Genomic DNA, 57671 nt, shown 5'->3' with positions numbered 1-57671 from the left:
ATCAGCTTGCTCTGCTGGTTGGACCACGGCCAGCCGACGAACACGAAGAACATGATGAGAATGATGATCGGCGTGGCGAAGATGCCAATCGGCTTGATGAACTGCGTGAGACTCACGCCCGAAGACAGCCACACGACCATCTCGGAGTCTTTGTACCAGCGTGTCAGCACGAACAGGATCGACACGAACAGGGTGGCGACGAGCATGATGGCCAGATAGCCGATCACGGTCAGCCCGATCAGGACCAGCACGTCGCGCGGGTCGATTTCGCCCTGCGCCGCGAAGCCGACGATGCGGATCATCATCGTGGTCAGCACGAGCGTGAGGAGAACCATGAACACGGCACCAGCCGTATACGCGAGTTCGCGCTGGAGGGAGCGTTCGAAGATCATTATTGATGACGAGAGGGGGCGCTCTCAGCGACGCGCGGGTTGCTTCCCGTCACGCCTCCGGTGCAGCCGCCGCGGGAAAAATAGCGGATAATTGCGGCTTTCATCCTAAGCCCAGATTTTATCCGAGGACAAGCGCGATGGACTTTAGCATAAAAGCCTGTGATTGGACCAAAGGCTCGTCAAACGGTTTCCTCACCGGGAAATCCGATTGCATCGTAATCGGCGTGTTCGAGTCGCAAACGCTCTCGGGCGCGGCACTTGAGATCGACGCGGCCACCAAGGGCCTCCTGACCCGCATCATCAAGGCGGGCGACATGGACGGCAAAGCGGGCACCACGCTGTTCCTGCACGAAGTCTCGGGTATCGGCGCGTCGCGTGTGCTGCTCGTAGGCCTCGGCAAACAGGACGCTTTCAGTCAGAAAGCCTATGGCGAAGCCGTGCGCGCGGCGTGGCGCGCGCTGCTCACCACGAAGGTCGTGCAGGTCACCTTCACGCTGGCCCAACTGCCTATCCTCGAGCGTACGGCCGACTGGGGCGTGCGCGCCGCGATCCTCGCGCTGCGCGAACTGACCTATAAGTTCACGCAAATGAAGAGCAAGCCGGACAACTCTGCTCGCGCACTGAAGCGCATTGTCTTCAGCGTGAATACAGGCGACGAGAAAGCCGCCAAGCTCGCGGCAAAGCAGGGCGCGGCGCTTGCCAACGGCATGGATCTAACGCGCGACCTTGGCAATCTGCCGAGCAACGTCTGCACGCCGACCTATCTCGCGAACACGGCGAAGAAGCTTGCCAAAGACTGGAAGCTGAAGGTCGAAGTGCTCGGCGAAAAACAGTGCGAAGCGCTGAAGATGGGCTCGTTCCTGTCGGTCACGGCCGGCTCGGTCGAACCCGCGCAGTTCATCGTCCTGCAGTACCAGGGCGGCGCCGCGAAGGCCGCGCCGGTGGTGCTGGTCGGCAAGGGCGTGACGTTCGACACGGGCGGCATTTCGCTCAAGCCAGGCGAAGGCATGGACGAGATGAAGTACGACATGTGCGGCGCCGGTTCGGTGCTGGGCACATTGCGCGCCGTCGCCGAAATGGGCCTGAACATCAACGTGGTCGGCATCATTCCCGCGGTCGAGAACATGCCCTCGGCCACGGCCACGAAGCCGGGCGACATCGTCACCAGCATGAAGGGTTTGACGATCGAAGTGTTGAACACCGACGCAGAAGGGCGCCTGATTTTGTGCGACGCGCTCACTTATGCGGAGCGCTTCAAGCCCGCTGCGGTGATCGACATCGCCACGCTGACGGGTGCTTGCATCATCGCGCTCGGCCACCACAACAGCGGCCTCTTCTCCAAAGACGACGCGCTCGCGGGCGAGTTGCTCGACGCATCGCGTGAGGCATCCGACCCGGCCTGGCGCCTGCCGCTCGACGACGAGTATCAGGAACAGCTGAAGTCGAATTTCGCCGATCTGGCCAACATCGGCGGGCGTCCGGCGGGCAGCGTCACGGCGGCGTGCTTTCTGTCGCGCTTCACCGACGCGTATCCGTGGGCGCACCTCGACATCGCCGGCACCGCATGGAAGAGCGGGGCGGCGAAGGGCGCGACAGGTCGTCCGGTGCCGCTCCTCGCGCAGTTCCTGATCGACCGCGCCGCGCAATGACGCATCGCAGTAACGTTGCACGCGTGGCACGCTTGGCACGTGCCCGAGCGATCGCACCCGGCTTCAGAAGGAGTCGCCCATGACGAGAATCGATTTTCACTCGAACGTCGGCGACTCGCTGCTGTATGCATGCCGCCTGGTGCGCAAGGCGTATCAGGCGGGACAGCCCACCATCGTCGTGGCCGAGCCGGAGCGCCTGCGCGCTTTCGACGAACAGTTGTGGACCTTTTCCGCGCTCGACTTCGTGCCGCACTGCATGGCCGGCACGCCGCTCGCCGCGCAAACGCCGATCGTGCTGGCCACGAATCTCGACGACGTCCCTCATCATCAGGTGCTGCTCAATCTGGGCGCGAGCGTGCCCGCGCAATTCGCGCGCTTCGAAAGATTGCTGGAAGTGGTCGGTAACGCACACGACGAGCTCGCTGCGGGCCGCGAACGCTACCGCTTCTATCGCGATCGCGGCTATGCTTTGAACAACTACAAGCAGGGCGGTTAGGTTTCCGTTCCGCGTCGCGTTGTGCCCTGTCGAGGCGATTCGGCGCATACGCGGCCTGCTTTCGCTACGTCTCAAATACGGAGGGCGCAGGTGTCCGATCCCAACGATAACTCCATCCCGGTTCTGAGCGAGGTGCTGGTGCCGGGCCATGTGGCCCAACGTCGCGAGCCGCATTCCGGCGCCGCTGCTCCGGCTGCGCCAGCGGAAACGCCGCTGCGTGAAGCAGAAACGCTTCGTCAGCCGGACGTCACCGCGGAGCCCGAACTCGCGCCGCAGCCGGTCCTCACACCGGAAGAAACGCGTGCGCCGGAGCCGGTGCTTGCGCCGCGGCCTTTGGGGACTGCGGCTAACGCTGCCGTAACCGATAAGGCGCGTTCGACGGCCGATCATGCTCATGCCACGAACAAACCGCGGCCGCATGTTTCGGCCGAAGCCGAGCACACGCATGACGACGCGCTGGCAGCGTCCGCAGCCACGTTTGATCGGACGGAACCGCCTCCGCCGTTTGAAGCCGCCGCGACGGTGCCGCCGGATATCGCTCAGGAACTTGATACGAACGGCCAATCCGCTGTCGATGCCGAACGCATCGCCGAGCGGCTGCGTGAGCGGGTCGCGGGATTCCTCGCGGGCGAAGGGCGCGGCGTCATCGAAGCACGCTGTCGCAGCGCTGTCGAAGAGCACGCAACGCGGCTCGTCGATCAGATCACGCGCGAAGTCGTATCGACTCTTGAGAACCAGATGACCGGTTGGGTACGCGAAGCGGTTGAAGCGGAGATTGCCCGGCGATCGGGCGGCGCGTGACAGTCGATGCAGCGGTGCCCCGCGCGTGGCGCGACGCATCGAGCCCCGCTCACGCCCAGGTTAATCAATCAGCCAGGATCATTTAAGCGTGAGCACCCAGCCCGCCAGCGCAGCCGCCTGATCGGGCGTAAGTTGCGTATTCGCGGGCATGGGCACCGGGCCCCATACGCCCGTGCTGCCGTCCAGAATCTTGTGCTTCAGGTAGATAGCGGCGTCTTCGCGGCCGGCATATTTCGCGGCGACATCGTGCAGCGCCGGCCCCATGAACGGACGCGAGACCGAGTGGCAGCTCATGCAGTTCTGCTGTTGGGCAAGCGCAAGTCCCATGGGCGCCTCGGCATGCGCGGCCGGGATGATGCCGATCGACATGGTCACGAATGCAACAGCCGTTGCAAGCACCGTACACGACATTGATTTCATTCTGGTCTCCGCCGGTGCGGTTGCCCGGCTTGTGGTCAGAACATTATAAAAGGAAAGGGGCGCACGGTTTTTCGTGCGCCCCTTTCGCTTTTACGTAGGGCTTGACCGGGCTTCAGGCTCCCTGGTCACCGCGAGTGCCGTCCTGGCTCGTTGCTTCAGCCAGTTATGGCACCCTTGTTGGCCGGCAGTGCGAGGGCCGAGTACTTCGCCAGCACGCCACGCGTATAACGCGGTTGCGGTTGCTGCCATGCGGCGCGGCGGCGCTGAAGTTCGGCGTCGTCCACATTTAGTTGCAGGAGCAGCTTGTGCGCGTCGATCGTGATCGAGTCGCCTTCCTGCACGAGGCCGATCGTGCCGCCCACGAAGGCTTCGGGTGCGACGTGACCAACCACCATGCCCCATGTGCCGCCTGAAAAGCGTCCGTCGGTGATGAGGCCGACGCTTTCGCCGAGACCCTTGCCGATGATCGCCGAAGTCGGCGCCAGCATTTCCGGCATGCCCGGGCCGCCCTTGGGGCCGAGGTAGCGCAACACGACGACGTCGCCGGCAACGATCTTGTCGGCGAGAATCGCTTCAAGCGCGCTTTGCTCGTCATCGAATACGCGGGCCGGACCCGTGATCACCGGGTTCTTCAGGCCCGTGATCTTCGCGACCGCGCCGTCTTCGGCCAGGTTGCCCTTCAGGATTGCGAGGTGGCCTTCCTTGTACAACGCCTGATCGATCGGAAAGATCACCTTCTGATCCGCGCGCGGTTTGGCCGGCACGTCCTTCAGTTCTTCAGCGAGCGTCTTGCCGGTGATGGTGATGCAGTCGCCATGCAGCAGACCCGCGTCGAGCAGGATCTTCATGACTTGCGGAATGCCGCCGGCTTTGTGCAGGTCGGTGGCGACGTACTGGCCCGACGGCTTCAGGTTGCAGATCACCGGCACCTTCTTGCGCATGCGCTCGAAGTCCTCGATGGTCCACTCGACTTCCGCCGCGTGCGCGATTGCCAGAAAGTGCAGCACGGCGTTGGTCGAGCCGCCGGTCGCCATGATCACGGCCACGGCGTTTTCAATCGACTTCTTCGTGATGATGTCGCGCGGCTTCAGATCTTTCTTGACGGCTTCAACAAGTACGCGCGCCGATTCAGCGGCCGAGTCGACCTTTTCCTGATCGGGATTGGCCATTGTCGACGAATAGAGCAGCGACATGCCGAGCGCCTCGAACGACGAGCTCATCGTGTTGGCGGTGTACATGCCGCCGCATGATCCCGTCGACGGGCACGCATTGCGTTCGACGCCTTCGAAGTCTTCCTGCGACATCCGTCCCGCCGTAAATTCGCCGACGGCTTCGAACGACGACACGATCGTCAGATCCGTGCCCTTCCAGTTGCCCGGACGGATCGTGCCGCCATACACGTAAATGCCCGGCACGTTCATGCGCGCGAGGCCGATCATGCCGCCCGGCATGTTCTTGTCGCAGCCGCCGATCACGACCACGCCGTCCATCCATTGGCCCTGCACGCACGTCTCGATACAGTCCGCGATGACTTCCCGCGACACGAGCGAGTACTTCATGCCCTCGGTGCCCATGGACATGCCGTCGGAAATAGTCGGCGTGCCGAAGATCTGCGGATTCGCGTCCGCGCCCTTGACGGCGGCCACGGCAGCGTCGGCAAGTCGCTGAAGACCGGCGTTGCACGGCGTGATGGTCGAATGGCCGTTGGCGATGCCGATCATCGGCTTGTCGAAATCTTCTTTCTGATAGCCGAGTGCGTAGTACATCGAGCGGTTCGGCGAACGGGCCACGCCTTGCGTGATGTTCTGCGAACGACGGTTGTAGGGCATGAGGATCTCCGGTCTGTTTGTTTTGCTGGTCGGTCCAGTGTAGTTCGGACCCGTCAGGCAAGAATGCAATTTTGCGATGTGCGTGTCCAATATATTATTGACGGCCGAATAGGTCGTAAAATGTATTAATAATGCTGCCTGCCGTTCCTGACCTGCGCCAGTTGCGCTATTTCGTGACCGTCGCCGAAGAAAAGCACTTCGGCCGCGCGGCCGCGCGCCTTTCGATGACCCAGCCGCCTCTGTCGCAGGCAATCCGTGCGCTGGAGGAAACGCTTGGGGTGGAACTATTCGCGCGCACCAAGCGGTCCGTTGAATTGACGCCTGTGGGCGCGGATCTGCTGCCGGAGGTGCAGCGTCTGCTGGCGGCTGCGGAGGGCTTGCGGCCGCTTGCACAGAGCCTCGCGCGCGGCGAGGCGGGCGCGCTGTCGCTCGCATTCGTTTCGACGGCGGACTATGGCTTGTTGCCGCTTTTACTGCGCGACTTCGGCGCGCGCTATCCGCGCGTGCGGCTTGAACTCACCGAAGCAACGAGCGACGTGCAGGTGGACGAACTCGTCGCCGGACGCATCGACGCGGGGCTCGTGATTGCCCCCGTGCCGTCGCGTCATGCCGCGCAACTTTCGTGGCTGCCGATCGCGCGCGAGCCGCTCGTGATCGCCATGTCGACCGACACGGCGGCGCGCGTGGCGGCCAGTGGCGGCGCTGCGGGCGGTGGCGGCGACCCGCATGCGGAATGGCTCGACACGCCGGTCAGCCTGCGTGAGCTTGCCGATGCACCGCTCGTCATCTTCCCAAGACGTTTGGCGCCAGGCTTTTATGACATCATTATGGATTGCTACGGCGTGGCGGGGCTTCAGCCGCGGGTCGGGCAGGAGGCGATCCAGATGCAGACCATCGTGAGCCTCGTGTCGGCCGGCATGGGTGTCGCACTCGTGCCGCAATCGTTGCGTAACCTGCGCCGGACCGGCGTCGTGTACCGGCCGTTGTCCGAGTCGGTGCCCGCTATCGAAACCGGGCTCGTGTGGCGAACCGCGAAAGTGAGCCCGGTGCTGGCGGGCTTCATCGAAATCGTGCGGGCGCATGCGGCGAGTGCCGATGGGCAAGCTGCCCGCGTACCGTAATTAACGTGACTGCGGCGAACGCATTGCATGCGCAGCCGTCCAATGCAGACGGCGCAAGCCGCGCCTTATCGATACAAACTAGTTTCTGAACCCGAACTGCCCATAACAACACGATGCTCATTCACCCGAATTTCGACCCCGTTGCCATTCATCTGGGGCCGCTCGCCGTGCGCTGGTATGGACTGATGTACCTCGTCGCGTTCATCGCGGCGATCGTCGTCGGCCGGCTGCGGCTGCGTTTGCCGTTCGTCGCGGCGCAAGGCTGGACACCCAAAGATATCGACGACATGCTGTTTTACGGCGTGCTCGGCACGATTCTCGGGGGCCGGCTCGGCTACGTGCTGTTCTATAAAGCGAGCTTTTATTTCGCGCATCCGCTCGACATCTTCAAGGTGTGGGAAGGCGGCATGTCGTTTCACGGCGGCTTCCTCGGCGTGACGCTCGCCATGGTGCTGTTCGCCTATCAGCGCAAACGCTCGTGGCTGCAGGTCACCGACTTCGTCGCGCCGATGGTGCCGACAGGACTGGCGGCAGGGCGTCTCGGCAACTTCATCAACGGTGAGTTGTGGGGGCGCGTGACCGATCCGTCGGCGCCGTGGGCGATGCTCTTTCCAGGCGCCGCGCCCGACGACGCCGCATGGCTCGCCGCGCATCCGCAACTGGCCGCGCAATGGAAGCTGAACGAAGTCTTCGCGCAATATCACATGCTGCCGCGTCACCCGTCAGAGCTGTATGAGATCGCGCTCGAGGGCGTCGCGCTTTTCTTCGTGCTGTTCTTCTTCTCGCGTAAGCCAAGGCCGCTCGGCGCTATTTCGGCGGTGTTCCTGATCGGTTATGGCCTCGCGCGCTTTACGGTCGAATTCGCCCGTGAGCCCGACGACTTCCTGGGCCTGCTCGCCATGGGTCTCTCCATGGGCCAATGGCTTTCGTTGCCGATGATCCTCGTTGGCATTGCGATGCTCGTGTGGTCGTATCGTCGCAGCCCCGGCGAACCGGCGCACGCGCTGCCGTAGCGCGGCACGTTGTGTTCTGAATAAAAAACGCCACGGCATGCCGTGGCGTTTTTTTTGCCGCCGCATGCGGCGGCAGGTGGACCGCGCGTTACTTCATCTGCACCGAGCCCGACACATTCACCGTTACCGTCGACGTGCCGCCTTCAATCGGCACAGGGGCCGACATCTTGGCGTCGGCGCCCATGGCGCGCGCGCTCATCATCATGACGGGCCGCGGCATGGCGCCGTTATGTCCGACGTTGACCTCGCGAATCGAATAACCGCTGTAGCCGAACGCCTGCGCGGACGAAGCCGCCTGCTCACGGAACGATTTGATTGCATCGCCAGTCAGCTTTTGTTCAGCGGCGCGTTGCGCCGCGGGCGACAGCGAGAACTGCACATTGCCGACCTGCATGATGGGCGCCATTTGCCCTGCAAGCTTCGACGCCGCGGCGAAGTCGTGCGACTCGAGCACGACCTCCGTGCGGCCGCGCCATGCGGAGATGCGGCCATCGCGATCGGTAGACGGATAGATCGAGAACGAACCTGTGCGCGCGGTCACGCCACTCACGCCTTTGGCTTTTTGCAATGCCGAATCGGCACGCTGGTTTAGCGTTGAAGTAAGAGCCGACGGATCGCTCGCTTCCTGCTCGTAAAAGAGCGTGATTTCGACGACGTCTTGAGGCACTTCCGCGCTGGCCTGCGCGTTCAGCGACAGCACGCCGGCCGGTTGATAGGGCGCGACGCTCTGCGCGCGTGCCATAGCGGGCGTGAGCACGAGGGCTGCAGGCGCGGCGCAGACGAGCGCGAAAGCGAGTGCACGTGCGGTGTTTTTCATCTGTGTGGAACTCCTTGCTTGAACAGGATTGCGCACGATCCGGCAGGCGCGATGCAACGGCACGGCGCTGTGTGCGCCGTTGGTAGTCCGTTTGCAAGTGCGTTAGGCGCTTGTAACCTGAGCTTGGTTCCCCAATTTAACCGTGCGATGAGCAGCGGTGAGTGACATCGTTCGTGGCGCCGTTGCAGCAAGCACCAGCGAACTCAGGCGAGTCGCTTCGTGATGAAGCGCCACTCGGCTTCGGTGACCGGCGTGATGGACAGACGGTTGCCTCTCGCCAGCACTCGCATGTCTTTCAGCTCGTCGTGCTCGCGCAATGCGGCGAGCGGAATCAACGGAATCTTCTTCTTGAAGACCACGTCGACGAGCAGCCAGCGCGGCGTTTCCTGCGACGACTTAGGATCGTAGTAAGGACTCTTCTTGTCGAACTGAGTCGGGTCCGGGTAAGCGGTAGACGCTACCTCGGCGATCCCGGCGATGCCAGGCTCGGGACAACTCGAGTGATAGAACAGCACGCCGTCGCCGACCTGCATCGCGTCGCGCATGAAGTTGCGCGCCTGATAGTTGCGCACGCCGGTCCACGGCAACGTGCGGTGCGGTGCGTTGGCAAGATGGTCGATGCTTGCTTCGTCCGGTTCGGACTTCATTAGCCAGTAGCGCATGAATCGAAAGGAACGTTAAGGTTGGAAAAGCCGGAGCCCAAACAAAAACGGCACCGGACAGTAGTCCGATGCCGTTCCAAATAAGGTCCCCGCCTTGGCCGCTAGGCCGGCATCCTGAACCGGGGGTTCAGAATTGGTCGCAGTTAGCAGCACTTCGGGTACATCAGACAGAGTGACGCGCACGCCCGTGCTACAAATTTCCGCAACCGTGCACATGGCATTGGTTCAAGGAATATATGACCTTGGCGAACCAGGCAGGGAAGCTAAACCGATGAAGCTAAAACCATTCAGGTGAAACGTTTGCCGAGTGTGCTCGTGCATGCTCTCACGCGCTTTGCTCAGCTGCTACGTGTGCCACCTGGTTGAATCTGCAGCCGACCCGAAGACCGGCCACTTCTACTTCCAGACACGTTGCAAACTTGCTGCTTACTGCATGGTGTACTGCTCGATCACAGTACCCAGTTGTTCGTTCATTTGATGCATTGTACGCCTGATTTCTTCAGCGGGAAATGCTTCTCCGTGACGCACGCTCGATTGCAGCTTAAGCAGTTCCGATGCCAGCGACAGCGCGGCCATGACAGCAATACGATCCGTGCCGCGCACGTTACTGTTATTGCGGATCTTCGACATTTCGGCGTCGACTCGTGCGACTGCTTCAAGCAGCGCGCCTTCCGTTTCCGGCGAGCAGGCGAGGCGATAGGGCACGCCGAGAATCGATACTTCGATCTGCTTGGTGGTCATGCATTTTCTCCATGGCGAGTGGCGTCGCTCTCCGCTTCGACTTCATGCTGAGCGGGCTCGAGCAGATCGAGCTGGTTGTCCGGCTCGTTGTGCCCGCGAGCGCGCGGCAATTTTTCGAGGATCGCATTGAGCCGCACTTGAGCGTCGTCGATCTTGGCCGACAGCGCGTCGCGCTCCGCTTGCAGTGCATCGCGTTCCTCGCGCACCATGGCAAGTTCCGTGCGCGTGGTTTCTGCCTCGGCGCGCGACTGGGCGAGCTGCTCTTCAAGCGCAACGCGCGCTTCGTTGTGGCGCTGGCTGATCGCTATCAGCTTGCCGATATTCTGTGAGAGTGTTTCGAGTTCGGTGAGCATGTGCTGCGTCCTCTAAAGACCTCGCATTTTAGCGCGGAATGCCGCACGTTCCGACATTTGTCTCGTTTCGAGACGTAACAACACCGCTTTATGCAGGCTTTTTTCGACTGAAGATGAAAAAGTACTCGTGTGTCACAGATCGCGTCGGACAATACTCTGCTCCTGTCCGAATCATCGCTGTCGTGACCCGCATTCTTGACTGGCCCCGAGGCCGCTCATACACTGGCCGCACTCTGGTGCCCGCGCGCGCAATTCATTGCGCGTGCAGTTAAACGGGAAGCAGGGCGCGCCGTTCACCTGAACGCGCGAACCTGCGCTGCCCCCGCAACGGTAAGCGACCGCATTCGCTTTGCACTTCGTGCTTTGCAGTTCGCGTTTGCAGTTCGATCCCCATCGCGTGTTCCAGTTCAACATGCGAGTGTGCCACTGCGCGTCACGCGTGGGAAGGCGGGATCGAGCGTCGTCAGCCCGGATACCGGCCAGAGGGAGAGGCGCGCGCCCGCGAAATGAAGTCAAAAGCGCTCGCGCCTCGTTACGCGACGGCCTGCGGGGAAGCGGGCCGCGCACGCCATCCACGGGAAACTTCACTCATGCTGTCCCCTATCGCCCGCGCGGCGCTGCTCGCATTTGCAGGGCTGCCGCAGCTCGCGCATGCGCAAGCCGCCGACAGTTCGCCTGCGCCGTCGGTTGCAGTCGCACCAGTCGCTACGAGCGCTGTATCCGTCGCTATCACCGAATCATCACCTGCTGTTTTGTCGCCCGTCGTCGTCACCGCCGAGCGCGGACCTCAAGCGCTCGCCGACACGATTCCGCAAACGTCGCTATTCGATCAGCAGGACATTGCCGATACCACCGCAACCGATCTGCCGGGTCTGCTGCAACTCGCGCCCGGCGCGCAAATCTCGCGCACAGGTGGGCCCGGTTCGACAGCGAGCCTGTATCTGCGCGGCGCGTCGTCGACGCAATCGCTGATTCTCATCGACGGTGTGCGCGTCGATTCCGTGAGTCTCGGCACCGCGCAAATTGCGCAGATTCCGCTCGATCAGGTCGATCACGTCGAAGTAGTGAACGGCAACGTGTCGGCGTTGTATGGCTCGGGCGCGATTGGAGGCGTGGTCCAGGTGTTCACGAAAGACGGCGGCGATCATCCGCCGCGTTTCAATTTTTCCGTGGGCTACGGCAGCTACCACACGCAGACACAACAGGTAGGCGCGAACGGCGCGTTGGATAAGGACGGCCGCACGACCTTCAACATCTCGCTCGCGCGTTCGAAAGACGACGGTTTTTCCGCGCTCAATCCCCCTGAGGCGCCGAATGCGAACCCCAATGCGAACGGCTATCTGAACGAGAGCATCTCCGCTTCGCTGCGCCATAAGTTCACCGACAACTGGGACGCGGGCGCCCGCTATCTCCAGTCGAACGGCAACAACAGCTACGACAATGCGTACGGCGAGCCGACCGATCTGAACAATCTGTACACGAAAGTGCGTCAGTTGTCCGCCTTCGCTAACGGCAAGCTAACGGACTGGTGGACCACGCACTTCATCGTTGCGCAAGGCGACGACCGCAGCGTGTCGAACACCAACGGTCTGTATAACGGCCGCTTCGACACCGACAATCGACAGTACACCTGGCAGAACGATTTTGCGCTGGCCGCGCAGCAGAAACTGCAGGTCGGCTACGAGCATCTGGACCAGAGTCTCGACTCCGATACGTTTGCCGCGCCCACTCGTCATGTCGACTCGGGCTTCGCCGGTTATACGGCACGCTTCGGGCGCAACCAGATACAGGCTAACCTGCGGCGCGACCAGTACTCCGATTTCGGCGGAGCGAACAGTTACTATCTCGGCTATGGCTTCGACATCACGTCGCGCTGGAAGCTAAGCGCAAGCTATTCCAGTTCGTTTCGCGCGCCTAGCTTCGACGATCTGTACTATCCGCTGAGCGGTAATCCGTCCATTCAGCCGGAGCGCAGTCATTCGATCGAAGCAGCGTTGCAATACGCGTCGAATGCGCTCGGTGTGATGCGTTTGAGTGCTTTCCAGACGCGTTATTCGAATCTGATCGACTATGAACAGGTGACGCCGGGGATCTATCTGGTCGAAAACGTGGGCCATGCAAAAGTGCAAGGACTCGAAGGATCGTGGAGCGGACATGTAGGCAAGACCGACGTGCGCGCGTCGGTGACGCTGCAAAATCCGGTCGACCTCGACAACGATACCGACCTCGTGCGGCGAGCGCGGCGTTTCGCGTCGCTGACGGTGAATCGCAGTATTGCAGGATGGCGCGTGGGCGGTGAGTGGATCGTGAGCGGTCCGCGCGAAGACAGCAGCGGCAAGCTCGGCGGCTACGGTGTCGTCAACCTGGCTGCGCGCTACAACGTCACGAAGGCATGGTACGTGGCCGCGCAAATCCAGAATGTGTTCAACAAGGACTATGAAACGGCCTACTCGTATAACTCGCCGCGGCGCGGTGCCTATGTCACGGTCGGCTGGCAACAGCAGTGATGCCTGCGCCGTGCTGGGAACGCGCCGATGAGCCGTCATGAAGGTTCGATGCCCGCCACGCTTCACGCGATGACTGCGAAACGCGCCGCCGCGATCTGGCTCGTGCTTGCTGTCGCCGCGCTTGCAGTACTGATGGCGTCGCTCGCATTGGGCAGTGTGGCGCTCGCGCCTGCGCGCGTGATCGAGGCGCTTTCGCCGCTGCATGCGGGCGCGTCTGACGCAAACTCCGCCGATCTCGCCGGCGAGATCGTGCGCACGCTGCGTTTGCCTCGCGCGCTGGCCGGTTTTGCTTGCGGCGCATTGCTCGCATTGGCTGGCGCGCTGCTGCAGGTGTTGTTGCGCAATCCGCTCGCTGAGCCCTATGTATTAGGCGTATCGGGCGGCGCCGCAACTTTTGCGCTCGTCGCAATGATCGCCGGTTGCGCGTGGTGGCTCGTCGATGCGTCGGCGTTCGCGGGCGCATTCGTGTCTATTCTTCTCGTGCTCGGCCTTGCGCGTCGCGAGTTGTGGCGCGGCGAACCGCAGGACACGTCACCGCGCCTGCTTCTGACTGGCGCCGTCATCGCGGCAGGCTGGGGCGCGCTCATTACCTTGCTGCTCAATCTTGCGCCGGACAATCGTTTGCGCGGCATGTTGTTCTGGCTGACCGGCGACCTCAATGGCAATGCGCTGCCGTGGACCGCACTCGTCGCGCTGGTCGTCGTGCTGATTGCCATCGTGCCCGTTGCGCCGCGCCTGAATGTACTGTTGCGAGGCGACGCTGCCGCGCAGGCGTTGGGCGTTGCGGTCATGCCGTTGCGGTTGCGCGTGTATCTTGCGGCCTCGCTCGCCGCCGCAGCGGCTGTGACGACGGCGGGCACCATCGGCTTTGTCGGACTCGTGGTGCCGCATATGTTGCGGCTCGCGTTCGGCAACGACCAACGTATGCTGCTGCCCGCCGCGGCTCTCGGCGGCGGGGTGGCGGTAATGGGCGCCGATCTGATCGCGCGCCTTGTGATCGCGCCGGCGCAACTGCCGGTCGGCGTGATCACGTCGATTATCGGCGTGCCGGTGTTTCTCTGGATGCTGCTGCGCGCCCGCCGATGATGCCCACTAACAACCTCTCGCAGCCCACGCTCAGCGCGCAACGCGTGAGCTTGCGTGCGGGCGCGCGCACGTTGCTCGATGCGTTCACGCATACGTTTTATCCGGGCGAGATCTGGTGCGTGGCCGGTCCGAACGGTGCCGGCAAGACGACACTCTTATCCACGCTCGCGGGTTTGCGTGAACCCTCGGCTGGCCACGTGGAACTCGATGGCGTGCGTATGTCCGCCTGGCACACGCGGCAACTCGCGCAGCGCCGCGCGTTAATGCCGCAAAGCGCGCCCGACGCATTCAGCGCGAGCGTGCTCGACATCGTGATGCTGAACCGCTTTCCGCATTTGACCGGCTGGGGTTGGGAGGGCGAGGGTGACCGCGAGGCCGCGCGTGCCGCGCTGGACTTGCTGGGGCTCACCGCATTAGCCGCACGAGACGTGCTGTCGCTTTCCGGCGGCGAACGTCAGCGCGTGGCGCTCGCAGCGGTGCTCTGTCAGCAAGCGCCGCTCCTTCTGCTCGACGAACCTTTATCGCATCTGGACTTGCATCATCAGATCGAGTGCCTGGAAGCGCTCAGCGCATGGACGCGTGAGTCGACGCGGACCCTGCTGTTTTCCTGTCACGACCTGAACCTCGCGCGCCGGTTCGCGACGCACGCGCTGCTGCTCGACGGTGCGGGCGCCGCCTACGCGGGGCGTGTGCACGAGGTACTGACGCCTGCGTTGACGAGCCGCGTATTCGGCTATCCGTTGATCCTGATTCGCGACGGCGAGCACGAGGCGCTCATTCCTGCGCCGCGCTCGCGTCACGAATCTGCTTGGAACCATGACACGTCGTCAAGCTAACGCTCAGAACTGAACATCTTTTATCTTCACGAAACTCATGACCTCTTCGCCACGCTTGTCCCGATTGCCCCAGGTAGAACCGCTCGAACAGACGTTAGGCAGCGAGCTTCAGCACGTCATCGACACGAAGACGAAGCCGCCCGGCAGTCTCGGCCGGCTCGAAACGCTCGCGCGTCAGATGGGCCTGATTCAGCGCACTACCCATCCGGCGGTCCAGCGCCCCGCGCTGATCGTGTTCGCCGGCGACCACGGCATTGCGGCCGAAGGCGTCAGCCCGTATCCGCAAGCGGTGACCGCGCAGATGGTCGCGAATTTTCTCGCGGGCGGCGCGGCAGTCAATGCATTGAGCCGCGTCGCGGGCATCGAGCTCGAAGTGGTCAATGCGGGTATCGCGACGCCGTTGCCGCGCACCGATGGCCTTGTCGATATTCCGGTCGGCGCGGGCACGCGCAACTTCGCACACGAACCTGCGATGACGCACGAGCAGGCGCTCACCGCGATGCAAGCCGGCGCGGCGCGCGTGCGGCATCACGCTGCGCTCGGCAGCAACGTGATCGGCTTGGGCGAAATGGGTATCGCCAACACATCGGCGGCGGCGTGCCTGATGAGCCGCATCTGCGGCGTGCCGATCGACGAATGCGTGGGCCGCGGCACCGGTCTGGACGACGCCGGGCTCGCAAAGAAGCGCAGCGTGCTTGCGGCGGCGCTCGCGCATCACGACGCATCCACGGCTCCTCTCGATGTGCTCGCAACCTTCGGCGGCTTCGAAATCGCGATGATGGCCGGCGCCTATCTCGCCGCCGCGCAAGCGCGCATGACGATTCTGGTCGACGGCTTCATCGCCAGTTCAGCGCTGTTGATTGCGGACGCAATTGCGCCCGACGTGCGTGAATATTGCGTGTTCGCGCATGCGTCGAACGAGGCGGGACATCGGCGCATGCTCGACTATTTCGGCGCACAGCCGCTGCTATCGCTCGACATGCGGCTCGGCGAAGGCACCGGTGCGGCGCTCGCGGTGCCGTTGCTGCGCGCGGCCTGCGCGTTCATCAACGAGATGGCGAGCTTCGAATCGGCCGGTGTAGCGGACCGCGAAGCGTGAACCGCGCCGTACTTCGCATTTCAGTCAACGAGCACGCAAGCCATATATGAAACCGCTGGCCGAATTGCGCTACTTTTTCACGGCGCTGGGTTACTTCACACGCGTACCCGTGCCGCGCTGGGTCGGCTATGAACCGCACTATCTGAACGCGGCGGCGCGTTATTTTCCGCTCGTCGGCGTGTTGGTCGGCGGCATCAGCGCGCTTGTCTATCTCGCGGCGCTGCGTGTCTTTCCGGCGGGGGTTGCGGTGTTGTTGTCGATGGCGTCGTCGCTATTGATAACGGGCGCGTTCCACGAGGACGGCCTCGCCGATTGCGTCGATGCGTTCGGTGGCGCCTATACGCGCGACGATGCATTACGCATCATGCACGATTCGCGCATTGGCGCTTTTGGTGCGATTGCGCTTGTCGTCGCGCTTGTTCTCAAGTGGCAGACGCTCGCTTCGTTGCCGCCGCTGCGCGCCGCAAGTCTGATGGTTGCGGCTCATGCGGCGAGCCGCGCCTGTGCGATCAGCTATCTCTGCACGCTCGACTATGTGCGTGCCGAGGGCAAAGCGAAGCCGGTCGCGCAGCGCCTGAGCGGCACAGCACTGTTATGCGCCGCCGCATTCGGATTGCCGTGGCTGTTGTGGCCGGACGGACCTCGTGGATGGCTCGCGGCCGACTGGCGGTTCGCGGGCTCGGCGCTCGCGATGCTGGTCGCGTTGCGGTTCACAATGGGCCGCTATTTCGTGAAGCGCATTGGCGGCTACACCGGCGATTGTCTCGGCTTTGCGCAACAGATCTTTGAACTGGGCATCTATCTCCTAGGGCTCGCATGGATATCGTCATGATTCGCCATCCCGCCGTCGCACTCGACGCGGGCGTTTGCTATGGCCACAGCGATGTGGCGCTCGCCGAGGCGGCCGACGTGTCGTCCGCGGCACTTGCTTTAAGACTCGCAAGCTTGCAGGTGCCGGCGCCACGTGTCGTGATGTCGAGCCCGCTGACGCGCTGCTCGGCGCTCGCCGTCGAACTGGCGAACGACTTCGGCTGCGTGCTCAGCCATGACGATCGCCTGAAGGAAATGGATTTCGGCGATTGGGAAGAGCAGCGCTGGGACGCGATCGATCGCGAACTGCTCGACGACTGGGCGTCCAACTTCGAACATGCACGCGCGCATGGCGGCGAGAGCGTCGCGCAGTTCGTCATGCGGGTGCGCGCATGGTTCGACGCGTACGCGCAGACGCGCGAGCTGTCGCCGGCGTATGTGGTCACGCATGCGGGCGTGATGCGCGCGATTGCGTCGTTGGCGCTCGACGTGCCGCTCGAACGTTGCTTGCGATGGTCGCTGGAGACCGCCAACATCGTCTGGCTGCGCCGCGGCGACGAGAGTCAACAGTGGTCGCTCGTAAAGTGGAACGCGTGAGCCTGAGGGCCCATCGGCTCAGGCGTTAATGCACGTTAAGCCCGTTATTGCGCGTTTTGCCTGACGCGCGAGCGAGCGAGATCCAGGTCCTCGCACATCTGCTTCGCCCCTAGCGCGATGCGCGGCGCGGGGCGGTTGATGAGGTCGCCGTCGATCGAAAACAGATTGTTATTCGCCACCGCCGACAGACGCGGCCATGCGCGCCACGCGCCGAGCTGAGGCAAGGTCGTGTCGGGCTTCGTCGCACCGGGCGCTGCCGTGACGATTGCCTGCGGATTCGCCGCGAGCACGGCTTCGGTCGAAACGGTGGGCACGAGCGGTTGCAGTTTCGCGAACACGTTGCGCCCGCCGCATAGCTCGATAACATCGCTGACCATATGCTCGCCGTTGAGCGTCATCAACGGTTGATCCCACACCTGATAAAACACGCTGACTGCTGGCCGGTCGGCGTACTGCGCGCGCAGGCGCGCAATGTCCCGACGATATGCGGCGGCGGCTGCATCCGCGGTAGGCGAGGTGCCGAGCAATTCGCCGAGCTTCGTCAACGAGACGGCGACATCGTCGAGATGATGCGGCTCGCTGAAGAACAGCGGTATGTGCAATTCGCGCAGACGATCCAGCTGGCGCTGTGCGTTACCGTGCCGCCACACCACGATAAGGTCGGGCTTCAACGCGACGATGCGTTCGAGATCGAGCGACTTGTTGTCACCCACGCGCGGCAGTTGCTGCGCCTGTGGCGGATAGTCGCTGTACGACACGGCACCTACTATCTTCGCACCGCCGCCGGCCGCGTAGAGCAGTTCGGTGATATGCGGCGCGAGGCTGATCACGCGTTGCGCGGGTGCGGGCAGCGTGAGCACGGCGCCCGTGTCGTCGGTCACGGCGATGCCCGCTTGCGCGCGCAACGCGATGGCGAGCAGCATGACGGCGAGAGCGGGGCGGAGCGATCGTGCAGACAAATTCATTGGGTCGAACGTCGAGTTTTACGTTGGGTGGATCGGTGCGCTGCCCTGCATTGCATTGCAATGCGATGTGGGCAGTTTGCGCGCGTCAACGGTTCAGGCCGGTCGCGTTGCGTCGATCGTGTCGACTGCCGCGCGCAAGGCGTTGGCAAGGCGCGCCCATTCGTCTTCGCTCGCGGGCAAACCGAAACGCACGCTGCCTGACGATGAGAAAAGCCGCGTCCACACGCCGCGCGTGGCCAATGCCTCGTGCAGGGCTGCGGCACGTGGATCGTCGGTCCAGGCGAAGAGCGGCGTGCTGCGGGTACGAATGCCATGACCTTGCAGCAGATCGACGAGGCGCGCGCTGTCCGCTTCGAGCCGTGTGCGCATCTGCTGTTGCCAGGCGTGGTCCAACAGCGCCGCCCTCACGGCATGACGCGCGGGACCGCTGACGGTCCACGCGCCGAGCACGCGGCGCAAGCTGTCGAGCAGCGCGGGCGCGGCAAGCACGAAACCGGCGCGCACGCCCGCAAGTCCAAAGAACTTCCCCGGCGAACGCAACACGATCAGACCGTCGCGATCCGTAAAGGCCGCTAGCGAAGCGTCGGGCATCGTATCCGCGAAGGCTTCGTCGACGAGCAGCGTGCCGCCGCGCGCGCTCAATTGCGCGTGCCAGGCGAGCAGCTTCGAAGCGCTCAGATGCCCGGCGGTCGGATTATTCGGATTCACGACCGCCACATGCGTGAGCGAATCGGGCAGTACATCCCACGAGATATCGAGCGGCACCACGCGATGCCCGCCCCGCTCGAACGCAGGCGCATATTCGCTGTAGGTGAGCGGCGCGACGCCGGCTACCGCGCGCGGCAGCAACGCCGGCAACGCGCGAATCGCCGCCTGGCTGCCTGCTACCGGCAACACATGCGCCGCGTCCGGCGCGCCGTAGTAGCGCGCGGCGCACTCGGCGAGGTCGTCGCCTTCATCGGGCAGGCGGCGCCAGGCGTCGGCGGGAACGGGCGGCACCGGATAGCCGTGCGGATTGATTCCCGTCGACAGATCGAGCCACTCCGGATACGGAATGCGGTAGCGCTCAGCCGCTTCGTGCAGATTGCCGCCGTGCACGATCGTTGCACCGGATGACGCGCATGCAGCCGGCGCTTCACCGGCGTGTCCCGGCTCGATATGTTGAAGTGAGCGCAACTCGTCCATTCGTTCAGACATGCAAGGGCACGCTCAGCAAGGCGAGCACGATCAGCACCGCGAGCCACAAAATCACCGTACGCTCGACCAGCATGAGCGCGGCCGTGATGTGAGCGGCTTTCGCGGGATGCCCGAAGCCGAGCGTGGGCCGATGTTCGAGCGCGCCGTTATAGACCGCGGGACCGCCGATCAGCACGTTCAGACTGCCGGCGCCCGAGGCCATGACCGGCCCCGCGTTCGGACTGTCCCAGCGCGGCGCCTGTTCGCGCCAGCAACGCCACGCGGTGCGCGTGTCGCCGAGCAGCGCATAGCTCGCGGCGGTGAGGCGTGCGGGAATCCAGTTGAGCACGTCGTCCAGTCGCGCGGCCGCCCAGCCGAAGCGCAGATAGCGCGGGGTGCGGTAACCCCACATCGCGTCGAGGGTGTTGGCGAGGCGAAATCCGAGCGCGCCCGGACCGCCCGCGATCGCGAACCAGAAGAGCGCGCCGAAGATCGCGTCATTGCCGTTTTCGAGTGCGGATTCGACGGCGGCGCGCGAAAGTGCGGCTTCGTCGGCATTGGCCGTTTCGCGCGAGACGATCCGCGCCGTCAGCAGGCGCGCTTCCGCGAGATCGCGATGCGCGAGCGCCCGCGCGATGGGCTCGATATGGTCGTGCAGGCTGCGGGCCCCGAGCGCGAACCACAGCAAGGCAACGTGCACTGCGCAGGCGGCGAAAAACGGCAGCACGGCGACGAGCCACCACGCCACCAGCACCGGCGGCAGCACGGCAAGCGACCATGCGAGCAGCCCCTTGAGCCGCAAGCGCCGTCCGCGGTTGTAATGCGCTTCGAAACGCGCCGCCCATTTGCCGAAAGCCACCAGCGGATGCGCGCCGCGCGGTTCGCCGAACCAGCGGTCGACGGCCACGCCCGCGGTCGCGAGTGTCACGACAAGAGGAAGCGAAAGCATCACGCGCCGCCCGCAGTTTTGAGCGCGAGCGGCAGGCCCGCGACCATCATGGTGGCCTGCGTGGACAGGGCTGCGACGCGCTGATTCAGGCGCCCGAGTTCGTCGACGTAAAGGCGCGTTGCCGCGCCGAGCGGCACCACGCCGAGGCCGATTTCGTTGCTGACCGCGATGATCTTGCCGCGAGCGCCGGCAAGCGCGGCTTCCAGTTCTTCGATGCGGGCTTGATATTGATCGGGCGGTAGGCCTTCGCCATCGGCGGGACATAGTAGGTTCGCGAGCCATAGTGTCAGGCAGTCGATCAGCGTGCAATGCCCCGGCGCGTCGGCTTGCCTGATGGCGGCGGCGAGATCGACGTCTGCTTCGAGCAAATGCCACTGTGCGGGGCGCCGCGCACGATGATGCGCGATGCGCGCGGTGAATTCGGCGTCGCCGGTCATGCGTGCCGTGGCGATGTAGGTCACGGGCAGCGCGCTTTGGGCGGCAAGCTGCTCGGCGTGCACGCTCTTGCCTGAGCGCGCGCCGCCGAGAACGAAGGTGAGGTCGCGGGAAATCATCGCGTGATTGTACCGGCGTGCAGCGCGGGCTGGCGCGATGGGATAATGCCGCGGTTGGCGAGCAAGGGTGGTGGATACTAATGCCGGGCAGCGGCGGTTACCGGTAATGGCGGACGTGATTCCTGGCCGCGATGCGTGACCATCATCTGGCGCTCAGGTTGCTGCGGTCGTTCCTGCGTTATTGGTGTTCGACTCTCGCTCAATTGGGCGCGGGCGCGCTGTCTGCCTGTCGTTTGCCTCTTGTGTTCGCCTGCCGCTTTAATCGTCCTTTCCTTCGCCGAGTCCGACATTTCCGTGACCATCCATTCGATCTCGCATGACGCCGTACCCGTGCCGCGCGGCACACTGATGATCCAGGGCACCACGTCCGATGCGGGCAAGAGTACGCTGGTCGCCGGTTTATGCCGGCTCGCGCGGCGCGCCGGTGTCCGGGTCGCGCCGTTCAAGCCGCAGAACATGGCGCTCAACAGCGCAGTGACCGTCGACGGCGGCGAGATCGGGCGCGCTCAGGCGTTGCAGGCGGTGGCCGCCGGCATCGCCGCGCATACCGATCTGAACCCCGTGCTGCTCAAGCCCACGAGCGATCGCGGCGCGCAGGTGATCATCCACGGCAAGGCGCGCATGAATCTCGACGCCCGCGCGTATCACGAGTACAAACCCGTCGCTTTCGAAGCGGTGCTTGCGTCCTACGCGCGGCTGCAAGCGGCGTATGACACGATTTTCGTGGAAGGCGCGGGCAGCCCGGCCGAAATCAATCTGCGCGAGCGGGATATTGCCAACATGGGTTTCGCCGAAGCCGTCGACTGTCCGGTCGTGCTGGTGGCGGACATCGACCGGGGCGGCGTTTTCGCGCATCTGACAGGAACGCTTGCGTGCCTGTCGGCGAGCGAGCAGGCGCGTGTGCGGGGTTTCATCATCAACCGCTTTCGAGGCGATATCGGACTGCTGAAGCCTGGTCTTGACTGGCTCGAGGCAAAGACCGGCAAGCCGGTGCTGGGTGTCGTCCCGTATCTGCATGGCCTCACGCTCGACGCCGAGGACATGCTGCCGCCCGAACTGCGCGCGGCGCAGCGCGGCGACGCCGCGCGCACGTTGCGTGTGGTCGTGCCGGTGCTGCCGCACATCAGCAACCACACGGATTTCGACGCACTGCGCGCGCATCCACAGGTCGATTTTCATTACGTGCGAAGCGGCACGCCGCCGCCGCCCGCGGATCTCATAATCCTGCCGGGTTCGAAGAACGTGCGCGGCGATCTGGCGTTTCTGCGTGCGCAGGGCTGGGACGCGGTGCTGCAACGGCACTTGCGCTACGGCGGGCGCGTGATCGGCATATGCGGCGGGATGCAGATGCTCGGGCGCGAGGTTGCCGATCCGCACGGCGTGGAGGGCGCGCCGGGAACGTCGGCGGGCCTTGGCTGGCTCGACTATTCGACAGTGCTGACGCGCGAGAAGACGCTGAAAAACGTGACCGGCCGCCTCGCGTTGCCGGGCTCGCCGGAGGTGGGCGGTTACGAGATTCATATGGGCGAGACGCAAGGACCGGCGCTGGAATCGCCGGCGCTGTGTCTTGGGGCGCCGGGCGAAGCGCGTCCAGACGGTGCAATTTCCGCGGATGGCCAGATCCTCGCGACATACGTGCACGGCCTCTTCGACACACCGGCTGCGTGCGCCGCGCTGTTGGCCTGGGCGGGACTGAGCGACGCAGACGCAATCGACTACCCGGCGTTGCGCGAAGCGTCTCTGGACCGGCTCGCCGACACGCTGGCTGAACACCTGGATCTGGTGAGCTTGATGGCTGCGGTGGCTTGACGGCCGGACTCGCCCGCGTCGCGATCGCGTTCTGCGAAGAACTATCGTGGCGAAGCGGACTTCGCGTCGCGCTGTTGGCGATGTCCCGCGGTCCTATCAATACAGCACGATCTGCGTGCAGCGGAACAGGGCGATCGTCTTGCCGTCGGGACCGGTGACGGTCGCATCCCAAACCTGTGTGCTGCGGCCAAGGTGCACGCCCTTCGCCACCGCGCGGATCGTGCCCTCGGTCGCCGTGCCGAGAAAGTTGCTTTTGAGCTCGACTGTCGTGAAATTGCGTGCCGTTTCCGGCAGGTGGGCAAGACACGCATAGCCGCAAGCGGTGTCGGCGAGACCGATTACCGTGGCTGCGTGAAGAAAGCCGTTCGGCGCGAGCAGTTCTTCCCGCACGGTCAATTCCGCAGTTAGCGCGCCTTCGTCCAGCGACAGCACATGCACGCCCAGCAAGCCTGGCAGCTTGCCCTTCTGGCGTTCGTGCAGTCGTTCCACGGTGTATTCCGGCCGGAGTTTGCTCATTGGATTAGCTTCCTGGAAAGGTTAAATCGGCGATGCAAGGCGACCGATTAGCCGTTCGGGGGCTTCGGCCTCGCTGCATTTGTCGATATTATCAACGGCTGGATCGGCGCACGGACTCGAATCTGTGCAAGTCGGGGCGCCGACATGACAACAGGTACAAACCAAAAGCAGAAGGTTCAGGGCAGAATGCGGCGGACCGGCCGGCGTCGTCCTGGCTTCATTCCGGGAGTATTCATGACGGTAATCGTGGTGGCGAATCCGAAGGGCGGCGTGGGCAAAAGCACGCTGTCGACCAATCTGGCCGGCTATTTCGCCGCAACCGGCGAGTGGGTGGCGCTCGCCGATCTCGACAAGCAGCAGTCCGCGCATGCGTGGCTGTCGTTGCGGCCGGACACGCTGCCGGCTATCGAAACATGGGAAGTCAACCCCGAGACGCCCGCCAAACCGCCAAAGGGCCTGGAGCACGCGATCATCGACACCCCGGCGGGTTTGCACGGCAATCGCATGAATATCGCGCTGGATCTGGCCGACAAGGTGATCGTGCCGCTGCAGCCGTCGATGTTCGATATTCTGGCTACGCAGGAATTTCTGGAGCGTCTCGCGAAGGAAAAAGCCGTCAGGAAAGGTGCGATCGAGATTGGCGTGGTGGGGATGCGCGTCGATTCGCGCACGCGTTCGGCTGAGCAGTTGCACCGTTTCGTCGAGGGGCTGAAGCTGCCGGTGCTCGGCTATCTGCGCGACACGCAGAACTACGTGCAGCTGGCGGCCCACGGCCTCACCTTGTGGGACGTCGCCAAAAGCCGCGTGGAAAAGGATCTGGAGCAGTGGCAGCCGATCATCGAGTGGACGAATGGCGCCGGTAAGAAGGGGTGAGGGCGGGGTGTTGGTGAGGTTTGCGCCGGCTTTGCAACGTTAGAACTGACGTGAGCGGACCCGAACTGCCCTGAGCACGGGAGCCAGCCGTGGCGATCAGGCGGAATTCCGCGCCATCAGCGCCCCCACCGCGAGGCAGCATGTCCGCCCGCTTCGATAGGGTGTGGCGCCGAGCCGGGGGTAATAACCCCAGCCAAGCTGAGCCCCCGTTACAAAAAACTCAGGCGAGCGCGTCGCTCAATTCCAGGCCTGCGTTGGCACGTGATCGCGGCTGCCCTTGATCTTGTTGTTCTCGTCGACGAACACGAGGTCGGGCTTCCAGCCTGCCTTCAACTCCGCTTCGTCGACCACCGCGAAGGCCGCGATGATCACCAGGTCGCCCAGTTGCGCGCGCCGCGCGGCCGAGCCGTTCAACGAAATCATGCCGCTGCCGCGCTCGCCCTTGATCGCATAGGTCGAGAAGCGCTCACCATTGTTGATGTTCCAGATGTCGATCCGTTCGTTTTCGACGATGTTCGCCGCTTCGAGCAAGTCTTCGTCGATCGCGCACGAACCTTCGTAGTGCAGTTCGCAGTGCGTGACCGCGACGCGGTGAATCTTCGACTTCAGCATGTTGCGTTGCATAGTGTTCCAGACGGCTTCAGATTTCGAGGTTGTCGATAAGACGGGTCGCACCGAGCTTGGCGGCGGCCAGCACGACGAGTTCCGCGTTCGCGTCTTGCGGACCCGGCGGCAGCAGATTCGAGCGCTTGCGCACTGCGATGTAGTCAGGCTGCCAGCCGCGGGCGGTCAGCGACGCCATCGCCGCGCGCTCCAGCGCCGTGAAGTCGCGCTCGCCTGCGAGCACTGCGTCGCGCACGCGATTGAGCTCGGCGGCCAGCATCGGCGCCTCGGTGCGCTCGTCCGGCTGCAAATAGCGGTTGCGCGAGCTGAGTGCAAGACCGTCGGTATCGCGCACCGTCTCAGCCGCGATGATGTCGGTCGGCACCGCGAATTGCTGGCACATGCGGCGCACGATCATCAGCTGCTGGTAGTCCTTCTTGCCGAACACCGCCACGCGCGGCTGCACGCACGACATCAGTTTCATCACGACGGTGCACACGCCCTGGAAAAAGCCCGGCCGGAATTCGCCTTCGAGAATGTCGCCCAGATCGTGCGGCGGGTGTACCCGGTATTCCTGTGGCTCGGGATAGAGGTCGCGCTCTGTCGGCGCGAAAAGCACGTAGACGTTTTCTTTCTGCAGCTTTTCGATGTCCGCTTCCATCGTGCGCGGATATTTGTCGAAATCCTCGTTCGGCCCGAACTGCAGACGATTGACGAAGATGCTCGCCACCACCGGATCGCCGTGCTGGCGCGCGAGGCGCATCAGCGACAGATGGCCCTCGTGCAGATTGCCCATGGTCGGCACAAAGGCAGTGCGATTCTGGCCGCGCAACTGGTCGCGCAATTCATGGATCGAGCTGATGACTTTCATGATCGGACAGGGATTCCTCGCGCGGCGCGAGACTGGGTTGACGCAAAGGCCTCAGGCGATTGCGCGGCCCGCCGCCTCACTGGTAATGACAGGTTCGGAGCGCGGGATTGTAGTGGATTTGGCCGCCGGACGCACCGAAACGAGGCCTGATGGCCGTTTTTTGGAGCATGAAGCCCGGCCCGCTGCGCCGCAACCGGTTTTCGCTTCAGGCCGGCAAATAGGCGAGGCGCACGTAGATAGGTGCGAACGGCTCGGCCTGAGTAATTTCGACGAGAGATTCGCGGCACAACTCGAGCATTGCGATGAAGTTGACCACCACGACCGGGACACCCTTGCTGGTGTCGAACAGGTCGGAAAATTCGACGAAGCGCGCGTTCTGCAGTTGCCGCAGGATCGAACTCATATGCTCGCGCACAGACAGTTCTTCACGCGAAATTTTGTGATGCTGGACGAGCTTCGCACGCTTGATCACGTCGGCCCACGCGGCGCGCAGGTCCTCGCTGTTCACGTCGGGAAAACGCGGCGTGATGCTTTGCTCGATGTAGACCTCGGCGCGCAGGAAGTCGCGCCCGAGTTGCGGCAACTGGTCGATGCGCTGCGCGGCGAGCTTCATCTGCTCGTATTCGAGCAGGCGCCGCACCAGTTCCGCGCGCGGGTCTTCGGCTTCCTCGCCGCTGTCGGCTTTCTTGACGGGCAGCAGCATGCGCGACTTGATCTCGATCAGCATGGCGGCCATCAGCAGATATTCGGACGCGAGTTCGAGATTGGTCTGGCGCAACTGGTCGACATAGCCGAGGTATTGCACCGTGACATCCGCCATCGGAATGTCGAGTACGTTGAAGTTCTGCTTGCGGATCAGGTACAGCAACAGATCCAGCGGGCCCTCGAACGTTTCGAGGAACACTTCGAGCGCGTCCGGCGGGATATACAGGTCGGTCGGCAGCTTGAAGAGCGGCTCGCCGTACAGGCGTGCGAAAGCAATGCCGTCGACGGTGTCGGGCGTCGAATCGGTGGCGGGCGTGGCAAGCGCGGCGTCGGACGGAGCCTGCGGCGCGCTGTGTGCCTCGTCGGCGGGATTCATTGGTTGCGGGGAGCCGCTCAGAAGTTCTGGTAGTACGAGTAAGGCGTCTGTTCGACGCGCGAAGCTTTCTGCTCGGCGCGCTCTTCCAGGTCGATCGGCTGCTTGTCCCACAGCAAGGCCCGGCCGCGACGTTGCTCGGCTTCCAGGTTGGGCTTCTGCTGCTTGAGCTGGTTCAGGAACTGGGTGATGTCCGATTGATACATGGCTCGACGTCCGTGGTTGGGGCGTGGTTGGGCAAATGGCGGCTTCGCCGCGGTGGTCTTCGCGCGGCTGCCGCTGCTATTCCGCAATTTTAGCGCATGCGCCGCGCGCGGTCGAAAAAGCGAGCCGGCGGCTGACGCATCGTCTGCGAAATTGCGTCCGGCGCGGACAGCCGGAACCCGCGCGCCGCGCAGCGCGTCAAAGGCGGGCGCGTGCGCCTCGTGCCATGCGCCGCGCGGGCGTTGGCGGGCGCGTTTAGAGATAGCGCGGCGCCGCCGATGTGGTCAAATAGCGAGCTTCGGCGGCACTGCGCCCGAACGACAAAATTCATCAACCATGGCCGGAGGTCCTGTTTGGCGGGGTGTGCGATCCAACAGCCGCGCGGGCGGCGCAGCAAAGCCGGCGGGGGCCGCGGCGTTTCTACGTCAATGCGTACGCCAATGCGGCGCTGGCTGCGCGCGTGGCTCGCCCTCGGCATCCTGATGCTGACGCTGGCTGGCGGTCCCGCATACGCGGCGCGCGCGGCGGCGAGCTACAAGGTCGATGTCGAAGCATCGCCGCGCTCACTGCGCAAGCTGCTGGAAGAACACCTGGACATTGCGCGGTTCGCGAAGCGTCCCGACATCAGCGACGACCAGTTCGAGTTTCTGATCACGGCCACGCCCCAGCAGGTGCGCGATCTGGCCGCCACGCAAGGTTACTTCACTCCGATCGTGCGCACGGACGTGCGTACTGTCGAGAAAACCAGGCATGTGACCGTCAACGTCGATCCCGGCCCGCAAACGGTCATTACCTCCATTTCCCTGTCGTTCCGCGGCCCGGTGCTGACCGAGGACCCGGCGCAGGAAAACGCCGCGCGCTTTGCATTTTCGCTGCACGAGGGCGACCCGTTTTCGCAGGCCGGCTGGGACGACGCGAAGAACGCGTCGCTGAAGGCGTTGCAGGCGCGCCGCTATCTGGGCGCGAAGATCTATCACGCCGAGGCGCGCGTCGATCCACGTACGCACGAGGCCACGCTGTCGGTCGCGTATGAAAGTGGGCCCACCTTCACAATGGGCAAGCTGGACGTGTCGGGCACACGGCGCTATCCGGAACAGATCGTCGAGAATGTGAATCCGATTTCGGTGGGCGACGTCTATGACGTGCAGCGCATTACCGAATTGCAGCGGCAGTTGCAGAACACGCCGTATTACGCGAGCGTCGCGATCGACGTGGACAGCGATCCGGCAAAGCCGGTCGAAACGCCGCTGCATGTGAAGGTATCGGAGTATCCGTACAACAGCATTCGCGGCGGCGTCGGCTATTCGACCGACAACGGCGCGCTGGTGCAGGGCGCGTACTCGTATCTGAATACGTTCGGCAAGGCGTGGCCGTTCACCATCGACGGCCGGGTCGATCAGGTCCAGCAGTACGGCCAGGTCCAACTTGCCATGCCGCCGGGACATCGGGGGTGGACCAATAGTGTGCTGGCGTCCTACACGACCACGGACGTTTCCGACACGCGTATCTACAGCATTCGCGGTGGTGTGCAGCGTACTCGCACGTCGCAGTTCATCGACTACACGTATGCAATCCTGTTCTATCAGGACCGGCTCGACCAGAACGTGGGCGAGCCGACCACGAGCCGCGCGCTGGTGCCGTCGTGGTCGTGGACCCGGCGTAATACCGACGACCCGCTGTTCCCGCGCAAGGGCAACCTGATCCACGTCGAGGCCGGTTTCGCGGTAAAGGGTGTGCTCACCGACCAGACGTTCATCCGCGGCTACGCGCGTGGCCAGCAGTACCTGCCGATCGGCAAGGAAGACCTCATGGTGTTTCGCGCGGAGCTCGGCGGCGTATTCACGAGCGGCAGTTCGAGCGGCATTCCGGCTTCGCTGCTGTTTCGGGCGGGCGGTTCGAACTCGGTGCGCGGCTATTCCTACCAGAGCATTGGTAACAACGTTCAGGGTTCGGTATTGCCGACTAAATATCTGGTGACGGCTTCAGCGGAATACCAGCACTGGTTCACGCACGACTGGGGTGCGGCGGCCTTCTTCGACGTCGGCACAGCAACGGACACCTGGGGCGAGAAAACTTTTTTCCCGGGCGTGGGCGTCGGCGCGCGCTGGCGCAGCCCGGTGGGCCCGGTCAATGTCGACGTGGCATACGGCATCCGCAACAGAAGTGTGCGGCCCTATCTGACGCTCGGTATCGCCTTCTGATGCGCACCTCCTTGTACACGAACCACGCATGACGACGGACGTTTCCGCCCAACCTCCCGTGCAGCCGCCCGGCAACCCGCCGCCGGGCGCTGAACCGCCCGGACCGCCGGAACCGCCACCGGCGAAGCGCCGCCGCGCCGGCCGCCTGTTGTTGAAAACGCTCGCCGCGCTGGTCGTGGTGCTGGTGTTGCTCGTCGCGTTGGCGCTGGGCCTGCTGTACGGCGCGCTCACCACCGAACGCGGCACCGCCTATGCATGGCAGGCGGCGGTCAAGTTGCTGGGCGGCAAGCTAAGCGGCACGCTGGAAAGCGGAGCGCTCGCGAACGGCGTGCGGCTGCGCGAAGTGCGCTGGCGCGCGCTGGACGGCAGCGGCACGGACATCCAGATCGACCGTATGTCGGGCCGTTGGGCGCTCATGCGCGAGCCGTGGCGTTTCACGATCGACTATCTGCACTTAGGCACCGTGGACGCGCGCATCGGCGCCTCGTCGTCGAGCAGCAGCGAGCCGCTGAAGCTCCCGCAAGATCTCCGCTTGCCGATGCAGCTGGAAATCCGCGACGTGCAAGTGGACAAGCTGTTGTTGCACCAGGGCACGTCGACAACGGAGTTTTCTCACTTCGCTTTCCATGGACGCAGCGACGGCCGTCACCACGAGGCCGCTGTCGAGCGGCTCGAGACGCCGTTCGGCGCGGTGACGGCGTCTGCAAAGCTCGACGGCGTGCGGCCGTTTCCACTGACCGGCGACGTGGGTTATTCGGGCAAGGTCAACGAAGAAGCCGTGCAGGTGGGCGGGCATCTGAGCGGCACGCTGGCCAATCTCGTCGCCGAGCTCGACGCGAGCGGGATGAAGCTCGCCGGCCACGCGCAAGTCGAGGCGACGCCGTTCGGCGAGGTGCCGCTCAAACGCGCAACGTTGACGTTCGACCACGTCAATCCGCAGGCTTTTGCACCGGGCGCGCCGCTCGCCGATCTTGCGGTGAGGGCGGAGCTGCAGCCGGTGGGGCAGGAGGCGGGCGGGGTTGGGGCGAGCGCGGCTAGTGGGGCCAGTGGGGCGAGTGGGACCAGCGCGACGACTTCGCTGGACTCCGCACAAGGCGCAATCGCAGGACATTCCACGAGCGCCAGCCAGCCGCACACGGCCGGCAAGAGCGTCGGCGGTTTGGCAGTGGCGGGCCATATCTCGATTGTCAACGCACGTCCTGGCGCGATCGATCAACACCTGCTGCCGCTCATCGACGCCAACGCCGACGTGCGCCTCGACGCGAGCGCGCAGCGCATTTCGAATCTTGCCGTACGCCTCGTGAAGAGCGCCACGCTGACCGGCAGCGGCGCGCTCAGCGGCAAGCGCGGCCAGTTCGATCTGCAGGTCGCCGGTCTCGACCTGAACGCGCTTCAGGCGACGGTGCGGCCCACGCAGCTGTCCGGCCCGATCGCTATCAGGCTCAACGACGATATCCAAACCGTCACGCTCGATCTGGCCGATCCCAAAGCGGCGCTGCGTGCGCAGGGCAAACTGACCATGGACCCCGCGCGGCTCAGCTTCAACGACGTGCGTATCACGTCGGGCAAAGGCCGCATCGATCTGTCCGGCGCCCTCAAGCACGACGCGAATTCCAGCTACAACCTGAAGGCGCAACTCACCGATTTCGATCCGTTGACGCTGGCCTCGCAAATGCCGTCCCGCGCGCCGGTCAACGGACCTGCCGTGCCGCAGAGCGAGGCGAAGGGCCGGCTGTCCGCGCAGGCCGCGGCGCAAGCCGGCAGCACGACCGGCGCCAAAAGCGCAGCTCCGGCCGACAAGGCTGCGGCGGCCGTGAAGAACACAGGCAAGGCCGTCGTCAAGAAAGAGGTGATCGAGCGCAAGACACCCGCGCGGACGCGCGCTGCGCCGCCAGCGCGCAAGATCGAGGCGAAAGTCAACGGCACGCTGACCGCGACCGGCATGCTCGCGCCCGTTTTCACCACCAAAGCCGAGTTCAAGCTGGGTCCAAGTGTCTACGACGGCCTGCCGCTGACCGGCGGCGGCACGGTGCAACTTGCGGGCTCGCGGATTTTGCCGAGCCGTGCGAACCTTTCGGTGGCGGGCAACCAGGTCGATCTGCAAGGGAGCTTCGGCGCACGCGGCGACCGCTTGCGCTTTCATATCGACGCACCGGCGCTCGAGCGCCTCGGCTTCGGCCTCGCCGGGCTCGTCGCCGCCGACGGCGACCTCACCGGCTCGTTCGAGCATCCGAACGTGGTGCTGAACTACAAGGCCGACAGCGTCGTGTTGAGCAGCAACCGTATCGGCCATGCAGAAGGTCATGCCGAACTGCGCGACGGCGCGAACGGCGCGCTCGTCTTCACGACAGACGCGCGCAACGTGAGCGCTGGCGGCGTCGATCTCGCCACGCTCACCGCGCGTCTAACGGGCACGCGCGCCAGTCACTCGCTCGAAGCCGCGGCCACCGGCAAGCTGCAGGATCGCCCCCTGGATCTGACGCTGGCGGCCAACGGCAAGCTCACCGAGGCGCGCGACGGCACGCGCTGGGACGGCACGGTGACACGTCTGCAGAACCGCGGCACGCCCGCGTTGAATCTCGAGTCGCCGCTTGCCGTGAGCGCCGGGCCGCGCCGCCTGACGCTCGGCGCGACACGGCTCACGCTCGAAGGCGCGGTGTTGAGCCTGAAGTCGTTCTCTTTCGACCACGGCAAGGTTCAGTCGGCGGGCAACCTGACTGGCATTTCCGTGGCGCGGCTGCAGGACTTGCGGCGCGAGATCACCGGCACGCCGCCAGCCGTCAAGACCGATCTGATATTCGACGGCGACTGGGACTTTGCGCTCGGCACCACGGCGAGCGGCCATATCCAGTTGCGGCGCCGCAGCGGCGACGTCACGGTCGAGATCGGTCGCGGGCTGGCGTCGCTCGGTATTTCGGATATTGCCGCGCGCGCCGAGTTCAGCGGCGGCAATCGTCTGAACGCGACGGTGCATGCGCAGGCGAGCCGCATCGGCGTGATCGACGCCGACGCGCACACCACGCTGGTCGAGCGCGACGGCTTCCTCAGCGTCAACGAAGAGGGCGCGCTTACCGGCAATGTCAATGCCAATGTGCCGTCGCTGAAAACGACCGGCGGGCTGTTCGGGCCGAGCTATCTGCTCGACGGCCACCTCGCGTTGAAGCTCGCGCTTGGCGGCACCGTCGCCAAGCCTAACCTGACGGGTTCGCTGCTCGGTGACGGGCTTTCCGCCACGCTTGTCGACCAGGGCGTGCAGTTGAAGGACGGCGTCGTTCGGGTCGCGCTGTCGCACAACCTCGTCGACTTCGAGCAGGTCGAATTCCACGGCGCGAGCGGGACGTTGCGCGCAACCGGCCGGGTGCGTCTGGACGGCGCGGAGCCCGACCTGACTGCGAGCATCGTCGCGGACAAACTCGAACTCTTTGCGGCGCCGGATCGTAATCTGTCGCTGACGGGCAGCGCGAGCGTCGCCAACGCGGGCGCGCAGGGCGGCATGGCGATCAACGGCAAGTTTACCGTCGACCACGCGCTGTTCGACCTGCCGGAGCAATCCGCGCCCAAGCTCGGCGACGACGTGGTGGTCGTACGCCCGGACGGCACGGTGGCTGGTGAGCGGCCACGACCGGTGCCGGGCAGCAATAAGCCGGTCGGTCCATTTGCTCCGCGTGCGAACATCGACATCAACCTGGGCAACAACTTCCGGTTTCGCGGACAAGGGGCCGACCTCGGCCTGACCGGCACCATCACGGCGATGAGCGCGCCGAACCTGCCGCTGCGCGCGGTCGGCAACGTGCGCGTGACGCAAGGCTCCACGTACACCGCGTTCGGCCGCAAGCTCAATATCGAGAACGGCTTCTTCACGTTCAACGGACCGGTCGCCAACCCCGGCATCAACATTCTGGCGATGCGCCGCAATCAGCAGGTGGAAGCGGGCGTCTCGGTCACGGGTACCGTGAACTTCCCGGTCGCGAAGCTCGTGTCAGAGCCGAACGTGCCCGATAACGAAAAGCTCTCGTGGCTGCTCTTTGGCCATGGCACCGATCAGGGCAACAACCTCGGCCAGCAGAGCACGATGACGACCGCGCTCGCGTTGCTCGGCAGTGCGAGCGGCAAGCGGATCGCGCAGACTTTCGGTCTGGACGAGTTTTCGATTGGCCGCAGCGAAGTCGGATTGACCGACCCGCAGGTCGTGATGGTGTCGAAGGCGATCAACGAATGGCTCGTGATCGGCTATGAGCAGGGGCTGCAGTCGGCGAGCAACGCGGTCAAGGCGACCGTCAACCTGACGCGCTACTGGTCCGTCGCGGCCTATGGCGGGACATTCGACGGGATCGAGCTGCTATACACGCGGCGCTATGACCGTATCAAGTGGTGATCTGCTTCTGGCCACTCTTGCTGTCCTGATGAGCGCAATGCGCCGCGCATGAAAGTGCAGGCGAAAAAAAACGGCACGCCTTTTACAGCGTGCCGTTTTGCTTGTTGCAGCTAACCGTGTTGCGGGTGTGTGCGTACGTATGCGCTTGCGCGTTACTTCACACGCATGCCCGGCTTGGCGCCGCTGTGCGGCTCCAGCACGTAGAGGCCCGGCTCGGCTTTCTCGTCGGTCGCAGACGCGGCCAGCACCATGCCTTCCGACAGGCCAAATTTCATCTTGCGCGGCGCGAGGTTCGCGACCATCACCGTTAGCTTGCCGATGAGTTGCTCCGGCTGATACGCGGACTTGATGCCGGAAAATACGTTGCGCGTTTTCTCCTCGCCGACGTCCAGCGTGAGTTGCAACAGCTTGTCCGAACCTTCGACCGCCTTGCAATCGACGATCTTTGCGACACGCAGATCGATCTTCGCGAAGTCGTCGATGGAGATGACTTCGGGCGTGTCGTCCTTGTCCGCAGGGGTAGCCTTTGCGGCCTTCGACTTCGCCTTCGCGTCCGCAGCCGGCGCACCCGCTTCCGGCGTGGCTTGCAGCGAGTCGCGATTGGCTGCCAGCAAGGCTTCGATCTGCTTGGGGTCGACGCGCGTCATCAAATGCTTGTACGCGTTGATCGGACGCGCCGAACTGAGCGGTACATTAGCGTCGGCCCACGCGAGCGGCTCGATGCCGAGGAACGCTTCAACCGATTCCGCGAGCTTCGGCAGCACGGGCTTGAGCGCAAGCGACAGCAGGCGGAACGCCTCGATGCTCACGCTGCACGTTTCGTGCAGCGCGACGGCATTGGCCGGGTCTTTCGCCTGGTCCCAGGGCTTTGCCGTGTCGACGTAGGCGTTGACCGCGTCGGCCAGTTCCATGGTCTGGCGCAGCGCGCGGTTGTACTCGCGAGCTTCGTAGTTCGCGGCGATCTGCGGTACGGCGGCGCGCAGCGACGCGAGCAGCGGGTGCTGCATCGCACTGTCCTGCACGCGGCCGTCGAAGCGCTTGATCAGGAAGCCGGCGGCGCGGCTCGCAATGTTCACGTACTTGCCGACCAGATCGCTGTTCACGCGCGCCTGGAAGTCGTCGAGATTCAGATCGAGATCTTCCATCGTGCTGTTCAGCTTGGCCGCGAAGTAGTAGCGCAGCCATTCCGGGTTCAGGCCGGTGTCGATCACGCTTTGCGCGGTGATGAAGGTGCCGCGCGACTTCGACATTTTCGCGCCGTCCACGGTCAGGAAACCGTGCGCGAACACGTTGGTCGGCGTGCGGTGGCCCGAAAATTCGAGCATGGCCGGCCAGAACAACGTGTGGAAATACAGAATGTCTTTGCCGATGAAGTGATACTGCTCGGCCTTCGAGCCCGGGCGAACCCACGCGTCGAAGTCCAGGCCGCGCTTCTGGGCGAGGTTCTTGAAGCTCGCGTAGTAGCCGACCGGCGCATCCAGCCACACGTAAAAGTATTTGCCCGGCGCGCCCGGAATTTCGAAGCCGAAATACGGCGCGTCACGTGAAATATCCCAGTCGGCGAGCTTCGCTTCTCCGGCGTCGCCCAGCCACTCGCGCATCTTGTTGGTCGCTTCCGGCTGGGCAAGGCCGCCCACCCACGCGCGCAGGAAATTCTCGCAGCGCGGATCGGACAGGCGGAAGAAGTAATGCGTCGATGTCTTGCGAATCGGCGTGGCGCCCGAGACCACCGAGTACGGATTGACGAGCTCGGTAGGCTGATAGGTCGAGCCGCACACTTCGCAGCTGTCGCCGTACTGGTCTTTCGCGCCGCACTTGGGGCATTCGCCCTTGATGAAGCGGTCCGGGAGGAACATTTCCTTGACCGGGTCGTACGCCTGTTCGATATCGCGGGCGTCGATCAAACCCGCTTCCTTCAGCGCGAGATACACGTTCTCACTCAGGACGCGGTTCTCTTCGGAATCGGTCGAGTAATAGTTGTCGAACGAGATCCCGAAGCTGTCGAAGTCGCGCTTGTGCTCCTGCCAGACGCGGTCGATCAGCTGCTTCGGCGTCAAACCTTCCAGTTCCGCGCGCAGCATGACCGGCGTGCCGTGTGTGTCGTCGGCGCCCACGTAATAGACCTCGTGCCCGTGCATTCGCAGCGTGCGGACCCAGATGTCCGTCTGGATATATTCAACCAGATGGCCAATATGGATTTGCCCGTTCGCATAAGGAAGGGCCGACGTGACGAGAACCTGGCGGCGGGCCGACGGCGCGCCTGCAGTGAGATCGGTTGCGGGTGCTGACATAAGGATGGTGGGAGCCTGCGGTGGGACGAAAGGTCGATTCTAGCAGGGCAGGCGCCTGCGGGCGTGGCTCGCGCGGGCGCAGATGCCGCGCCGCCTCGGGCGCTGCGAAAAGCGAGCGCCCAAAAAAAACCGGGGCGATTAACCCCGGAGCAACAACGACAAGAGGAGAATGGTGACGCGGCGGCTTCGCCAGCCACGTACCGTAAAGACAGACAGCGGAATTTCGGGAGAGTTCGAAATTTTTTCGTCCTCGCGAGAGATTTTCCGCGCGGCGTTTTTACAGCCGGCTCAGCATCAGGCTGCCGGCCACCGATAACTGAATGGGCAACGCCGGTCAGGCCGGTGCTGCGAATCTCCGGCCCCAATTCCCCTGCTCGATCGTGCGTTGCTGTTATTGCGTGGTGTGCTGAGCCGTGGCGCGCAGATAGATTTCCACGCGACGGTTTGCTGCACGGCCGGCTTCAGTGTTGTTGTCGGCGATCGGCTGGTTCTGGCCCATGCCTTGTGCCGACAAACGCTGCGGCGCGACGCCGCGTTGGGCCAGATAGCCGGTCACGCTTTGCGCGCGATTGACCGACAGCGTCTGGTTATAAGCCGGTTGACCCGTGCTGTCGGTGTGGCCGACCACTTGGGCGATCACTTCCGGATTCTGCTGCAGCGTTTGCGTCAGCTGGTCCAGCACCGGCGCGAACGACGGCTTGATCGCATAGCTGTTGGTGTCGAACGTGACGGAGCTCGGAATGTTCAGCTTGAGTGAGCCGTCCGGCTGCTCGGTGATCTGCGTGCCCGTGCCCTTGGTGGCGCCCGACAGCTTGTTGTGAATGGATTGCCAGTTGTAGCCGGTGATGCCGCCCACCGCTGCGCCGACGCCGGCGCCAATCGCCGCGCCCTTGCCGCCGCCGAAAATTGCGCCCAGCGCCGCGCCGGTGCCGGCGCCTACGCCCGTACCCACTGCCGTGTTAGTGCCCTGCTGGCTGGCGCAACCTGCGAGCAGGGAGCCCGAAACGGCGAGAATGGCCAGGCGAGTCGTGATTTTTGCATTCATTTTTGATTCCTTTCGAGTAAAGCGAATGACGCGAATAAAGCGCGCGAGTAACGCGCGCGGGTGAAGCGTCCGTGGCGCTAGAGCCTGCGTGGCGAACGTCACGGCACCAGAACAGACTGCTCGACAGTGCGAACAACCCAAGGGACACGCAAGCCAGGCGGAAAACCCCACGCGTTCTTCAGTCCCGGTCCGACAATGAAGAAGGGTCTTCCGGCAGCGCTCGACGTGAGCCACTACAATAAAGCCTGGCGCACGCAGCGATGCGGCCCCACGGCGTCCGCCGGCCCAAAGGGTGCCCGGCACGCCTGGTTTTCGCAATGCTGTCTAACAATTTCTTGCAATTCCGGCGCGTGGCCGAAGCTTCGATTGCGCCGCGCCGCAGGTGTTCCCTTGGAGTGTCAATGAGTATCGATCGGGCTTTGGTCGACGCTGCCCTCGCAGCCGTCACTGACCCCAACACCGGCCGGCCGTATGCCGCAGCCAGGAACATTAAAAACGTAGCCGTGGAGGGTGACACGGTTAACGTCGCGGTGGTACTCGGCTATCCGGCCATGCGCCAGTTCGAGACCATCCGCAAGCAGTTCGCCGACGCGTTGCAGGCCGTGCCGGGCGTGGCGCAGACGCACATTCAGTTGTCGCAGGAAATCGCGGCGCATACGGTGCAGCGCGGCGTGAAACTCTTGCCGAATGTTAAAAATATCGTGGCCGTGGCGTCGGGCAAGGGTGGCGTCGGCAAGAGCACGACCGCCGTTAACCTCGCGCTGGCGCTGGCTAGCGAGGGCGCGTCGGTCGGCATACTCGACGCCGATATCTACGGACCCTCGCTGCCGCTGATGCTGGGTATCGAAGGGCGCCCCGAATCGCCGGACGAGAAGACCATGAACCCGATGACGGGCCACGGTCTGCAGGCGAACTCCATCGGCTTCCTGATCGAGCAGGACAACCCGATGGTGTGGCGCGGCCCGATGGCTACGTCGGCACTGGAACAGCTGCTGCGGCAGACCAACTGGCGCGATCTCGATTACCTGATCGTCGATATGCCGCCGGGCACCGGGGACATCCAGTTGACGCTCTCGCAACGCGTGCCGGTGACCGGCGCGGTGATCGTCACCACGCCGCAGGACATTGCGCTGCTCGACGCCCGCAAGGGCCTGAAAATGTTCGAGAAAGTCGGCATTCCGATTCTCGGCATCGTCGAGAATATGGCCATGCATATCTGCTCGAATTGCGGCCATGAGGAGCATATCTTCGGCTCGGGAGGCGGCGAGCGCATGGGTAAGGAATATGGCGTCGACGTGCTCGGCAGCCTGCCGCTCGACATTGCGATCCGCGAGCAGGCCGACTCCGGCCGGCCGACGGTAGTGGCCGATCCGCAAGGGCGCATTGCGGAGATTTACCGCACGATCGCGCGCAAGGTCGCGGTTCACATCGCCGAGCGCGCCCGCGACATGACGTCCAAGTTTCCCAACATCGTCGTGCAGAACACCTGACGAGCCCTTCAAACGACGGGCGAAAGGGGGCCGGGGGCGTCTATTCGCGCCTGGTCTCGCGGTATCATGTCGACTTCACAGGTTCGGCTCGGCAACCGCAGGGGCGGCCGCCAGCCGGCACGAGGATCGCATGGGAAAACGAATCGACCGGCAGGCGGTGCATGCTTTCATCGTCCTGACTGCCAGCAGTATGCTGTTATGCGGGTGCAGCGCTTTCCTGAGACCACAGGAAAAGCGCGCGGACGCGCAGTTGCTGCCCACCGTGGGCAATCAGGCGCGCGGCCTCGTTACGTTCATCGAGCGCTCGGACGGCGTTCAGGTTACCTACAATCTCGCGGGCTTGCCGCCTAACAGCGATCACGCGCTTCAGGTTCACGAGCGCGGCGACTGCAACGCAACCGACGGCTCCAGCGCGGGCCAGGTGTTCTCGCCGGCTGCCGAGCGTCTGAAGGCGGGTGCGCGCGTCGAAGGCGATCTCGGCAACATTCATGCGGACGCGAACGGCGTGGCAACCGGCTTCATCGTCGCCCCGGATGTCTCGCTCGACGGTATCCGTTCGGTCCTGCAACGCGCGGTGCTGCTCCATCACGACGCAACCGATCCCTACGCGTATCCGCAACATGGCGCGGGTCCCGCACTCGCTTGCGGTTTGATCCGCCAATGACGGATCACCGCGTGGTCGCCTTGTTGCCCCTGCCTGTGGCCAGGCTGCCTGAAGCGGCCGAAACGCGGACGAGAGCGGATCAAAGCAAACCCAGGCGGCTCCCTCGCGCTTATCAGTGGCGCGTATATGCGGCACCATCCTCGTGATCGCGTAAAATAAGCGCCTTTCGCCGCGGCGGCCGGCCGGCGTCATCGCCAGTACGGCATCGGGCAGCTTCTTGCGGAGCGCGCCGGCAAAACCCGTCCCTGAAAGTGGGACAACCGGCCGCAACGTGCCCGGCACGCGCCGGGTTGTTATCCGTCACACTCCTGTTATTCACGTCGAGCAGCGTTCACCTATGACCATCAAATCCGACAAGTGGATCCGGCGCATGGCCGAGTCGCACAAAATGATCGAGCCGTTCGTGCCCGATCAGGTTCGCGTCTCCGAAGACGGCCGGAAGATCGTCAGTTACGGCACATCGAGCTACGGCTACGACATTCGCTGCGCCGACGAATTCAAGATCTTCACGAACATCAACTCGACCATTGTCGATCCGAAAAATTTCGATGAGAAATCGTTCGTGGACTTCAAAGGCGACGTCTGCATCATCCCGCCTAATTCGTTCGCGCTCGCCCGCACGGTCGAGTATTTCCGCATTCCGCGCTCGGTACTGACCGTGTGTCTCGGCAAGTCCACTTACGCGCGCTGCGGCATCATCGTGAACGTCACGCCGTTCGAGCCGGAATGGGAAGGTCACGTCACGCTCGAATTCTCGAATACGACACCTTTGCCTGCGAAAATCTACGCGAACGAAGGCGTCGCCCAGGTGCTGTTTTTCGAAAGCGACGAGATTTGTGAAACGTCGTACGCGGATCGCGGCGGCAAATATCAAGGTCAGCACGGGGTCACGTTGCCGAAGACGTGACGTCGGCAGCGCATTGACCCACCAGGTACACAGGGTGACCGCTGCAATCTATCCAGTGCAGCGGTCGTTCTTTTTGGAGAATCGCCCATGAAGTTCCGTTTTCCCGTCGTCATCATCGACGAAGATTTCCGCTCCGAGAACATCTCGGGTTCCGGCATCCGGGCTTTGGCCGAAGCAATCGAGAAAGAAGGCGCGGAAGTGCTCGGGTTGACGAGCTACGGCGATCTGACTTCGTTCGCGCAGCAGTCGAGCCGCGCGTCGTGCTTCATCCTTTCGATCGACGACGACGAGCTGCTGCCCTACGTCGAAAACGTCGTGGTTGAAGGGGAAACGCCGGAACTGGCCGCCGCCATCGTCGCGCTGCGCGCGTTCGTGACGGAAGTGCGCCGCCGCAACGCGGACATTCCGATCTTCCTGTACGGCGAAACGCGTACGTCCCGCCACTTGCCGAACGACATCCTGCGCGAACTGCATGGCTTCATCCATATGTTCGAGGACACGCCGGAGTTCGTCGCGCGCCATATCATCCGCGAGACCAAGGTTTATCTGGACTCGCTCGCGCCGCCGTTCTTCAAGGAACTGGTGCAGTACGCGGACGAAGGCTCGTACTCGTGGCACTGTCCCGGCCACTCGGGGGGCGTCGCGTTCCTGAAGAGCCCGCTCGGCCAGATGTTCCATCAGTTCTTCGGCGAAAACATGCTTCGCGCGGACGTCTGCAACGCCGTGGACGAACTCGGGCAACTGCTCGATCACACCGGCCCCGTTGCGGCTTCCGAGCGCAACGCCGCGCGCATTTTCAGCGCGGACCATGTGTTCTTCGTGACCAACGGCACGTCGACCTCGAACAAGATCGTCTGGCACGGCACGGTCGCGCCGGGCGACATCGTGCTGGTCGACCGCAACTGCCACAAGTCGATCCTTCACGCGATCACGATGACCGGCGCGATTCCCGTTTTCCTCACGCCGACGCGCAACAACTTCGGCATTATCGGCCCGATTCCGCGGTCGGAATTCGAGCCGGAAAACATCCGCAGAAAGATCGAGGCGAATCCGTTCGCACGCGAAGCGCTGGCGAAAAATCCCGACCTCAAGCCGCGCATTCTGACGATCACGCAAAGCACGTATGACGGCGTGATTTACAACGTCGAGATGATCAAGGAAATGTTGGGCGAGTGGCTGGACACGCTTCACTTCGACGAAGCGTGGCTGCCGCATGCCGAGTTCCACGAGTTCTATCAGGACATGCATGCGATCGGCGCGGGCCGCCCGCGCATCGGTGCGATGGTCTTTGCCACGCACTCCACGCACAAGCTGCTGGCCGGCATTTCTCAGGCGTCGCAGATCGTCGTGCAGGATTCGAAGAACAGCCGCTTCGACAAGCACCGCTTCAACGAGGCGTATCTGATGCATACGTCGACGAGCCCGCAATACGCGATCATCGCGTCGTGCGACGTGGCCGCGGCCATGATGGAAGCGCCCGGCGGCACCGCTTTGGTCGAAGAGTCGATTGCGGAAGCGCTGGACTTCCGCCGCGCGATGACCAAGGTCGATACGGAATACGGCGACGACTGGTTCTTCAAGGTCTGGGGCCCCGACCAGTTCGCCGACGAAGGCATCGGTTCGCGCGAAGACTGGATGCTTCGCCCGAACGATTCGTGGCACGGTTTCGGACCGCTTGCCGAAGGCTTCAACATGCTCGATCCGATCAAGGCGACCATCGTCACGCCGGGTCTGGACATGGACGGCGGTTTCGGTGAGACGGGCATTCCGGCCGCGATCGTGACGAAGTACCTCGCCGAGCACGGCATCATCGTCGAGAAGACCGGGCTGTATTCGTTCTTCATCATGTTCACGATCGGCATCACGAAGGGCCGCTGGAATTCGATGGTGACCGAGCTCCAGCAGTTCAAGGACGACTACGACAACAACCAGCCGCTATGGCGCGTGTTGCCGGACTTCGTCGCGCTGCATCCGACTTATGAGCGTGTCGGTTTGCGCGACCTGTGCCAGCAGATCCACAGCGTCTACCGCGCGAACGACATTGCGCGTCTCACGACCGAGATGTACCTGTCGAGCATGGAGCCGGCGATGAAGCCGTCCGACGCGTTCGCGAAGCTCGCGCACCGTGAGATCGACCGCGTACCCATCGACGAACTCGAAGGCCGTGTCACGTCGATTCTGTTGACGCCGTACCCGCCGGGCATTCCGTTGCTGATTCCGGGCGAGCGCTTTAACAAGACCATCGTCAACTATCTGCGATTCGCGCGTGAATTCAACGAGCGTTTCCCGGGTTTCCACACGGACATTCACGGGCTCGTCGGCGAGATGATCAACGGACGCATCGAATATTTCGTCGATTGCGTACGCGTCTGACAATGCGCTTCATGACGTTCCTCGGGAGCAACCGGGGCCGGCGACGCGAGTCGCGTGCGCCGGCTTGGGTGCGAGCGGCACAGCGCGCGCTGATGCGCACGTTGACCTGCGCGCTGCTGCTCGGCGTCGCGCCGCTCGCCGCGCGTGCGGAAGTCGCCGCAGCCGATCCGATCGATGCGGCGATGCGCACGTGTCTGGCACGCAGCGATATGTCGTCGACGATGGGGCAGGTGCAGTGCATGGAAACTGCGCGCATCGGCTGGAAGACCGCTATGGACAACGCATGGCAGCAGTTGCAGCCGGAGTTGCCGCCGGCACGGCGCAAGCAGTGGGAAAAGAGTCAGGCAAGCTGGCAGGCTTCGCGCGACGCAGAAACTCAACTGCTCGCGGCGGTATTCGCCACCACGCGCGGCACGATGTATGTGCTTGCCGAAGCCGATATGCAATTGCAGCCGGTGCGTGACCGGGCTCTCGCGCTGCGCAGCGCGGTCGCGAAAGCAAGTGCGGGTGGCGGCGATCCTCCGGGCCGTCTGCGCGCTTGCCGTGCGGACGCGCGCTGCGAACACGCGATGTTCGACCTGAATCGCTACTATCGCCGTCTGCAGGCAAAGATGCCGGCGCGCTCGCGTCCCACGCTGACGCGCGCACAAAAGGCGTGGACCGCGTATCTGAACGCGACGACGCCGGTCGTCGACGAACGCGGCCGCATCGACATCATCGGTGCGCGTGTGGCGACGCTCAAGCGTTTGTCGGAAACAGTCGGCAACGACTAGACCTGCGAGCGGACAGGCGCTGCCTCATCGGAACGCTCAGGTTAGCGCGTAGCTTTCGGCTTGCGGGTCGGGCAGCGCGACCGCGGGCTCGCCGCGCATATCGCGCAGTGCGTCTTCAATGATGAGAGACATGGTACTCAGCGCAAGGTCGTTGTCGTCGGTGCCGAACGGCTCCTCGATTTGCGACGCGATTGCTTCGTGCGCCATGAACGTGTACGCGACGAACACCGCGAACACCGGCGTAAAAATGCCGATGCTGTCGACGAGTCCAAACGGCAACGACGCACAGAAGAAGTACACCGTGCGGTGAATCATCACCGAGTAGGCAAACGGCAACGGCGTCGACGCGATGCGCTCGCACCCGCCGATCACATCCGACAAGCCATTCAGATTCCGGTCGAACGCAAGTACGGCCATCGGATCAATTGAGCCCTTTTGCGCCTCACGCTGCACCCATTCGCCAAGAACCAGCATCAACGTTGCCGGTTTGTAGCGCGATGTCATAACGCGTTCGAACAGCGCAGGCGGCAGGCGTGCGGCGAGGTCCTCGCGCGGATCGCTCCTGCGAAGCTGATGGCGCAGTGCGTGCGGCAACGCGCCCAACGCGGCGCAAAACTCGGCCAGGTTTTCGTTCGGCAACTGCGTCGTTCGCAAGGTCAGCGCCTGGCGAGCGAGCGAACGCGCGTCGTTCAGCAATTGGCCCCAGAGCTTGCGCGCTTCCCACCAGCGGTCATAGCTGGCGTTGTTGCGAAAGCCAAGAAACACCGCGAGAGCGATGCCGATGAGCGAGAACGGCGCAGTCGTGTTGAGGTTCAGCGAGATGGGCAGCAGATGATCGTGCGCCGCGACCGCAACGACCGAGATCGCGAAAATGAGGAAGAGCCGGGGAAGCAACTGCGGAAGCACCGAGCCGCGCCAGGCGAGCAACATGCGGAACCAATGGAGATGCGGACGGATGATCATCGGTGTGCTTTGCCGTGAGCGATGGAGTTTCTATTATCGCTTGTTGTTCGAGTCGCGCCATTGAAGCACGTACTCGCACAGGCAATGCTTTGGTCCGGATTCCAGAAGTTGGGCGAAGGCCACGGCATGGCGCGGCCTTCATACAGACATCAATCCGGCATCAATCGCGCGCCGATGAAGCCGCGCCGTGACTGAGCCAGTCGAGCACTGCGGTGGCGTCGTCGTCGGCACCTTGACGTGCTTTCGCCACCGTCTCCGCAACGTCCGCGCTCGGCACGGCGCGGCGAATTGCCACGCCGACCGCGAGAATATCGATCATCACCAGATGCAGAATTCGCGAAATCATCGAGAGTTGCGACTCGCGAATTTCAATGTGATCGGTTTCGAGCGCGACCGTCGCGCGCTTGGCGAGCGGCGTGTTGCTCGACGTAATCGCGATCACCTTCGCGCCTGCCTGCATCGCGACGTCGAGCACGCGCAGCAGTTCGGGCGCGCGGCCCGACTTCGACACGGCGACAATCACGTCGCCCTTGCCGAGCAACGCAGCCGAAGCGGCCTGCATGTACAGATCGCCGTAGGCAATGGTCGGAATGCCGAAGCGGAAGAACTTGTAGTGCGCGTCCTGCGCGACGATGTTCGAATTGCCGAGTCCGTAGAACTCGATGCGCCGCGCGCCGTTCAGCAGATCGATCGCGCGTTCGACCTGGTCGAAGTTCAGATGCTCGCGCAATTGCAGAATGGCCGACACGGTGTTGTCGAGGACCTTCGCGCCGAAGTCCGTCGCCGTATCGCCGAGATGCACCTGGCTGTGGCTCACCGGAATGGTGCCGGTCAAACCCGTCGCAAGCTTAAGCTTGAAGTCCGACAAACCCTGACAACCGAGCGAGCGGCAGAAGCGGATCACGGTCGGCTGACTGACGTCGGCCTTGCGGGCGATGTCGACAATCGGGTCGTTGATGATCGAGCGCGGATGGTTCAGCGCGAGATCGGCGACGCGGCGCTCGGCCGGCGTCAGCGCATCGCGCATTTGCCGGATCCGCTCGAATACCGCCGACGAACTGCCGCCCGCGCGATTCGACAACTGTTCGGCGAGGATCGCGGACACGCCGAGAAACGCCGGATATTCCGCGGTGATCACGTAGGTCGGCACGTTCTGCAAATATGCCTCGAAGCGGCCCTTCGCCTCGAAGCGTTTGCGAAACGACGAGCGCGCGAAAAATTCGCCGAGCCGCGGGACGACGCCGCCGCCGATATAGATGCCGCCGAGCGCGCCGAGCGTCACCGCGATATTGCCCGCAAACGTGCCGAGTATGCCGCAGAACACGTCGACGGATTCAGCCGCAAGCGGCTCGCCTTCCAACGCACGTTTGACGATCTCGACGGTATCGACGTTTGCCGCTACGCGCTTCTTGTCGCGGCCTGCCAGCGCACGGTAAATGACTTCGATGCCGGGCCCCGCGGCCACGCGTTCGAACGACACATGCGACCATTTCTTGCGCGCGTATTGCAACACGATGTCTTCGCGCTCGTCGGCCGGCGCGAATGTGGCGTGACCGCCTTCGCTGCCGAGCGCGATCCAGCGGTCGTCGGCAGGAATCAGGCCCGACACGCCCATGCCGGTGCCCGGACCGAGCAGGCCGATCACGCTGTTCGGACGGCGCGTGCCGCCGCCGACCTGCACGCGTTGCGCATCCGTCAGGCCGGGCAAGGCCATGGCGAGCGCGGTGAAGTCGTTCACGACGAGCAGCGTGTCGAAGCCGAGCGCACGGCGCGTGGCTTCGATCGAAAAGCTCCAGTCGTGATTCGTCATGCTGACCTGATCGCCGTCGACCGGGTTCGCAATCGCAATCGCCGCGTGATTCACGCGGCCGATCTTCGTGTCTTTCAGGTACTTCTTGATAACTTCAGCGACGCCGGGGTAATCCGCGCACGGGTAGACGTGCACCGAGCCGATCTCGCCCGGTCCGGTTTCCAGCGCAAAGCGCGCATTCGTGCCGCCGATGTCGGCCAGCAGCCTCGGTCCATCGGCGTGCTGGCCCGCGCCCGGAACAGCCTTAGTTTGCACACCAGTAGACATCGAGTCTCACTCCCTTGTCGTTTGCCAACTGCGAGATGGCATTTTTTTGTAGCGAAGATGCGGCGGCGTTCAGCACGTCCATCTTGCGCGGTCCGGCAATCAGCAAAAACAGATGCTTCACTTCCTTGAGCGCGGAGAGAGACCAGCTCACACGTGCATGCGGCGCGCTGCCGGGATGCACGGCGACGAAGCGCTCAGTCGTGCTGATGGCGTGATCCCATTCAGGCGCATCGGCGAAGATCGACGCGGTGTGGCCGTCTTCGCCCATGCCGAGTATCGCGACGTCGGGCACGTTGGCGAAACGCGCGTCGGCGTTCAGCGCTGCGACATGCGCGTGCAGATCCTGCGAGGTGTCGACGAGCGGCCAGAACGTCGCGTTCTTCGCGGCGTTCTGCAGCAACGTTGCGTGCACCAGTTGCGAGTTGCTCGCGCTGTCCGTCTCGGGCACCCAGCGATCGTCCACGAGTGTCACCGCAATGTGCGGCCAGTCGAAGCTTTGGGTGGACAACGTCTGCAGGAAAGGGCGCGGACTGCTGCCGCCGGACACGGCGAGCAGGGCCGGGCGCACGCCGGCTGTGGACGTACCGGCTGTGGACGCGCCGGATATACCGGCGTCTGACGTTGCCGTCTGTGCGGCCAGCGATGCATGCAACGCGTCGCCTACCGCCTTCGCCAACGCGTCGGATTGGGCGCGTTGATCGTCGAAAGCGTGAAGCTCGATCACTTCTCCTCCGTGCTGCTTTTTTGTTAGAGCTGCGAAAATCCGCCGCGAATCAGTTCTCTTCTTCGAGCCAGCAGGTGCCGTGCTGCGCAAGCATCGCGCTCGCGGCGGCAGGACCCCATGTGCCCGCAGCATAAGGCTTCGGCGGTTTGTTCGAAGCCTTCCATTCGTTCAGAATCGGTTCGACCCAGCGCCACGCGGCTTCCTGTTCGTCGCGCCGCACGAAGAGTGCGAGGCGGCCGTTGATCACGTCGAGCAAGAGGCGTTGGTACGCTTCCATCTGCCCTTCGCGGAAGAACTGGTCGAACGCGAGATCCAGGTGGACGCTTGCGAGATTCATGCCTTCGCCGGGCTGCTTCGCGAGACAGTACAGACGAATCGTTTCGTTCGGCTGCAAGCGGATCACCAGGCGATTGGCGCCTGCGCGCAACGCCGAAGCACCCAACGCCGAATGCGGCACCGCGCGGAAATTCACGACGATTTCCGCGACGCGGTCCGCAAGCCTTTTGCCCGTGCGCAGGAAAAAGGGCACGCCGGCCCAACGCCAGTTTTCTATCTCGACCTTCAACGCGACGAAGGTTTCGGTCGTGCTGTTCGGCTTCACGCCCGGTTCCGTCGCATAGGCGGGGACCGCGGTGCCGCGAATCACGCCGGAATGGTACTGACCGCGCACCGCGACCTTGCCGATGTCGAGCGGATTGATTGGCTTCAACGCGCGCAGCACGCGGAGCTTTTCGTCGCGCACCGAGTCGGAGTCCATCGAATGCGGCGGTTCCATTGCGACGATCGAAAGCAATTGCAGCAAATGGTTCTGAACCATGTCGCGCAGTGCGCCGGTATTGTCGTAGAAATCGCCGCGCGCCTCGACACCGAGTTCTTCCGCGATCGTGATCTGAATGCTTTCCACCCACTCGCGGCGCCACAGCGGTTCGAACAGCGCATTGCCGAAGCGCAGCGCCAGCAGGTTCTGCACGGGTTCTTTGCCGAGGTAATGGTCGATACGGTAGATCTGCTCTTCAGCGAAGATTTCGCCGACCGCATCGTTAATTGCATTCGACGACTTGAGGTCGTAGCCAAGCGGCTTTTCCAGCACGATGCGCGCGTTTTCGTTAAGGCCCACCGACGCAAGCGCGCGGCAGATCGGTACGAACAGCGACGGACCGGTAGCCAGATAAAACACGCGAATGCCGGGCAGGTCTTTCACCGCATCGCGCAGCAGCGCGAAGTCTTCTGGATTGCCCAGGTCGATCTTCACGAACTCGATGCGTTCGAGAAAGCTGGACCATGCCGTTTCGTCGACACCGTTCTTCGACACATGCGGCTTGACGTGCTCGTTGACCCATTGGATGTACTCGCCGCGATCCGCGGCATGGCGCGCCACCGCGACGATCTTGCCGCTGTCGGCCAGCATGCCACCCGCACGGTGCGCTTCATACAGTGCGGGGAGAATCTTGCGCATCGACAGATCGCCAGTTCCGCCGAAGAGAACGAAGGTGAAGCTTGAATCGGTTTGCATGAGTCTCCGTCGATGTCCTGGGGCCGCCGCGCTGACCGTTCACTGCCGTGAAAAAGGCGACCGTAGTCCGATAAAATATTTTTTGACACTGAATTGTAGTTTAACTACAATCCAAATCAAGAGGTAGCGCTAATTCGATGAAAAAAGCGTGCGCTGTCAGGTCAGTTGCGCGTTTTCGCGAATCGGCAGGCGTCCCCTGCATGTTAACGGACATTGCGTGCCGGCATAGGCCAGCCTGTCCCGGCAGCCGTTACGGAAAGCCGGGCAGTGCAGGGCCGGCAAGCAGATTCCTCGGTTGACGTGCAAGGCACCTCGAGTCTGCCGCGCGAAGCGGGCAGGCAAAAATCAAAAGAGGAGACAGTCAGTTGCATCCCGAACCACTCATCTCTTGAGCTTCCAGCGGCCGGACATCGGTCCGCCGGCACATGCCTCGCGCATGCGCCCGACCGTGCTCGATCGCCCAGTGTTTTGCCTGTTTGAACCAACCACAGCACCCTGGCGACATCAGGGGCCATTTGTTTTTTGTTCAGGTGTCTGGAGGAGATAAGCAATGAAATTTCGCGCGATCATGGGCGCTTTGTGCGCCGCAGGTCTGATGTGTGGCGTCTCGGCCGTGCAAGCTGCCGAGTCGGTCGAAGTGTTGCACTGGTGGACTTCGGGCGGTGAATCGAAAGCCGTCGGCGTCCTCAAGGACGACATGACGAAGCAGGGTTACACGTGGAAGGACTTTGCGGTTGCAGGTGGCGCGGGCGCGGCTGCCATGACGGCACTCAAGACGCAGGTGATCTCGGGCAACGCTCCGAGCGCTGCGCAGATCAAGGGCCCGCTGATTCAGGATTGGGCTTCGCAAGGCGTGCTGGTGCCGATCGACTCCGTCGCCGGCGACTGGAAGAAGAATCTGCCGCCGGAAATCGACAAGATCATGCACGCGGACGGTCACTACGTCGCTGCGCCGTTCTCGGTGCATCGCGTGAACTGGCTGTACATCAACAAGGCAGCGCTCGACAAGGCAGGCGGCAAGGTGCCGACCACGTGGCCTGAGTTCTTCGCCGTGGCCGACAAGATGAAGGCGGCAGGCATCCAGCCGATCGCGATGGGCGGCCAGCCGTGGCAAGACTTGACGCTGTGGGAAGACGTGGTTCTGTCGCAAGGCGCGGACTTCTACAAGAAGGCGCTGGTCGACCTCGACGAAAAGACGCTGACTTCGGACAAGATGGTCGGCGTGTTCGACACGGTCCGCAAGATCCAGGGCTACTTCGACGCGGGCCGCACGGGCCGTGACTGGAACCTGGCTACGGCAATGGTCATCAACGGCAAGGCCGGCATGCAGTTCATGGGCGACTGGGCGAAGGGCGAATTCGCCAACGCCGGCAAGAAGTCGGGCTCGGACTACGTATGCGCAGCAGTGCCGGGCACGGAAAAGGCTTACACGTTCAACGTCGACTCGTTCGTGTTCTTCCAGCAGAAAGGCCAGAAGGCAGCAACGCCGGGCCAACTGGCGCTCGCGAAGACCATCATGTCGCCGGAGTTCCAGGAACAGTTCAGCCTGAACAAGGGTTCGATTCCGGTTCGTCTGGGCGTGTCGATGGCGAAGTTCGACGACTGCGCGAAGAAGTCGTACGCGGATGAACAGGTCGCGATCAAGTCGGGCGGCTATGTGCCGTCGCTCGCACACGGCATGGCTCAACCCGATGCAGCAGCCGGCGCGATCTCCGACGTGGTCACGAAGTTCATGAACTCGCAGCAGGATTCGAAGAGCGCAGTTGCGGCGCTCGCGAAGGCAGCGAAGACCAAGTAAGTGAAGTAGCGAAGCGGCGCGTCCGGGACCGGACGCGCCGCTTCGCGCCGCTGAGGGTGTCGGTTCGCGTCGCGCGATGTGCGCTTTAGCCGATGCAGCCCGATGCAAGCGGCTTCACCCTGGGTTTCATAGAGTTACACCTATGCCGTTGCGGCTTCGCGTTTGTCACGTTCTCACGTTGCCGGTTGGCCGTGTGCGTCGATGCGAGTGGCCAGACGGTACAGTTTCAGCAGGAGTCGAGTAGTGACTGCTTCTATCAGCGGAAACGGGAAAACGGCCAGCGCCGCCCGCCGCGTGTCGCCCATGGCGGCCCTTGCCGATCGCTGGATCCCGAAGCTGGTGCTCGCACCCAGCGTCGTGATCAGTCTGGTATTCGTCTATGGTTTTATCGCCATCACAGGCTATCTGTCGCTGTCCAATTCGCGGCTGATGCCTCGTTATGAATTTGTCGGTCTCGACCGTTATCGCGAACTGTTCGATAACGACGTGTTCTGGACGTCGGCAGCCAATCTCGGCTGGTTCGGCATTCCGTTCATCGGCATCTGTATCGGCCTCGGTCTCTTCCTTGCGATCCTGCTCGATCAGCAGATCCGCAATGAAGGCGCGCTGCGCGCCGTGTTTCTTTATCCGATGGCGTTGTCGTTCATCGTGACCGGCACGGCGTGGCAATGGATCATGACGCCGAGCATCGGCCTCGAGAAGGTTTTCCACGACTGGGGCTGGACGAGCTTTTCGTTCAGTTGGCTCGGCGACCCCGACAAGGCGATTTTCTGCGTCGTTATCGCGGCGGTGTGGCAGTCCACCGGGTTCGTGATGGCGCTGTTCCTTGCCGGTCTGCGCGGTGTCGACGGTGAGATCTTCAAGGCCGCGCAGATGGACGGCGCGAATCTGCCCACCATCTACCGCAAGATTGTGATTCCGAGCATGCGTCCGGTGTTCTTCTCGGTGCTGCTGATTCTCTGCCATATCACGATCAAGACGTTCGACCTGGTCGTCGCCTTGACGGCGGGCGGTCCTGGCACCTCGTCGTCGCTGCCTGCCATTTTCATGTACACGTTTTCGTTCAATCGCGGGCAGCTCGGCGTCGGCGCGGCATCGTCGATGATGATGCTCGCAACCGTCGTGGCCGTGCTCGTGCCGCTCATGTATCTGGAATCGAGGAGCACCCGCAATGCAGCCTAAGATGACGATCAGCCGTGCCGTCATTTACGCGGCCTTGGTCCTGTTTGCCCTGTACTTCCTGTTTCCGCTGTACGTGATGCTGTCGACGTCGTTTAAGGACATCGACCAGTTGCGCACCGGCAACCTGCTTACGCCGCCTTCGCACTGGACCGTGGAGCCCTGGATCAAGGCGTGGAGCGGTGCGTGTACCGGCGTGCGCTGCGACGGCATGCAGCCGTTCTTCATGAACTCGGTGCGCATGGTGATTCCGGCCGTGCTGATCTCGTCGATCATCGGCGCGTTCAACGGTTATGTGCTCACGCACTGGCGCTTTCGCGGCGCCGATCCGATCTTCACGATGCTGCTGGTCGGCTGCTTCATTCCGTTTCAGGCGATCCTTTTGCCGATGGCGCGTTTCGAAGGCTTTCTCGGCCTGTCGAACACCACGACCGGTCTGGTGGTCGTGCACGTGATTTACGGTATCGCGTTCACTACCATGTTCTTCCGCAACTTCTACGTCAGCATTCCGGCTGAACTCGTGAAGGCGGCGCGCATCGACGGCGCGGGTTTCTTCACGATCTTCACGAAGATCCTGCTGCCGGTCTCGCTGCCGATTTTCATGGTGTGCCTGATCTGGCAATTCACGCAGATCTGGAATGACTTCCTGTTCGGGATCGTGTTCTCCGGCGTCGATTCCATGCCGATCACGGTGGCGCTGAACAACCTCGTGAACACATCGACCGGCGTGAAGGAATACAACGTGGACATGGCCGGCGCGATCATCGCCGCGTTGCCGACCTTGCTGGTCTACATCGTCGCCGGGCGCTATTTCGTGCGCGGCCTGACGGCAGGCGCGGTGAAGGGTTGAACCCAGGCTAGACCATCCGAGCGCGGCGGCTGCTTCGTGCATGAAAGGCACCTGGCACCGCCGTCACCGACAAGACGTTTTCAAGCAGTACCAGAGACAAGAGGATTCACAGCATGGCAAGCCTTTCCATCCGTGACGTGTACAAGACTTACCCGAACGGGGTGCCGGTTCTGAAGGGTGTCAACATCGACATCGAAGACGGCCAGTTCCTGATTCTCGTCGGCGGCTCGGGCTGCGGTAAGTCGACGCTGCTCAACATGATCGCCGGTCTCGAAACCGTGACCAAAGGCGAGATTCAGATCGACGGCAAGACCGTGAACAACCTGTCGCCGAAAGATCGCGACATCGCGATGGTGTTCCAGTCGTACGCGCTGTATCCGTCCATGACGGTGCGCGAGAACATCTCGTTCGGCCTGAACATTCGCAAGGTGCCGAAGCAGGAGCAGGCGCAGATCGTCGACCGTGTGTCGAACACGCTGCAGATCACGCACCTGCTGGATCGCAAGCCCGGCCAGCTGTCCGGCGGCCAGCGTCAGCGCGTGGCCATGGGCCGTGCTCTCGCGCGTGACCCGGTGATGTTCCTGTTCGACGAACCGCTGTCGAACCTCGACGCCAAGCTGCGTATCGAGATGCGCTCGGAGATCAAGCTGCTGCATCAGCGTCTCGGCACGACGATCGTCTACGTGACGCACGATCAGATCGAAGCAATGACGCTCGGCGATCGCATCGCGGTGATGAAGGACGGCATCGTGCAGCAGTTCGGCGCCCCGCAGGAAATTTACGACTCGCCGTCGAACCTGTTCGTGGCGGGCTTTATCGGCGCGCCGCCCATGAACTTCATCCAGGGCAAGCTCGTCGAGCAAGGCGCGGGCGTCGGCATCGAACTGGATACGGGCGTCACTCGCACGGCGTTGAACCTGCCGTTCGACTCGGCAAAGGTCAAGTCGCACGTCGGACGTGACGTCATTCTCGGCTTGCGCCCGGAGCGCATTACCGATGCGCGCGGCGCGCACGGCGACCACGCACGGCTGCAACAGATCGAAGTGAAGGTCGACGTGATCGAGCCGACCGGTCCGGACACGCTCGTCTTCGCGCAAGTCAACGGCAAGCGCGTGGTGAGCCGCGTGCACCCGGCTTCGAACCCGCAGCCGTTGACGAACACGACGCTGCTGTTCGATACGTCGAAGGCGGTGTTGTTCGATCCGTCGAATGAAGAGCGGATCGCCTGAGCCGGATCTGACTGCTGCTGTCGGTCTGAATGAAAAAAAGCCCCTTGTGTCGCGAGACGCAAGGGGCTTTCGCTGAAGGGCGTCAAGCGTCGGGGATGCGCAGATCCGGGTTGTTGCGCACGAGCTCCGTCACCCATTCGGTGAATGCGCGCAGCCGCGAACTCAGATTACGGCGATGCGCGTAAAGGATCGACAGCGGTGTGCTGGGACTCGTGTAGTTCGTGAGGATTTCCTTGAGCACGCCACGCTCGATAAGATGCGCGACCATGAAGCGCGACGGCTGGATAATGCCGTGGCCGAGCGCACCCGCGCGAATATAGACCGAGCCGTCGTTCACCGCGAGCACGCTTTTCATCGCGACCTTGACGATCTCACCGTTCACTTCGTATTCGAACGGAAACGTCTTGCCGGTTCGCGCGGAAACATAGTTGACTGCGTGGTGTCCACTCAACTCATCGAGCGTGGTGGGCGTGCCGTGTTTCTCCAGATACGCCGGCGACGCGCACGTGACGATGCGCGCCTGGCCGATACGCCGCGCGACGAGACTGGACTCTTCCGGCGTGCCCATGCGAATGACGCAATCTACGGCGTCCTGTATCAGGTCGATGTTGCGGTCGGCGAGACCGAGCCGCACGTCGATTTCAGGGTAGCGCTGGTAGAAATCGTCGAGCGCGGGCAAAAGCAGCGCACGGGCGAGCGTGCCGGACGTATCGACGCGAATCGTGCCCACCGGATTCTCGCGCTTGTTCGACAGCGACGACTCCGCGTCGGCGACTTCGGCCAGAATGCGCACGCAGCGGTCGTAGAAGAGCGCGCCGTCTTCGGTAACGCTGACCTGGCGGGTCGAGCGGTTCAACAGCCGTACGCCGACGTGTTCTTCCAGCGCCTGAATCGTCCGGCTGACTTTGGCGCGCGGCAGGTCGAGCGATTCGGATACTTTGGTGAAGCTGTTCGCTTCCACCACACGCGTAAATATCTCCATCGCTTCGAAACGGTCCATGTTTGGCCTTGTGAGTGATTGGCGGAAATAGGTTCGACGTGAAGTGTATAGGCTCGAATTAATGTTGTCCGCATCGGGTGTGGCGGGCGGCGGCTAGAGCTAATGCGGCAATCGCACGTTGAACCGGAAGGTGGCGAGCCGCGACAGCAGAATAAACGCGGTGGCGATCAGCACGCTATACACGGTGTCGAAATTCACATAATCCAGCAGCACATACAGCCAGCAGCCGACAAAAGCGCATGTCGCGTACGGCCGCGAGTCGCGCAGGATCAACGGCACTTCGTTGCACAGCACGTCGCGGATCACGCCGCCGAACACGCCCGTTGCCACGCCCATCAGCACGGACGTGAACCACGGCATCTGGGCGTCGTGCGCAATCGAGGTCCCGGCAATGCTGAAAAGCCCGAGGCCGATCGCGTCGGCCACCAGCAGCACGCGCTCGGACAGCAGGCGCGAGGTGGCTTTCAGCAGCGTGGGGGCGAACAGCGACATCGCGAAAATCGCGATCAGATATTCCTGATGCTCGACCCAATAGAACGGACGGCGCTCGAGCAGGACGTCGCGCAGTGTGCCGCCTCCAAACGCGGTGGCGATTGCGACGAGAAAGGTGCCCACAGCGTCGAGCCGACGGGTCTTGGCCTCGATAAAACCGGAGATGGCGTACGCGAAAATCGCCAGCGCCTCCATGAAGGTCAGCGCGAGCGTCAGCCTGGGATGGATCACCGTGGCTCCGCCGAAGCTCTTACGTGAGCCGGCGTAGCGCCCGGCTGCAGCAGCACGACCACAGCGCCTGCGCCGCCGTCATGCGGACGTGCCTGGCAAAACGCGATCACTTCGCTCTTCTGCACGAGCCACGCGCGCACTTTGCCCTTGAGCACGGGTTCCTTGCCGATCGAGCCCAAGCCCTTGCCGTGAATCACGCGCAGGCAGCGCAAGCCGCGCTTTACCGATTCGCGGATGAACTCAGCCAGAGCCTCGCGCGCTTCCTCGCGCCGCATACCGTGCAGATCGATCTGTGCCTGCACGATCCAGTCGCCGCGCCGCAGTTTTCGCACGACTTCCTGGCTCACGCCCGGGCGGCAATAGGAGAGCGTTTCGTCGGTGTCGAGCAACACCTCGGGGTCGAACTCGTCGGAAATCGCTTCGTGCAGCACGGCTTCTTCGTCGAGCCGGGTTTGCACCGGCAGCGGCGGCGGAGGATTGCGCGGCAACGATGCGCGCGGCGGCACCGCGAGCGGCGCTACTTCGCCGATTTCGCGGCGAAACAGATTGGCGTCTGCAGCCGCTTCGCGCTGTGCAGCCGCCGCCGCTGCGCGTTCACGCTCGCGCCGCTCGCTGTCGACCTTCAACGCATCGCGCAGCGCGCCCAGGCCCGCCAGACCCGCAGCCGGCTCGATTGCCGGCCTGGCGGCGGGGGCCGCCGGTTCCGGCGCGGGTCGCGCGGCGGCGCTGGCACGCTTGGGCTCGTTCGGATGAGGCTGGTTTTTGGGCATGGCGGCGATACAGGCGGAAAATGAGTCGATCGAGAATCGATCGAAGGTAGATCAAGCGGCGTCTTGCATGACCGTGGCGCAGCTCTGAATGCAAAAGGCCGCGGGCTTGGAGCCGCGGCCTTTGATCGAGCGAGCGGCCGGGCAAGGCCCAGCCGCCATTTTACCGTTGCGTTCGCGAAGAGACGCAGCCGATCAACGCTCCGCTTCCTGGCTCATTGCGTGCTCGCCGGCCATCTCGTTGATGGTTTCCAGATAGCGTTGCGCGTCGAGCGCTGCCATACAGCCGGTGCCTGCGCTCGTGATGGCCTGACGATACACGTGGTCCTGCACGTCGCCGGCGGCGAACACGCCCGGCACGCTGGTAGCGGTTGCGAAGCCGTTCAGGCCGCCCTTCGTGATGATGTAGCCGTTCTTCATCTCCAGTTGGCCTTCGAAGATGTCCGTGTTCGGCTTGTGGCCAATCGCGACGAACAGGCCCTGCAACGCGATGTCAGTCGTCTCGCCAGTCTGCGTGTGCTTGATGCGCAAGCCGGTTACGCCGGACTGGTCGCCCGTGACTTCGTCGAGCGTATGGTTCCACTTGATCTCGACGACGCCTTCCTTCTCTTTGGCGAGCAGGCGGTCGATCAGGATCGGCTCGGCGCGGAACTTGTCGCGACGGTGGATCACCGTGACCTTCTTCGCGATGCCCGACAGGTACAGCGCTTCTTCAACGGCGGTATTGCCGCCGCCGATCACGGCTACATGTTGCTGCTTGTAGAAGAAGCCGTCGCAGGTGGCGCAGGCCGACACGCCCTTGCCCATGAACGCTTCTTCTGACGGCAGGCCGAGATACTGCGCCGATGCGCCCGTCGAGATGATCAGCGAGTCGCACGTGTATTCGCCCGAATCGCCGATCAGGCGGATCGGCTTTTCGTTCAGCTTGGCCGTGTGAATGTGGTCGAAGATGATTTCGGTGTTGAAGCGCTCAGCGTGCTCCAGAAAGCGTGCCATCAGTTCCGGGCCTTGCACGCCGTTGGCGTCGGCGGGCCAGTTCTCCACGTCGGTCGTGGTCATCAGCTGGCCGCCTTGCGCGAGACCCGTGACGAGCACCGGCGCGAGGTTCGCGCGCGCCGCGTAGACCGCTGCCGTGTAGCCGGCGGGACCGGAACCGAGAATCAGAACCTTGGCGTGTTTCGTGGAAGTTGCGGGCATGATCGAATCCTTTTACGGCGCGCTGCTCGCCCATGCGAGGCTGCGCGACTTGGCTGAAACTGTAGATGGGTATCAGTCGGGCATTATAAAGGGCGGGGCGGCGGGCTGCTCCATGAAGCTTTCTGATCGCGGCGATAGCCCACGGCGCGTGCTTTCGAGCCGGTCGCGCGTTGATTGGACGCCTGCGTGTGGCCAATCGGCCAGGTTACCGTCATTTACAGCCTCGCGCGGGGCACTGCGTTTACAATAGGCCGGATCGAAGTTTCGGGTCGCCGGTGTCGCGCCCGCAGCCGCGCCCAGCGCGGCTCGGCTGCGCCCCGGCACACCGGATCGGCCACACAAGCAACAGGATCAATGGCAAAAGCTCCTTATACCGCGAGCGCGCAGGCATTGCCGCACCGCATGTCGCGTCTCTTCACCGAAATCCGCTGGATTCTGCAGGTCGCGCTCGGCGTTTTCCTGCTGATGGCGCTCGTCAGCTACAGCCGGCGCGATCCGAGCTGGACGCACGCCGCGCAGGTGGATCACATCGCCAACTGGGCGGGCCGCGTGGGCGCGTGGACCTCGGACATTCTGCTGCTGCTGTTCGGCCTCTCCGCTTACTGGTGGATCGTGCTGCTCGGCCGCCATATCTCCGCGAACTACAAGCGCATCACCCGTCACGAAGACTTGCAGGAAGACGCGCCGCGCGATGCCAGCTGGCTC

The 57671-nt window shown here is 63.4% G+C and carries 51 protein-coding genes, 1 other RNA gene and 1 riboswitch (2 of these 53 only partly in view); of the genes, 25 read left to right on the top strand and 27 right to left on the bottom strand.

The features are described 5' to 3' along the window. Positions 1–392, bottom strand: partial view of an LPS export ABC transporter permease LptF gene (gene lptF / locus SB753_RS23385; protein ID WP_410802060.1) — the beginning only. Its footprint begins 706 nt before the window's first position; only the first 392 of its 1098 coding nucleotides appear in the window; the start codon lies at positions 390–392; the stop codon falls past the left edge of the window. A 137-nt stretch (positions 393–529) separates the two neighbouring features. Between lptF and SB753_RS23380 the strand changes: the two genes are divergently transcribed. From SB753_RS23380 to SB753_RS23370, 3 genes are all read left to right on the top strand, one after another. Continuing rightward, positions 530–2041, top strand: a complete 1512-nt coding sequence (locus tag SB753_RS23380) for a leucyl aminopeptidase (protein WP_410802058.1) — start codon at positions 530–532, stop codon at positions 2039–2041. A 79-nt stretch (positions 2042–2120) separates the two neighbouring features. Next, a complete protein-coding gene (locus tag SB753_RS23375) occupies positions 2121–2537 on the top strand; it encodes a DNA polymerase III subunit chi (RefSeq protein ID WP_020065155.1) in 417 nt (138 codons plus the stop codon). 90 nt (positions 2538–2627) lie between these two features. After that, entirely contained in the window at positions 2628–3338 is a 711-nt protein-coding gene (locus SB753_RS23370) for a DUF2486 family protein (protein ID WP_410802056.1), read from the top strand. Positions 3339–3416: 78 nt separating this feature from the next. Here SB753_RS23370 and SB753_RS23365 read toward each other — a convergent pair whose 3' ends face one another. Together SB753_RS23365 and ilvD are read right to left on the bottom strand one after the other, a co-directional pair. After that, a complete protein-coding gene (locus tag SB753_RS23365; RefSeq protein WP_088172965.1) occupies positions 3417–3758 on the bottom strand; it encodes a c-type cytochrome in 342 nt (113 codons plus the stop codon). Positions 3759–3913: 155 nt separating this feature from the next. Continuing rightward, a complete protein-coding gene (gene ilvD, locus SB753_RS23360; RefSeq protein WP_410802054.1) occupies positions 3914–5587 on the bottom strand; it encodes a dihydroxy-acid dehydratase in 1674 nt (557 codons plus the stop codon). A 131-nt stretch (positions 5588–5718) separates the two neighbouring features. On the opposite strand from ilvD, the gene SB753_RS23355 reads away from it, so the two are divergent. Next, the gene (locus SB753_RS23355; protein WP_410802052.1) at positions 5719–6708 is read left to right on the top strand and encodes a LysR family transcriptional regulator; all 990 of its coding nucleotides are present in this window, start codon (positions 5719–5721) and stop codon (positions 6706–6708) included. A 113-nt stretch (positions 6709–6821) separates the two neighbouring features. Continuing rightward, positions 6822–7721: a prolipoprotein diacylglyceryl transferase gene (lgt, locus tag SB753_RS23350; RefSeq protein WP_020065160.1), complete on the top strand. Its 900-nt coding sequence runs from the start codon at positions 6822–6824 to the stop codon at positions 7719–7721. Between the two features lie 88 nt (positions 7722–7809). Here lgt and SB753_RS23345 read toward each other — a convergent pair whose 3' ends face one another. The 5 genes from SB753_RS23345 to SB753_RS23325 all read right to left on the bottom strand — a co-directional run bounded on the left by SB753_RS23345 (position 7810) and on the right by SB753_RS23325 (position 10294). Beyond that, on the bottom strand, positions 7810–8538 hold the full coding sequence (locus SB753_RS23345) for an SIMPL domain-containing protein (RefSeq protein WP_027775695.1): 729 nt from the start codon (positions 8536–8538) through the stop codon (positions 7810–7812). A gap of 203 nt (positions 8539–8741) precedes the next feature. Then, the gene (locus tag SB753_RS23340; protein WP_027804175.1) at positions 8742–9200 is read right to left on the bottom strand and encodes an EVE domain-containing protein; all 459 of its coding nucleotides are present in this window, start codon (positions 9198–9200) and stop codon (positions 8742–8744) included. An 82-nt stretch (positions 9201–9282) separates the two neighbouring features. Further along, a non-coding RNA gene (ssrS, locus tag SB753_RS23335) (6S RNA) lies at positions 9283–9464 on the bottom strand. Positions 9465–9626: 162 nt separating this feature from the next. After that, a complete protein-coding gene (locus SB753_RS23330; RefSeq protein WP_020065163.1) occupies positions 9627–9941 on the bottom strand; it encodes a cell division protein ZapA in 315 nt (104 codons plus the stop codon). Next, positions 9938–10294, bottom strand: a complete 357-nt coding sequence (locus SB753_RS23325) for an ATPase (protein ID WP_410802049.1) — start codon at positions 10292–10294, stop codon at positions 9938–9940. The genes SB753_RS23330 and SB753_RS23325 overlap by 4 nt, the downstream gene beginning before the upstream one ends. 217 nt (positions 10295–10511) lie before the next feature. Then, a riboswitch (cobalamin riboswitch) is annotated at positions 10512–10793 on the top strand. Between the two features lie 91 nt (positions 10794–10884). Between SB753_RS23325 and SB753_RS23320 the strand changes: the two genes are divergently transcribed. The 6 genes from SB753_RS23320 to cobC are packed head-to-tail and all read left to right on the top strand — an operon-like array spanning position 10885 to position 17229. Beyond that, complete coding sequence (locus SB753_RS23320) at positions 10885–12801, top strand: TonB-dependent receptor domain-containing protein (RefSeq protein WP_410802047.1); 1917 nt, start codon at positions 10885–10887, stop codon at positions 12799–12801. A gap of 27 nt (positions 12802–12828) precedes the next feature. After that, positions 12829–13887 carry a FecCD family ABC transporter permease gene (locus SB753_RS23315; protein ID WP_408188940.1) on the top strand — a complete coding sequence of 353 codons (1059 nt, stop codon included), beginning with the start codon at positions 12829–12831 and terminating at the stop codon, positions 13885–13887. Beyond that, complete coding sequence (locus SB753_RS23310) at positions 13884–14723, top strand: ABC transporter ATP-binding protein (RefSeq protein ID WP_410802045.1); 840 nt, start codon at positions 13884–13886, stop codon at positions 14721–14723. Before SB753_RS23315 ends, SB753_RS23310 begins: the two co-directional genes overlap by 4 nt. A gap of 37 nt (positions 14724–14760) precedes the next feature. After that, complete coding sequence (gene cobT / locus SB753_RS23305; protein ID WP_410802043.1) at positions 14761–15822, top strand: nicotinate-nucleotide--dimethylbenzimidazole phosphoribosyltransferase; 1062 nt, start codon at positions 14761–14763, stop codon at positions 15820–15822. Positions 15823–15868: 46 nt separating this feature from the next. Further along, positions 15869–16654 carry an adenosylcobinamide-GDP ribazoletransferase gene (locus SB753_RS23300; RefSeq protein WP_020065169.1) on the top strand — a complete coding sequence of 262 codons (786 nt, stop codon included), beginning with the start codon at positions 15869–15871 and terminating at the stop codon, positions 16652–16654. Next, positions 16639–17229, top strand: coding sequence for an alpha-ribazole phosphatase (gene cobC, locus SB753_RS23295; RefSeq protein WP_027804176.1), 591 nt, complete (start codon positions 16639–16641; stop codon positions 17227–17229). The genes SB753_RS23300 and cobC overlap by 16 nt, the downstream gene beginning before the upstream one ends. A 44-nt stretch (positions 17230–17273) precedes the next feature. On the opposite strand, the gene SB753_RS23290 is transcribed toward cobC, so the two are convergent. The 4 genes from SB753_RS23290 to cobU form a co-directional block, all read right to left on the bottom strand. Next, entirely contained in the window at positions 17274–18152 is an 879-nt protein-coding gene (locus tag SB753_RS23290; RefSeq protein ID WP_410802041.1) for a cobalamin-binding protein, read from the bottom strand. Positions 18153–18287: 135 nt separating this feature from the next. After that, positions 18288–19379 (bottom strand): threonine-phosphate decarboxylase CobD, encoded by a 1092-nt coding sequence (cobD, locus tag SB753_RS23285; RefSeq protein WP_410802129.1) that lies wholly within the window; start codon positions 19377–19379, stop codon positions 18288–18290. Between the two features lie 4 nt (positions 19380–19383). Then, entirely contained in the window at positions 19384–20319 is a 936-nt protein-coding gene (gene cbiB / locus SB753_RS23280) for an adenosylcobinamide-phosphate synthase CbiB (RefSeq protein ID WP_020065173.1), read from the bottom strand. Continuing rightward, the gene (gene cobU / locus SB753_RS23275; RefSeq protein WP_087751575.1) at positions 20319–20873 is read right to left on the bottom strand and encodes a bifunctional adenosylcobinamide kinase/adenosylcobinamide-phosphate guanylyltransferase; all 555 of its coding nucleotides are present in this window, start codon (positions 20871–20873) and stop codon (positions 20319–20321) included. Before cobU ends, cbiB begins: the two co-directional genes overlap by 1 nt. A 348-nt stretch (positions 20874–21221) precedes the next feature. Between cobU and SB753_RS23270 the strand changes: the two genes are divergently transcribed. Then, positions 21222–22682, top strand: a complete 1461-nt coding sequence (locus SB753_RS23270; RefSeq protein ID WP_410802127.1) for a cobyric acid synthase — start codon at positions 21222–21224, stop codon at positions 22680–22682. Between the two features lie 96 nt (positions 22683–22778). Here SB753_RS23270 and SB753_RS23265 read toward each other — a convergent pair whose 3' ends face one another. Beyond that, a complete protein-coding gene (locus SB753_RS23265) occupies positions 22779–23198 on the bottom strand; it encodes a PaaI family thioesterase (protein WP_088172956.1) in 420 nt (139 codons plus the stop codon). A gap of 234 nt (positions 23199–23432) precedes the next feature. Between SB753_RS23265 and SB753_RS23260 the strand changes: the two genes are divergently transcribed. Next, a complete protein-coding gene (locus SB753_RS23260) occupies positions 23433–24071 on the top strand; it encodes a ParA family protein (protein WP_020065177.1) in 639 nt (212 codons plus the stop codon). Positions 24072–24308: 237 nt separating this feature from the next. On the opposite strand, the gene panD is transcribed toward SB753_RS23260, so the two are convergent. The 4 genes from panD to SB753_RS23240 form a co-directional block, all read right to left on the bottom strand. Beyond that, positions 24309–24695 carry an aspartate 1-decarboxylase gene (gene panD, locus SB753_RS23255; protein WP_008924033.1) on the bottom strand — a complete coding sequence of 129 codons (387 nt, stop codon included), beginning with the start codon at positions 24693–24695 and terminating at the stop codon, positions 24309–24311. A gap of 16 nt (positions 24696–24711) precedes the next feature. Continuing rightward, positions 24712–25545 carry a pantoate--beta-alanine ligase gene (gene panC / locus SB753_RS23250; protein WP_087751364.1) on the bottom strand — a complete coding sequence of 278 codons (834 nt, stop codon included), beginning with the start codon at positions 25543–25545 and terminating at the stop codon, positions 24712–24714. A 205-nt stretch (positions 25546–25750) separates the two neighbouring features. Then, entirely contained in the window at positions 25751–26626 is an 876-nt protein-coding gene (locus SB753_RS23245; RefSeq protein WP_410802038.1) for a segregation and condensation protein A, read from the bottom strand. 17 nt (positions 26627–26643) lie between these two features. Continuing rightward, on the bottom strand, positions 26644–26829 hold the full coding sequence (locus tag SB753_RS23240) for a DUF3460 family protein (RefSeq protein ID WP_007175923.1): 186 nt from the start codon (positions 26827–26829) through the stop codon (positions 26644–26646). 351 nt (positions 26830–27180) lie between these two features. On the opposite strand from SB753_RS23240, the gene SB753_RS23235 reads away from it, so the two are divergent. Both SB753_RS23235 and SB753_RS23230 read left to right on the top strand, forming a co-directional pair. Then, positions 27181–29028 (top strand): autotransporter assembly complex family protein, encoded by a 1848-nt coding sequence (locus SB753_RS23235; protein ID WP_310354453.1) that lies wholly within the window; start codon positions 27181–27183, stop codon positions 29026–29028. A 28-nt stretch (positions 29029–29056) separates the two neighbouring features. After that, positions 29057–33403: a translocation/assembly module TamB domain-containing protein gene (locus SB753_RS23230; RefSeq protein ID WP_410802036.1), complete on the top strand. Its 4347-nt coding sequence runs from the start codon at positions 29057–29059 to the stop codon at positions 33401–33403. A gap of 152 nt (positions 33404–33555) precedes the next feature. On the opposite strand, the gene metG is transcribed toward SB753_RS23230, so the two are convergent. Next, on the bottom strand, positions 33556–35694 hold the full coding sequence (gene metG / locus SB753_RS23225; RefSeq protein ID WP_410802034.1) for a methionine--tRNA ligase: 2139 nt from the start codon (positions 35692–35694) through the stop codon (positions 33556–33558). Between the two features lie 391 nt (positions 35695–36085). Then, on the bottom strand, positions 36086–36739 hold the full coding sequence (locus SB753_RS23220) for an OmpA family protein (RefSeq protein ID WP_020065184.1): 654 nt from the start codon (positions 36737–36739) through the stop codon (positions 36086–36088). A 401-nt stretch (positions 36740–37140) separates the two neighbouring features. On the opposite strand from SB753_RS23220, the gene apbC reads away from it, so the two are divergent. From apbC to SB753_RS23195, 5 genes are all read left to right on the top strand, one after another. Then, positions 37141–38229 carry an iron-sulfur cluster carrier protein ApbC gene (gene apbC, locus SB753_RS23215; RefSeq protein ID WP_408471830.1) on the top strand — a complete coding sequence of 363 codons (1089 nt, stop codon included), beginning with the start codon at positions 37141–37143 and terminating at the stop codon, positions 38227–38229. 130 nt (positions 38230–38359) lie between these two features. After that, positions 38360–38893, top strand: a complete 534-nt coding sequence (locus SB753_RS23210) for a superoxide dismutase family protein (protein WP_410802032.1) — start codon at positions 38360–38362, stop codon at positions 38891–38893. A gap of 337 nt (positions 38894–39230) precedes the next feature. Further along, the gene (gene dcd / locus SB753_RS23205; RefSeq protein WP_006048517.1) at positions 39231–39800 is read left to right on the top strand and encodes a dCTP deaminase; all 570 of its coding nucleotides are present in this window, start codon (positions 39231–39233) and stop codon (positions 39798–39800) included. 87 nt (positions 39801–39887) lie between these two features. Beyond that, positions 39888–42173: an arginine/lysine/ornithine decarboxylase gene (locus tag SB753_RS23200; protein ID WP_020065187.1), complete on the top strand. Its 2286-nt coding sequence runs from the start codon at positions 39888–39890 to the stop codon at positions 42171–42173. Between the two features lie 92 nt (positions 42174–42265). After that, entirely contained in the window at positions 42266–42946 is a 681-nt protein-coding gene (locus tag SB753_RS23195) for a lysozyme inhibitor LprI family protein (RefSeq protein WP_088173285.1), read from the top strand. 36 nt (positions 42947–42982) lie between these two features. On the opposite strand, the gene SB753_RS23190 is transcribed toward SB753_RS23195, so the two are convergent. From SB753_RS23190 to zwf, 4 genes are all read right to left on the bottom strand, one after another. After that, a complete protein-coding gene (locus SB753_RS23190) occupies positions 42983–43909 on the bottom strand; it encodes a bestrophin family protein (RefSeq protein WP_310065640.1) in 927 nt (308 codons plus the stop codon). Between the two features lie 160 nt (positions 43910–44069). Continuing rightward, positions 44070–45986 carry a bifunctional transcriptional regulator/glucokinase gene (locus SB753_RS23185; RefSeq protein WP_027804181.1) on the bottom strand — a complete coding sequence of 639 codons (1917 nt, stop codon included), beginning with the start codon at positions 45984–45986 and terminating at the stop codon, positions 44070–44072. After that, a complete protein-coding gene (gene pgl, locus SB753_RS23180; RefSeq protein WP_087751357.1) occupies positions 45964–46710 on the bottom strand; it encodes a 6-phosphogluconolactonase in 747 nt (248 codons plus the stop codon). Before pgl ends, SB753_RS23185 begins: the two co-directional genes overlap by 23 nt. 49 nt (positions 46711–46759) lie before the next feature. Beyond that, entirely contained in the window at positions 46760–48223 is a 1464-nt protein-coding gene (gene zwf / locus SB753_RS23175) for a glucose-6-phosphate dehydrogenase (protein ID WP_088172948.1), read from the bottom strand. 550 nt (positions 48224–48773) lie between these two features. Between zwf and SB753_RS23170 the strand changes: the two genes are divergently transcribed. The 4 genes from SB753_RS23170 (at position 48774) to SB753_RS23155 (ending at position 53279) form a co-directional block, all read left to right on the top strand. Beyond that, the gene (locus SB753_RS23170) at positions 48774–50021 is read left to right on the top strand and encodes an ABC transporter substrate-binding protein (protein WP_020065193.1); all 1248 of its coding nucleotides are present in this window, start codon (positions 48774–48776) and stop codon (positions 50019–50021) included. A 243-nt stretch (positions 50022–50264) separates the two neighbouring features. After that, a complete protein-coding gene (locus tag SB753_RS23165) occupies positions 50265–51203 on the top strand; it encodes a carbohydrate ABC transporter permease (protein WP_027775665.1) in 939 nt (312 codons plus the stop codon). Then, on the top strand, positions 51193–52050 hold the full coding sequence (locus tag SB753_RS23160; protein ID WP_087751355.1) for a carbohydrate ABC transporter permease: 858 nt from the start codon (positions 51193–51195) through the stop codon (positions 52048–52050). The genes SB753_RS23165 and SB753_RS23160 overlap by 11 nt, the downstream gene beginning before the upstream one ends. 113 nt (positions 52051–52163) lie before the next feature. After that, positions 52164–53279 carry an ABC transporter ATP-binding protein gene (locus tag SB753_RS23155; RefSeq protein ID WP_131318373.1) on the top strand — a complete coding sequence of 372 codons (1116 nt, stop codon included), beginning with the start codon at positions 52164–52166 and terminating at the stop codon, positions 53277–53279. Between the two features lie 82 nt (positions 53280–53361). Here SB753_RS23155 and SB753_RS23150 read toward each other — a convergent pair whose 3' ends face one another. The 4 genes from SB753_RS23150 to trxB form a co-directional block, all read right to left on the bottom strand. After that, positions 53362–54279 (bottom strand): LysR family transcriptional regulator, encoded by a 918-nt coding sequence (locus SB753_RS23150; RefSeq protein ID WP_087751353.1) that lies wholly within the window; start codon positions 54277–54279, stop codon positions 53362–53364. A gap of 99 nt (positions 54280–54378) precedes the next feature. Beyond that, positions 54379–54999: a trimeric intracellular cation channel family protein gene (locus tag SB753_RS23145; protein ID WP_027804182.1), complete on the bottom strand. Its 621-nt coding sequence runs from the start codon at positions 54997–54999 to the stop codon at positions 54379–54381. Continuing rightward, positions 54999–55772 carry a Smr/MutS family protein gene (locus SB753_RS23140; protein ID WP_410802028.1) on the bottom strand — a complete coding sequence of 258 codons (774 nt, stop codon included), beginning with the start codon at positions 55770–55772 and terminating at the stop codon, positions 54999–55001. Before SB753_RS23140 ends, SB753_RS23145 begins: the two co-directional genes overlap by 1 nt. A 192-nt stretch (positions 55773–55964) precedes the next feature. Beyond that, on the bottom strand, positions 55965–56966 hold the full coding sequence (gene trxB / locus SB753_RS23135; RefSeq protein ID WP_020065201.1) for a thioredoxin-disulfide reductase: 1002 nt from the start codon (positions 56964–56966) through the stop codon (positions 55965–55967). Between the two features lie 354 nt (positions 56967–57320). On the opposite strand from trxB, the gene SB753_RS23130 reads away from it, so the two are divergent. Continuing rightward, positions 57321–57671, top strand: partial view of a DNA translocase FtsK gene (locus tag SB753_RS23130; protein WP_179214115.1) — the start only. 1965 nt of this gene lie beyond the right edge of the window; only the first 351 of its 2316 coding nucleotides appear in the window; the start codon lies at positions 57321–57323; the stop codon falls past the right edge of the window.

Origin of the sequence: Paraburkholderia sp. SIMBA_053 (genome assembly GCF_046534895.1) — a bacterium.
GTDB classification, from domain to species: domain Bacteria; phylum Pseudomonadota; class Gammaproteobacteria; order Burkholderiales; family Burkholderiaceae; genus Paraburkholderia; species Paraburkholderia caledonica.
Note: the sequence above shows the minus strand (reverse complement) of the source record. Positions and strands in the feature narration are given on the sequence as shown.

Excerpts from the sequence above, each read along its gene's own strand:
- apbC (WP_408471830.1), top strand. The coding sequence starts at position 37,141 with ATGAGTATCGATCGGGCTTTGGTCGACGCTGCCCTCGCAGCCGTCACT.
- SB753_RS23265 (WP_088172956.1), bottom strand. The coding sequence starts at position 23,198 with ATGAGCAAACTCCGGCCGGAATACACCGTGGAACGACTGCACGAACGC.
- SB753_RS23365 (WP_088172965.1), bottom strand. The coding sequence starts at position 3,758 with ATGAAATCAATGTCGTGTACGGTGCTTGCAACGGCTGTTGCATTCGTG.
- SB753_RS23355 (WP_410802052.1), top strand. The coding sequence starts at position 5,719 with ATGCTGCCTGCCGTTCCTGACCTGCGCCAGTTGCGCTATTTCGTGACC.
- lgt (WP_020065160.1), top strand. The coding sequence starts at position 6,822 with ATGCTCATTCACCCGAATTTCGACCCCGTTGCCATTCATCTGGGGCCG.
- SB753_RS23200 (WP_020065187.1), top strand. The coding sequence starts at position 39,888 with ATGAAGTTCCGTTTTCCCGTCGTCATCATCGACGAAGATTTCCGCTCC.
- ilvD (WP_410802054.1), bottom strand. The coding sequence starts at position 5,587 with ATGCCCTACAACCGTCGTTCGCAGAACATCACGCAAGGCGTGGCCCGT.
- SB753_RS23245 (WP_410802038.1), bottom strand. The coding sequence starts at position 26,626 with ATGAATCCCGCCGACGAGGCACACAGCGCGCCGCAGGCTCCGTCCGAC.
- SB753_RS23270 (WP_410802127.1), top strand. The coding sequence starts at position 21,222 with ATGATCCAGGGCACCACGTCCGATGCGGGCAAGAGTACGCTGGTCGCC.
- SB753_RS23260 (WP_020065177.1), top strand. The coding sequence starts at position 23,433 with ATGACGGTAATCGTGGTGGCGAATCCGAAGGGCGGCGTGGGCAAAAGC.
- SB753_RS23160 (WP_087751355.1), top strand. The coding sequence starts at position 51,193 with ATGCAGCCTAAGATGACGATCAGCCGTGCCGTCATTTACGCGGCCTTG.
- SB753_RS23345 (WP_027775695.1), bottom strand. The coding sequence starts at position 8,538 with ATGAAAAACACCGCACGTGCACTCGCTTTCGCGCTCGTCTGCGCCGCG.
- SB753_RS23375 (WP_020065155.1), top strand. The coding sequence starts at position 2,121 with ATGACGAGAATCGATTTTCACTCGAACGTCGGCGACTCGCTGCTGTAT.
- SB753_RS23315 (WP_408188940.1), top strand. The coding sequence starts at position 12,829 with ATGAGCCGTCATGAAGGTTCGATGCCCGCCACGCTTCACGCGATGACT.
- SB753_RS23340 (WP_027804175.1), bottom strand. The coding sequence starts at position 9,200 with ATGCGCTACTGGCTAATGAAGTCCGAACCGGACGAAGCAAGCATCGAC.
- SB753_RS23140 (WP_410802028.1), bottom strand. The coding sequence starts at position 55,772 with ATGCCCAAAAACCAGCCTCATCCGAACGAGCCCAAGCGTGCCAGCGCC.
- SB753_RS23325 (WP_410802049.1), bottom strand. The coding sequence starts at position 10,294 with ATGCTCACCGAACTCGAAACACTCTCACAGAATATCGGCAAGCTGATA.
- SB753_RS23290 (WP_410802041.1), bottom strand. The coding sequence starts at position 18,152 with ATGCTGCTCGCCATCGCGTTGCGCGCGCAAGCGGGCATCGCCGTGACC.
- SB753_RS23330 (WP_020065163.1), bottom strand. The coding sequence starts at position 9,941 with ATGACCACCAAGCAGATCGAAGTATCGATTCTCGGCGTGCCCTATCGC.
- SB753_RS23310 (WP_410802045.1), top strand. The coding sequence starts at position 13,884 with ATGATGCCCACTAACAACCTCTCGCAGCCCACGCTCAGCGCGCAACGC.
- trxB (WP_020065201.1), bottom strand. The coding sequence starts at position 56,966 with ATGCCCGCAACTTCCACGAAACACGCCAAGGTTCTGATTCTCGGTTCC.
- SB753_RS23380 (WP_410802058.1), top strand. The coding sequence starts at position 530 with ATGGACTTTAGCATAAAAGCCTGTGATTGGACCAAAGGCTCGTCAAAC.
- SB753_RS23185 (WP_027804181.1), bottom strand. The coding sequence starts at position 45,986 with ATGTCTACTGGTGTGCAAACTAAGGCTGTTCCGGGCGCGGGCCAGCAC.
- SB753_RS23150 (WP_087751353.1), bottom strand. The coding sequence starts at position 54,279 with ATGGACCGTTTCGAAGCGATGGAGATATTTACGCGTGTGGTGGAAGCG.
- dcd (WP_006048517.1), top strand. The coding sequence starts at position 39,231 with ATGACCATCAAATCCGACAAGTGGATCCGGCGCATGGCCGAGTCGCAC.
- SB753_RS23170 (WP_020065193.1), top strand. The coding sequence starts at position 48,774 with ATGAAATTTCGCGCGATCATGGGCGCTTTGTGCGCCGCAGGTCTGATG.
- cbiB (WP_020065173.1), bottom strand. The coding sequence starts at position 20,319 with ATGCTTTCGCTTCCTCTTGTCGTGACACTCGCGACCGCGGGCGTGGCC.
- cobC (WP_027804176.1), top strand. The coding sequence starts at position 16,639 with ATGGATATCGTCATGATTCGCCATCCCGCCGTCGCACTCGACGCGGGC.
- cobD (WP_410802129.1), bottom strand. The coding sequence starts at position 19,379 with ATGGACGAGTTGCGCTCACTTCAACATATCGAGCCGGGACACGCCGGT.
- SB753_RS23210 (WP_410802032.1), top strand. The coding sequence starts at position 38,360 with ATGGGAAAACGAATCGACCGGCAGGCGGTGCATGCTTTCATCGTCCTG.
- SB753_RS23240 (WP_007175923.1), bottom strand. The coding sequence starts at position 26,829 with ATGTATCAATCGGACATCACCCAGTTCCTGAACCAGCTCAAGCAGCAG.
- SB753_RS23220 (WP_020065184.1), bottom strand. The coding sequence starts at position 36,739 with ATGAATGCAAAAATCACGACTCGCCTGGCCATTCTCGCCGTTTCGGGC.
- zwf (WP_088172948.1), bottom strand. The coding sequence starts at position 48,223 with ATGCAAACCGATTCAAGCTTCACCTTCGTTCTCTTCGGCGGAACTGGC.
- metG (WP_410802034.1), bottom strand. The coding sequence starts at position 35,694 with ATGTCAGCACCCGCAACCGATCTCACTGCAGGCGCGCCGTCGGCCCGC.
- SB753_RS23320 (WP_410802047.1), top strand. The coding sequence starts at position 10,885 with ATGCTGTCCCCTATCGCCCGCGCGGCGCTGCTCGCATTTGCAGGGCTG.
- panC (WP_087751364.1), bottom strand. The coding sequence starts at position 25,545 with ATGAAAGTCATCAGCTCGATCCATGAATTGCGCGACCAGTTGCGCGGC.
- cobU (WP_087751575.1), bottom strand. The coding sequence starts at position 20,873 with ATGATTTCCCGCGACCTCACCTTCGTTCTCGGCGGCGCGCGCTCAGGC.
- SB753_RS23300 (WP_020065169.1), top strand. The coding sequence starts at position 15,869 with ATGAAACCGCTGGCCGAATTGCGCTACTTTTTCACGGCGCTGGGTTAC.
- SB753_RS23155 (WP_131318373.1), top strand. The coding sequence starts at position 52,164 with ATGGCAAGCCTTTCCATCCGTGACGTGTACAAGACTTACCCGAACGGG.
- cobT (WP_410802043.1), top strand. The coding sequence starts at position 14,761 with ATGACCTCTTCGCCACGCTTGTCCCGATTGCCCCAGGTAGAACCGCTC.
- panD (WP_008924033.1), bottom strand. The coding sequence starts at position 24,695 with ATGCAACGCAACATGCTGAAGTCGAAGATTCACCGCGTCGCGGTCACG.
- SB753_RS23195 (WP_088173285.1), top strand. The coding sequence starts at position 42,266 with ATGCGCACGTTGACCTGCGCGCTGCTGCTCGGCGTCGCGCCGCTCGCC.
- SB753_RS23230 (WP_410802036.1), top strand. The coding sequence starts at position 29,057 with ATGACGACGGACGTTTCCGCCCAACCTCCCGTGCAGCCGCCCGGCAAC.
- SB753_RS23190 (WP_310065640.1), bottom strand. The coding sequence starts at position 43,909 with ATGATCATCCGTCCGCATCTCCATTGGTTCCGCATGTTGCTCGCCTGG.